Source organism: Paenarthrobacter sp. NPDC090520 (genome assembly GCF_044769205.1).
Classification (GTDB): Bacteria; Actinomycetota; Actinomycetes; order Actinomycetales; family Micrococcaceae; genus Arthrobacter.
The window spans coordinates 1-56,200 of record NZ_JBIVXM010000003.1 but is presented as its reverse complement, the minus strand read 5'-3'; the positions used below and the strand labels follow the sequence as shown (position 1 = coordinate 56,200).

Below are 56,200 nucleotides of genomic sequence, written 5' to 3'. Positions count from 1 at the left end.
GCGCCGGAGACGAAGGGGAAGAGCCTCACGGAGGCGGCCGCGGGCTTCTCGCACTAAGAATGGCAAGAGGCGTGCTTGGGATGACTCCGTCATTGCTTATGTCTGAAAAGAACATTAGAGTGTTCAAAACAAGACTAAGTAAGCCGTGTAGCTGAGGAGAACCCCTAATGACGCGTCCATCGCTGAGGGTTGGCATCTTCGGGACTGGAAGCATCGCCGAGCGGGCCATGGTCGAGCCTTCTGCCCTGGTCGATAACGTCCAAGTGGTAGCCGTGGGGTCCCGCGAGCCTGAACGGGCACGGGCGTTCGCCGATCGTTTCGGAATCCAGTCGGCCGGTGACTACGCCAGCGTCATGGCCGATCCCGACGTCGATCTTGTGTACGTGGCGCTGCCGCCCACCGTTCACGCGCAATGGGCGGTGGCTGCCCTCCAAGCCGGAAAGCACGTGCTCTGTGAGAAGCCGCTCTCCGCAAACGGTACGGATGCCAAAGCCATCGCGGATGCTGCGTCGGCCAACGGCCGCTCTGCCTTCGTCGGCTTCCACTACAGGCTCCACTCCTTCACCCGGCGGCTCCTGGAAGTCATCCGATCGGGACAGCTCGGAGATATCCAGGATGTCGGGATCGACTTCAGCATCCCCCATTTTGTGGTCAAGCCAGGCAATATCCGTTTGAACGGTGCCCTGGGCGGTGGCGCCGTTATGGACGTCGGCTGCTACGCGATTGATCTGTTGCGTGCGGCATGGGGTGAGGCGGAGGTGGTTTCGTCCACCTCCAAGCTCTACGACGACGATCCTCGCGTCGATATGGAGACCGACTTCGTGCTTGCTTTCACGTCCGGTATCAAGGCCCGGGTCCGGGCGTCCTTCCTTGGCGATGACAAAGGGCGGATGTCACTGGATATCGTCGGCTCCAACGCATCGCTGCGCGCTACCAGCGTGATCGTTCCCCAGTGGGGCGCTACGCTCCGCGTCACAGCCGGCGACACGGTGCTCATCGACGAAAAGGCTTCCGAAGGGGAATCGAGTTATGTAGCGCAGCTTGAGCACTTGGTGGAGGTGCTCGGCGCGGGCGCCCCGACGCCGCTCGGTGCCGCCGACGCCACAGCCACCATGGCACTCGTCGACGACGTCTACCGGGCTTCGGGGCTCCAGCCCCGCTGAGCTTGACCAGCGGTTTTTCCTACCTGTAACCAGAGAGAAAGAGCAACGATGCTTCTCGAGCGAGACCTTATCCAAGCCACCGGCTTCCGCAATGTCCGCGACGGCGACCGGATCACCGGGTTCCAATTCCGGGTGCGGATGCCCTCCTACCGCGGCATGGCTGCATCCCTGATCGACGGCATTGCCGTCCGCGTGGGCAACCTCGTGGATGTACCTGCTGACGTTCCGTCGTGGACCCTGCAGGGCAAGACGCACACGCTGCAGGAACTCTGGGCCAGCGAGGGCGTGCGCTGGCAGTTGGATGAGGCCGCCACTGTAACGGTTCCCCTTGAGGGAGGGCTGCCCCAAGGTGTCCACGAACTCCAGATCGAGCTGAAGCTGCGCATGTCCTACATTCCCGTGGAACATCAGCCCTCGGTTTACCGGGAATCCCGGTGGATCACGCTTGGCCCCGAAGGCGGGGAGGGCGTGTTCCGCTATGGCGTGTCCCTCTACAGCTTTATGCACGACTTCGGTACGGTCCTGGACCTGGAAACCGCGTTGGCGGCCGTGGCAGATACCGGGGTCACCGGCGTCGAAATCCTGGGCGAGGGGCATGTACCCGGCTATCCGGAACCCACCCCCGAATGGATCGACCAGTGGTTCAGCCTGCTGGAGAAGTACTCCCTTGAGCCCACCAATTACGGCTCCTGGATCGATACGAGGCTCCGTCCTGGCGCGGCCATGACTGCCGAAGAAGGGGCCGCGGCGCTGCAACGCGATCTCCGCCTGGCCAACCGCCTGGGCTTCGGGTTCGTGCGGCCCAAGATCGGTGTGGTCTCCAGTGACCTGATCCCGGACCCCATCTGGACCGAATCCGTGGAGCGCTCGCTGGACCTGGCCCACGAGCTGGGTGTGGTGATCTGCCCGGAAATCCACTCGCCGACTCCCATCAAGCACCCGGTGGTGGACGACTACATCAACCTGATCGAGCGCACGGGGACCAAGAACTTTGGCCTGTTGATCGATACCGGTATTTTCCAGGACCGGCCCATTCCGCTGCGCGCCGGCGAGACGCGGGAAACACGTCCGGCGTTCCTTGACGGCATTGGCGTGGACCCCGCCGATTTCGCCGACGTCGCGAAGTACGTGGTGTTTGTCCAAGCCAAATTCCACGACATTGACCAAAACCTTGAAGACCAGCAAATTCCGTGGCGCCCCGTGCTCAAGGCGCTGAAGGACTCGGGTTACGACGGCTACCTGTCCAGCGAATACGAGGGCGAACGGACTCCGTGGCGCTCCATCGAGCAGGTACGCCGCCAGCATTCACTCATCCGCACCATTGCCGCCGAACTAGCCTGACCCCCACAGCAAGGACCCAAGATGCCCAACGGACTCATCCAAGAAGACAGCCTCCGTGCACACCCGGACGGCCTCGCGCTATCGCTGACACTGCCCTGGTACCGGAGCCTGTGGTTGTCCTCGGTTTCCACCCTGAAACTCACGGTGGATGGCGAGGAGGTGCCGCAAGAGGACCTCTCCCTCCAGCTGGGTGGAAAGACGTATTCGCTGACCGAACTGCCGGCCCAGTCGGAAACGCTCTGGTTCCTGCAGGAACATCCGCGCTTGGTTGCCCGACGCCCGGAACCGGTCGCGCTGGGTGACAGCCACGTGGTCAACATTGTGGGCGAACTTCGCCTCCCGTACATGCAGATCGCGCCGGGCCAGGACGGCGGACCGGGAATGTACGTGCCGAACTTCGTTAACCAGACGCTGGAACTGACAGTGGTGGACGCGGACGCGCCGGCACCGGAAACCACGACGGCGGTCACCCCGGCGCCGCCGAAAGCGGACGAAGACCCGTTCCACCTGGGGCTGACGCTCTACTCGGCCAGCGCGGAATTCCGGGCCGGCTGGTACGACTTTGACGGCTTGCTTAACCGTGTGGCGGAACTGGGCATTGGGCCGGGTATCGAAATTGTTGCCTCCCAGGTGCTTCCGGCGTACCCGGAGGTCAGCGACGACTTCGTACGGTCCTGGCAGGCTGCGTTCGACAAGCACGGCTTCGACGCAAGCTCCTTCGGCGCCAACCTGGACATGGGACGGCGGCGGGACCGGGACATGACCCCGGACGAAGAGTACGAGTTCACGGAGACGCTCTTCCATGGAGCAAAGAAGCTCGGTTTCCCGCTGGTGAGGATCCAGAGTGCCAAGCCTGCCCTGCTCCGACGGCTGCTCCCGCTGGCAGAGCAACTCGAGCTCAGGCTCGCCTACGAGATCCACGCTCCGCTTGGCCCGAACTCGCCGGACATCATGAAGGTCCGGGACGTGTACGCTGAACTGGATTCACCGTTGCTGGGCTTCGTGGCGGACTTCTCTTCCACCATGCACAGCATGTCGCCCACGTTGCTCCGGGCCGTTTCGAGGGCGGGCCTCGATGGGGAAGCGCTGGAACGCCTTCAAGCCGTCTGGGCAACGGATGCCTCCATGCGGGAACGCCAGGAGGAGTTCATTGGCTACCTCCGCAGCCGCGGATTCGACCCCGCGAGGCTTGGCTCGTTCGCCCACCTTGCCTTCAACATGCACGGCCACATCAACCCGCGCGAATGGGCAGACATCATGCCGCAGATCATGCATGTCCACGCCAAGTTCTATGACATCGACGAGCATGGCAACGAGCCGGCCATCGACTACCCGGAACTCGTCAGGGTGTTCGTGGAGGGCGGCTACCGTGGCTACTGGTCCAGTGAATGGGAAGGCCATGCTTTCGCAGAGTTGGGCGAAGTGGATCCGTTGTTGTTGGTGCGGAAGCAGCACGACCTGATCCGCCGCAGCATGCGGGCTGCAGTAACCGCTGCGGTCTAACGCCGCGGCCTCTCAACGCAGACGTCAAGCCTGGCCGGATTTCCGGCCAGGCTTGACGTGCTGGCCCTGAGCCTGGATCCGGCCGCCGCCAGGTCAGGCGTCGGTGCCGGCGTCAGTTGCGGAGGCTACGATCGCCGCGGCCTCCTCGAACAGTCCCCGCATCCAAATGTGCTCCGAGTCCGCGTTGTGGACGGGGTGCCACCACAGGGCGTTAACCAAGGGAGTTGCCGGGAACGGCAGCGGGAGGACCCGAACGCCGCCGAGCCGCCGGGCGATCGGGGCCAACGCCGCCTGGATCAGCCCGATCCTGTTGGTGCCGGCCACAAAGTGGGGGAGTGCCTGGAAGCTCTCCACCACTACCTCCACCCGGGGCTCGATGCCCAGTTGTTGGATCTGCCGTTCCGCGGACGTGAAGGCGGAACGTGATTGGTAGGTCATCACCCAGGGCAATTGGGCGATGTTGTCCATGGAGACGGCCTCGCCCACCTCCTGGTTGCTCTCGGAAACTACGGCCAGCCAGTCGTCGCGCCAGAGGTCCACGAAGGGCAGCCCTGTGAGGATGCCGTGCGGGATCACCATGCCGTCCGCGGCCCGGAGGCGGTTGGCTGCGTCCTCCACCACTACGGGGTTGTGGAGCATGAAGCGGAAACGGACGCCCGGAGCGCGCTCAGCGGCTAGCTCCGAGACCACGCGGCCAACAGTGGTGAAGCCGTAGTCCGAGCCATAAATGGAGAACTCCCGGGCTGATTCGTTGGGCTCCCAACTGGCCTGGCTCTCGAAGACCCGGCGGGCGGCGTCCAAGGCCATGGTGGTGTGCTCGGCGAGGCGCAACGCAAAGGGCGTGAGCTCGTAGGTGTTGCCGCGGCGGGCCAGGATGGGATCCCCGAAGTGGTTGCGCAGGCGTGCGAGCGAGGCGCTCAAGGCGGGTTGGCTCAGGTGCAGGCGCTCTGCTGCGCGGGTCACGCTGCGCTCGGTGATCAGGGCATCCAAGGACGTGAGCAGGTTGAGATCAAGCCTGGAGAGCAGGGAGTGGTCCGTCACAACGGGCATCCTTCGAGTCGGGGCCGGGGGCGTCTTTCCGCCTGATGAGGGCGCAGCACGTTCATCTTAACTCAGAGCAGCGGGACTTATGTGCGGTATCCGAAATACTTATGTGTCTTTCTGGCAGATGCCATGCATACTGGTGAGTGACCGGGGTCACGGACCCCGCCAGACAAAGAAGTCAGAAAGGCTGAACATGACACAGCACCGCTTCCGGGGACTCAAGCTCGGCGTCCTCGTTATCCCAACCGCTGCTGCACTCGCACTCACAGGCTGCTCGAACTCCGCGTCGACGGGCAGCAACGGAGGTTCCAAGGAATTTTCCTTGACGTTCTCCACCTCCAACACCATTGAAAGCCCGTTCCAAAAGCTCGGCGAGCAGTACATGGCCGCACACCCGGATGTGAAGATCACGTTCAACGCGCAGCCCAACGACTCCTACGACCAGACGGTCCGCACACAGTTGCAGGCCGGCAATGCCTCCGATGTCATCGTCACCTCTCCCGGTTCGGGAACGGGTCGAAGCATCCTCCCGCTGGTTGACGCGAACTTCCTGGAACCCCTGGACGATTCGGCGAAGAACCTGGTTCCGGTTGGAAGTGAGGCGCTGTTCGGCAAGGACGGCAAGGTCTACGGCCAGGCCGCCGAGATGACCGTTGTTGGCTTGGTGGTGAATGAAACCGCGGCCAAGGCCTCAGGTGTTGCAGACTTCCCCACCGACTTCGCAGGGCTGGAAAAGCAGTGCTCCACGCTCAGCTCCGCCAACAAGTCCTTCTTCGCCCTGGCCGGCTCTGCCGCACCGAATACGGGCTTGATGGCGATGTCCCTTGCCGCGTCCCGCGTGTACGCAGAAGACCCCAAATGGAACGAAAAGCGGTCCGGCAACCAGACCAAGTTCGCCGACTCCCAGGGCTGGAAGGACTCCCTCGAGGCAGTCAAGAAGCTGAACGACGCAGGCTGCTTCCAGAAGGGTGCGGCCGGTGCAGGCTTCGACGCCATCACCAAAGGCCTGGCCAGTGGCACCTCAGTTGCCGGCTTCGTACCCGCTCCGTCGTGGAAGCAACTTAAGACCGCCGCCGCTGATTCCGATTTCGTAGTCCGTGCGCTTCCGTCCGAGCAGAGCTCAGACAAGGGCTTTGTCTACGCCAGCGCCAACTACTCCTTCTCCATCAACGCCGCCTCCAAGAACAAGGACGCAGCCAAGGCGTTCCTCGATTGGGCAGCCCAGCCGGAGCAGACCAAGGCTTTCGCCGAGATCGACGGCGCCCTCCCGGTCAGTGGCCTGGATACCTATGACTACGCTTCCGGCGCCTACAAGAACGTGGGCGACCTCATCAAGGACGGAAAGTACGGTCCGCTTCCCAACAGCCAGTGGCCCAACTCTGCTGTCTACGACGCCCTCGCCACCGGTGTCCAGGGACTCCTGACCGGCCAGAAGTCTGTTGACCAGGTCCTGCAGGCCATGGATTCGGCCTGGGGCTAAGCCGGATTCCCACCATCACCGTTCGCTCTACTCCAAGGGATAAGCAAGGATTACCATGACTGCGACGATGCAATCCAAGACCGAAGCAGCTGACGCTTCCCGGCGAGGCAAGCGCGCTCCGGGGACGGTCCGAAAGGTCCGTTCCCGGGGTGGCTCCCTGCAGTTCGGACACTGGTGGTGGGCCCTCCCGGGCATTGCCCTGGTGATTGCCATCCACTATGTGGCAACCGGCATCGGTGGCTACTTCGCCTTCACCAACTGGACCGGCATCGGATCCTTCAAGGTAGTGGGACTGGCCAACTTCGAAGCCATCTTCAAGGACCCCACCAAACTGGGCGCCTTGATGAACACCCTGTTCCTGGCTTTTTCGTCGGTCTTCATCGGCAACGTCGCGGGCCTCGTCATCGCCCTGGGCCTGAACCGGGTGCTGAAGACGCGCTACATCCTCCGTACCTTGTTCTTCATGCCCGTGGTGCTCAGCCCCCTGGCGACGGCCTACATCTGGAAGTACATCTTCGACTTCGATGGGCCCATCAACGTTTTCCTCAGGTCCATCGGTGCGGAGGACCTCGCAAAGCCGTGGCTCGCAGACCCGCAGTGGGCCATCTGGACGGTTCTGATCGTGCTGGTCTGGGGTTCCACAGGGTTCGCGATGGTGATCTTCATGGCGGGGCTGGCCAGTGTCCCGGTGGAAATCGAGGAAGCCGCCGCCATTGACGGCGCCAACCTGTGGCAGCGCTTCTGGAACGTGACGCTTCCAGCGATCCGTCCGGCCGTGGCAATCGCCACCACGCTCGGCATCGTCCAAGGGCTCCGGGTCTTCGACCCCATCATGGCCCTCACCGGTGGCGGTCCCGCCGGTGCAACCGAAACGCTCGCCACGCAGGTCTACAAGCAGGCCTTCGCCCTCGGAAACTTCGGTGGCGGCGCGGCACTGGCCCTGGTGCTCGCAGTCATCATCCTGATCTTTGCCGTCATCCAGCAGCGGCTGACCCGCTCCAACCCGGAGGACTGACCATGTTCCGCTACACGAAACTCACCCTTCTCCGCGAAATCGGGTTGTGGGCGCTGGCCCTGCTCTTCCTGTCTCCGTTCTACTTCCTGGTGACCACGGCCTTGAAGCCCAGCAGCGAGATCTACACGACGTCACCGCTGGCACCGCCGTCGAACCCTGACTTCAGCAACTTCACTGCGGTCTTGACCGCTTCCGGCAACTCCAATGTGGTCCTGGGCCTGGTGAACAGCGTGATCATCACCGCAGGCAGCATCCTGGGCCTCATCGCCCTGGGGTCGATCACCGGCTACGTCATCTCCCGGCACACCCGCCGCTGGAGCAAGCTTGCCTACTACCTTTTCCTTGTTGCCATCATCCTCCCGGGACAGCTCGGTGCGGTTCCCCTGTACATGGGCGCCCGTTCCCTGGGCCTGACCGGCTCGGCCTGGGGTTTGATTGTCCTCTACACCGGAATGCTGCTGCCGCTCTCGATCTTCCTGTACGCCAACTTCTTCCGTGGGCTCGGTACCGACTACGAGGAAGCCGCCACCATCGACGGTGCCAGCAAGACCCAGATCTTCTCCAAGGTGGTCTTCCCCATGATGGCCCCGGCAACGGGAACGGTAACGATTTTCGCCGGCCTGATTGTGTGGAACGACTTCTTCACCTCGCTGATCTTCCTGGGCGGTTCCAGCAACCAGACGCTGCCGGTGGCCATGTACTACTTCATCGGCTCCCTGGTGTCCCAGTGGAACTCCATCTTCGCGATCGTGATCGTGTCCATGATCCCCATCCTTGCCCTCTTCCTTTTCGCCCAGAAGCGCTTCATCCAAGGCTTCTCCGGCGGCCTGAAGGGCTAGCGGTGACGGACAACCGCGCCGCGTTCGAAAAGTTCGTGGACGTTTTCTACACGAAGAAAAGGGTCCGCGAAGCCTTCGACTTCCTTGTGGCGGAGAACTACGTCCAACACAATCCGAACATTCCGGACGGCCCGGAAGCTGCGATCACGGCGCTCACGCCCAAGTTCGACGGTTCGCCGGACGCTCGCTTCGACATCCAGCGGATCCTCGTGGACGGCGATCTCGCCATGGTCCATGTCCGCGCCTCGTTCCCGGGCCGGCCGGATGCCGCGGTGGCTGACATCTACAGGTTCGCCAACGGCAGGATCGTCGAGCACTGGGACGTGCTCCAGCCGGTCCCGGCCGACGCAGTCCATGGCCACCCCATGTTCTAGAAACTCACTCATAAGTCACAGGAGACAACCATGTTCCAACTTGCGCCGAATATTGACCTTTTGTTCTCTGAAGCAGGCGAAAGTGCTGCCGAACGCGTCCGCGCCGCAGCATCAGCCGGCTTCGACGCCGTCGAAATGTGGGGCCCCAGTACCAAGGACATCCCGGCCCTCAAAGCCGCGCTGCAGGAAACCGGCATCCAGCTCACCGCCCAGCTCGCCGAGCCGCGCATGCAGTTCATGATCCCGCCGAAGAACCACGAACCGTTCTATGAGGGACTCGATGCCGGGGTGAAGGTTGCGCAGGAACTCGGTTGCCCGCGCATCGTTGTGGGGAGCGGAACCGGCTTCGGTGGCCGGAAGCGCCAGGACCAGTTGGATGAGCTCATCGAGATCTTCACCAAGGGCATCAAGCACATCGAAGGCTCCGGCATCACGCTCGTACTCGAGCCGGTGAACATCCGCGTGGACCACCCCGGAGCCCTCCTGGATCGCACCTCGGAGGCTGTCTACGTTGCCCGCGGCGTTGACTCGGCCAACTTCGGCATTCTCTACGACCTCTACCACTCCACGGTGGAGGGCGAGGACGTGGCCGCGGAACTGGCTCATGCCGGCGACCTGGTCAAGTACGTGCAGATCGCCGACGCGCCAGGCCGTGGGGAACCCGGCTCCGGTTCCATCGACTGGACAGCCCGCCTGAACGACCTGGAGGCCAGTGGTTACGCCGGACCGGTCGGACTCGAGTATTACCCGACCATCGATTCCGCGAAGTCGGTGCGCCGCATCCAGGAATTGGTGGCTTCGCGGTGAGCCAACGTTCCTACCCGGCATCGGTTGATGTCGCGATTGTGGGGAGTGGTCCGACGGCTTCCGCCTACGCCCGCATCCTGAGCGAGGAGGCGCCCGGCGCCAGCATCGCCATGTTCGAGGTGGGCCCCACGGTCAGCAACCCACCCGGCGCCCACGTCAAGAACATTGCGGACCTGGAACGGAGAACCGAAGCCCAGCGGGCTTCTGAAGGCCCGGGCGCCGGAGCCGCAACAGTCAACTCCCCGGGTGCAGTCAAGGCTGGCGAAAGGCGTGCGCGGCCGGGAACCTACCTGCTCAGCGAGGGGTACGCGTTTCCGGGCGAAGACGGCCTCCCGGTGGCCGCGATGTCCAGCAACGTCGGTGGCATGGGTGCCCACTGGACCGCTGCCTGCCCACGTCCGTCCGGCAAGGAGAGGATCGACTTCGTCCCGGACATGGACGGGCTGTTCGAGCATGCCGAGCGTCTCCTGGGCGTCACCACCCACGCTTTCGACGGCGCCCCCTTCTCCGACATCGTCCATGACCGCCTCGCCGCGGCGGTGGACGAGGGCCGGGACCCGGCCACCAAGGTCCAGCCCATGCCGCTTGCCGTCCACCGCGAAACGGATGGCCGCCTCCTCTGGTCGGGAGCCGACGTCGTGATGGGTGAGGCGACCCGGAAGAACCCGCGCTTCGGGCTTTTCGACGAGTCTCTGGTCACCAAAGTGACGTACGACGGCGGAACGGCCTCGGGAGTGGAAGTCCAGGACCGCCGTACTGGCGCGAGTCACCGGGTGGCCGCCCGCTTCGTGGTGGTGGCTGCTGATGCCTTGCGGACTCCACAGTTGCTGTGGGCTTCGGGTGTCCGGCCGGAGGCCCTGGGGCGGTACCTCAACGACCAGCCGCAGGTGGTGTTTGCCAGCAGGCTTGAAGGTGTGACGGGCGCCGCAGAGCCGGCGGAGAATCAGCCACAGGGCGGGTTGTCCCAGCAAAGCGGTGTCGCTTGGGTGCCGTACACGGATGACGTACCTTTCCACGGCCAGATCATGCAGTTGGACGCCTCGCCCGTGCCGCTGGCGGACGATGATCCCGTGGTGCCCGGATCGATCGTGGGCCTGGGCCTGTTCTGTGCCAAGGACCTTCAGCGGGACGACCGCGTTGCCTTCGATGACGAGGTCCTGGATGCCTACGGAATGCCGGCCATGCGGATCCACTACCGCCTGACGGATGCGGACCACGACGTGATCGAGCGGGCAAAGACGGAAATCGTCCGCTTGGGTCAGGCGGTGGGTCGCCCGCTGGATGAGCGCCCCTTCGTGCTGCCGCCGGGCGCATCCCTCCATTACCAGGGATCGACGCGAATGGGATGGGAAGACGACGGCGAAAGTGTGTGCTCGCCGGACAGCGAAGTGTGGGGAGTCCGTGGCCTGTTCGTTGCAGGCAACGGAGTGATCCCCACCCCGACCGCATGCAACCCGACCCTCACTGCCGTGGCCCTGGCCGTCCGGGGTGCGCGCAGGATCGCCGAAGAGCTTGAGACCTCTTTACTTATGTCGGAAACAGACAATAGAATTACGAAATAAGGAAAAAGTCCTTTCGGGCGTTGATGCCCGGAGGCAAGACAAGGAGTCCCGATGATTGCCGACCGCATGATCGAGCAAGGAACACTCACCGCGGAAGGCGGCCGCGCCGCCGTCGAAGTCCGCATCCCTTGGTACCGGGCGTTGCCGGGTTCGTGCATTGCCGGGGCAGCCCTCACCATCGACGGTGTGGCTGCTCCTGAGGATTCGCTCCGCTGGACCATGAACAACCGGACCTTTAGCTTCGCGGAGCTCGTGGAGGAAACAGGGGAGTGGTGGTACCCCCTCGATTCCGCAGTCCTTTCCGGTGAGCTTCCGGTGGATGCGGCGGCTGAGCACGAGGTCCGCGTGGACCTGAAGCTCTACATCCCCTACATCATCACCGACCACGGTGTGCTGCACATCGAAGAAAACGACACCAAGACCATGAAGGTAGGACAGTGATGACCGGCCTCGGCACTCCCATCCAGGGCGTAACGCTCTACAGCTTCACCCGCGCTTTCCACGGCCGGCAGTACGACCTCGACGGCCTGATCCGCAAGGTGGCCGCTGAGGGCTTCGGCCCCGGCCTGGAAATCATCGGCTTCTCCAGCCTTCGCGGCTTCCCGGACCGGATCGATGACTCTTTCGTGGGCCACTTCCGCGACCTCGTGCAGGAAGTGGACCTGGTTCCCACTTCCCTGGCCGTGAACGTGGATACCGGCATCCGCAGGGACCGCTTGATGAACCACGACGAGCTCGTGGAGTACATGCGCAAGCAGATCGAGGTTGCTTCGCGCCTCGGCTTCCAGATCGCCCGCGTCCAGATCTCGCTGACCCCGGATGCCATGGAAAGCCTGCTGCCGGTAGCCGAAAAGTACGGGGTGACGCTGGCCCTGGAAGTCCACGCCGACCAGCACGGCGCCCACGAGCGCGTGCTTGCCCTCCGCGACCGCTACGAGAAGCTCAACTCTCCGCTGCTCGGATTCACCGCCGACTGGGGTGCCACGGTCACCGGCTTCGCGCCCTCCCTCATCGAGGCCTACCGCCGGCGGGGAGCTTCCGAAGAGCTGCTCCAGCAGGTGGTGGATCTCTGGAACGGCTTCTACGCAGAAGGCCCGCCCAACACCCAGAAGGTCCATGGCGAACGCTTTGGCGCCTTCATTGGCCTTGCCGCGCGCAACGGCCGGCCGGATCTCGGCATCGACTTCGCCATCAACGGAACCGGACTCTTCGGCCCCGCTCCGATCGATACGTGGTTGGAAATCATGCCGTTCGTCAAGCACGTGCACGGCAAGTTCTTCGGCATTGACCAGAACGGCGAGGAGCCCTCCGTCCCGGTGCGCGACCTGGTTCGCCAACTCGTGGAAAACGGCTACTCAGGTGCCATCTCCAGCGAATACGAAGGCTGGCACTGGAACAACTGGGAAGACCCCTTCGAGATCATCCGGGGCGAGCAGGCCGTCCAGCGCTCCGCTGCCGCCAACGCCGGCTCGGCCATGGTCACCGATCCCGCAGAGGCCCGCCGCATCCTCAACAGCCACCTCGCCCAGCCGGTCCTCGGCTAGAAGAAACGGATACACATTATGTCTAACGGCATCGCAGGCTCGGGCATCGAGCTTGGCATCACCCTTTACTCCCTGACCTCCGAATTCGCCGCCGGCCTCTACACGCCTGAGACGCTCATCAAGGCCGTCGCCGACGAGGGCCTGGGTCCCGGCGTTGAATTCAACATCGCGCAGATGCTGCGCACCTACCCGGACGTGGACGAGGACTTCGTCAAGCTGTGGCGCGACAGCATGGACCGCTACGGCCTGACCCCCAGCGCGGTCGGCACCAACCTGGACATGGGCCGGCGCAAGGACCGGGACATGACCCCGGACGAAGAATTCGAGTTCTTCGCACGCCAGCTCAAGACCGCCAACACGCTCGGCTTCAACAAGATCGTGATCCGATCCGCAGGCAAGGAACTGCTCCGCAGGCTCCTGCCGTTGGCCGAAAAGTACGACCAGAAGCTCGGGTATGAGATCCATGCTCCGCAGGGACCCAACGACCCCAAGATCCTCCAGATCCGCGAGATGTATGAGGAACTCGACAGCGAGCGGCTGGGCTTCACCGCCGACTTCAGCTCCACCATGCACAGCCTTTCGCCCACCCTGTTCCGCACGCTGACACAGATGGGCCTGCCGAAGGAACACTTCGCGGTAATGCAGGACATCTGGCGCAAGCCGCTGCCCATGCAGGAGCGCAACCAGGAGTTCGAGGACTACCTCCGCTCCAACAACTTCGATCCCGCGCAGCTTGGACCCTTCACCCGCCTTGCCTTCAACATGCATGGACTGGTTGCACCGGAGGAATGGCTGGACATCATGCCCCAGATGTTCCACGTTCACGCCAAGTTCTATGACATCGATGCGGACGGCAACGAACCCGCCATGGACATCCCGCGGATCGTCCGGCAGTTCGTCAAGGGTGGCTACACCGGCTTCCTGTCCAGCGAATGGGAAGGACACGCGTTCGCCGATCTGGGCGAGTCCGATCCGATCGAGCTGGTGAAGAAGCAGCACGCCCTCATGCGCCGCGCCATCGAAGAGGCCCGTGCCACCGACTCTGTTTCAGCATAGGAAGGCCTGCGATGCCGGCAATCGACACGGATCTTACCGCTGAGATCCAGCAACTGCGCGAGGAACTCAGGGAAGCGCAGCGCTTGGCCCGTCGCGCCACTGACCGGGGCGACATCGAGAACCTCTTCAACAGATACATGTACCTGCACAATGCCTTCCAGGACGAACAGATTATTCCTTTGTGGGTGAAGCCAGGCACTCCCGGAATCCGCGCCCGCTATACCAACGCGGGGCAGTACACGGACTACGAAAGCGTCATCCGGTACCACCAGGGACGCCCCAATCCGGTGGGCAAGCTGATCCTGCACTACACCACCACTCCGGTGATCGAAGTGGCGGCAGATGGCGAGACTGCCAAAGGCGTGTGGATCATGACGGGCAACGAGTCAGGCCTGACGGACCCCGAGGTGGCCAAGGAAAGCCCGGACTACATGTACTCGCCGGGCGAAGTGCAAGGCAAGAAGGTCTGGGCCCACTGGGTCTGGTGCAAGTACGCCGTGGACTTCCTGCGCCAGGACGGCGAATGGAAGATCTGGAAGTTCCGCTGCTACGAGCTTCTCCGTGCTCCCTTCGAGGAGAACTGGATCAGTTTTGCCGAAAAGAACCAGCACGCGTTTGCCCTGGACCTCATGTACTTCGGCGACGACGGCAAGCCGGTCTTCATGCCTCCGGCGGACGAGCCCGTCCCGGCGGAGTACCACCCGTACAGCCCCTCGGCGCGGCAAACACTGGAACCGCAGCCGCCGGTTCCGCACCAGACCTTCGTAGAGACTTTTGAGTAAGGATCATCATGGCAACCCACAACTCCCTGTTCCAGGACGCTGACGTCCGCCGGCACCCCGAGGGCATTTCTGTTTCCGTGCAGTTGCCCTGGTACCGCAGCCTGTGGCTGTCCGCCGTCGACGACGTTGCTGCCACCGTGAACGGCGTGGAAATCCCCACGTCCGCACTGCGCTTCGAGCTCCAGGGCAAGTCCTACACCATCGCCGAACTCCCGGATCAGTGGGAGACCCTGTGGTTCGTCGCGGATAAGCCGGAGATCATTGTCCCGCTTGACCGCGTCCCCGAAGCCGGTGAGGAGATCGACGTCGAGGTTATCCTCACGCTCCGCCTGCTGTACATGCAGATCGCCCCCATGCGCTACGTCGGCAACCGCGTGGCCGTGGACCGCAAGGTAGTGCTCGCATGAAAAAGCTCCGGGTGGCCATGATCGGCTACGGCTTCATGGGTGCGGCGCACTCGCAGGGCTGGCGCACGGCACCTCGGGTGTTCGACCTCCCGGCAGAAACCGAGATGGCCGTCATTGTGGGCCGCGATGCCGCCGCCGTTGCCAAGGCGGCCGGCAAATGGGGCTGGGCCGAATCGGCAACGGACTGGCGGCACGTCATTGCGAGGGACGACATCGACATCGTGGACATTGTCACCCCGGGTGACTCGCACGCGGAGATCGCCATTGCGGCTTTGGATGCCGGCAAGCACGTCCTGTGCGAGAAGCCGCTGGCCAACACTGTCGAAGAAGCGGAAGCCATGGCGGCCGCCGCTGAACGAGCCGCCGAAAAAGGCGTTAAAGCGATGGTGGGTTTTACTTACCGGCGCGTGCCGGCCGTGACCTTCCTGCGTCAACTCATCGCCGAAGGAGTGGTGGGACGGATCGCCCATGTCCGCGCTTCCTACCGCCAGGACTGGCTGGTTGACCCGGACATGCCCCTGGCCTGGCGGCTCCAAAAAGAACATGCCGGGTCTGGTGCCTTGGGGGACATCGGTGCCCACGCGATCGACCTGGTGGAGTTCGTGACCGGCATGGACGTGGAGCAGGTTTCCGGCGTTCTGGACACGATCGTGAAGCAGAGGCCCCTCCAGGGCAGCGGCACTGGTCTTTCGGGTTCCGGGCTCGCCGGCAAAGCAGCCGCAGGATACGGCCAAGTGACCGTGGACGACATCGCGATCTTTACTGGCAGGCTGGCGTCGGGCGCGCTCGCATCCTTTGAAGCCACGCGCTTCGCCACAGGCCGCAAGAACGCGCTGTCCATCGAGGTCTCCGGCGACAAGGGTGCTTTGGCCTTTGACCTCGAAGACCTCAACAGCATCCAGTTCTACGACCGCACGGCTCCGGCCGACCTGCAGGGCTTCCGCAAAATCCTGGTGACCGAGCCCGTCCACCCCTACGTTTCGGCGTGGTGGCCCGCCGGACACATGCTGGGTTACGAGCATGGCTTCTCCCACCAGGTGAAGGACCTGGTGGAAGGAATCGCCAGGAACACGGACCCGCACCCGACGTTCGCCGATGGGCTCAGGGTCCAGCGCGTCCTTGAAGCCGTGGAACGCAGCGCCGACAACGATTCCGTGTGGACCCGCGTGGCGGCAGACGTCCCAGTCAAGGCATAGGGCTTGTAAAAGCCTGGAAGGAGTTAACATGGCACGACCCATCACCCTGTTCACTGGACAGTGGGCGGACCTGCCGTTCGAAGAGGTCGCCCGGCTCGCTGGAGAGTGGGGCTACGACGGGCTTGAAATCGCGTGCTGGGGCGACCACCTGGACCCGTGGCGCTGGGATGACGACGCCTACGTCCAAGGCAAGCTGGACGTCCTGGAACGCAACGGCCTCAAGGTCTGGACCATCTCCAACCACCTCAAGGGCCAGGCCGTCTGCGATGATCCCATCGACCAGCGGCACAGGGACATCCTCCCGGACATCGTGTGGGGCGACGGCGATCCCGAAGGCGTGCGCCGCCGGGCCGCCGAGGAAATGAAGCACACCGCCCGTCTGGCGGCCAAGCTCGGCGTCAAGACGGTGACCGGCTTCACCGGTTCGGCCATCTGGAAATACGTGGCCATGTTCCCCCCGGCCAGCGAGAAAATGATCGACGCCGGGTACCAGGACTTCGCGGACCGGTGGAACCCCATCCTGGATGTCTTCGACGAGGTTGGCGTGCGCTTCGCCCACGAGGTCCATCCGTCCGAGATCGCTTACGACTACTGGACCACCCAGCGCACCCTCGAAGCCATTGGGCACCGTGCGGCATTCGGCCTGAACTGGGACCCGAGCCACATGGTCTGGCAGGACATAGACCCCGTGGGATTCCTGTGGGACTTCAAGGACCGGATCTACCACGTGCACTGCAAGGACACGAAGAAGCGCCTCGGCAACGGGCGCAATGGCAGGCTGTCTTCGCACCTCGCCTGGGCCGATCCGCGGCGTGGGTGGGACTTCATCTCCACCGGTCACGGCGACGTGCCCTGGGAGGACGCCTTCCGGATGCTCAACGCGATCGACTACAACGGACCACTGTCAGTCGAGTGGGAAGACGCCGGCATGGACCGCCTGGTCGGGGCACCGGAAGCGCTCGGTTTCGTCCGGAAGCTCTCCTCCTACCAGCCCTCCGCCGCGGCGTTCGACGCCGCCTTCAGCACCAAATAACCACATAAAGGGGAACCACATGCGGCTGCGCAAGCCCAGGCTCGAAGGCAAAACCGCCGTTATCACCGGCATAGCCAGCGGCCAGGGCCGCGCAGCCGCTTTGGCGTTCGCGGAGGAGGGGGCGGTCGTCGTCGGCTGCGACATGGACGACGACGGCGCTGCCGCCACCGTGGACATGGTGCTCGAAGCGGGCGGCCAGGCCAGCAACACCCGCGTGGACCTGACCGACGATGCCGCCGTCGCGGACTGGGCCGGCCTCGTCGCGAAGACCCACGGCCAGGTCCACATCCTGTACGCCAACGCCGCCGCCACCCGCTTCGCGCCTGTGGACCAGATCTCCTTTGCTGACTGGCAGTGGAACGTGGCCCACGAGATGGATGTTGTCTTCCTGCCCGTGCGGCACTTCTGGCCGCAGTTGGCAGTAGCCGGAAGCTCCGCCGTCGTGCTTGTTGGCTCAACTGCCGGCGTCACCGGCTCGGTGACCAACGGGCGCCTTGCCCACACCGCCACCAAGGGCGCCGTGGTGGCCATGACCAAGCAGCTGGCAGCCGAGGGGGCGCCACTGGGAATCCGCGTCAACGCGGTCAGCCCCGGCATGATCCGGACCTCGGCCACCGAAGGCGACCTCCTGGCGCCGGGGCATCCCATGAACGCGATCGCGGGGCACATTCCCCTGGGGCGCATCGGCACACCCGACGAGGTTGCCCGATGCGCCCTTTTCCTTGCCTCCGATGAGGCTTCCTACGTCACGGGCGCCAACCTGATGATCGACGGCGGCTGGTCCGCCGTGCTGCCCGGCTGACGCCCGCGGCGGGTTAGGCGAGCGACTTCGCTGCCAGCGCCAGGTGCCGGCGGGTCATTTCCGAGGGATCGTCCCGGAGCCACTCATGGCCGCCCCATTCGCTGGTCAGCGTGCCGGTGAATCCCTCCTGGGCCAGAAGATGGCCCAGCTCCTCGATCGGGCCGGACACCCGTTGATCCGCATCGTCCAGATCCCAGAACTTGAGGTGGAATCCGCCCACCAACGGGAGGATTTCCTTCAGGTCCGCGGCGTCGCTTCGCCCGAACCGGATCAGGAGGTTCATGAACAGGGTATGGATGCGCGGGGGAACGGTCCCTGACCGGAGCGCAGCCATGATGGCGTCGTTGGTGGCGGGGTCCTTCCATTCAGACTCCAACCTGTTGCAGAGCACGGGCGAGACTCCGCCGCGCGCCAGTTCGTCCAGATAGCTGACCGGGAGGGCGGGCATCAACATGCTGATGTCCACCAGCACCCGGATGCGGGGGTCGTCCAGCGCTGCGATGTGGTCCAGCGCGGGCTGGACGCGTGGATTCCGCGGGTCTTGCTGCCCTTGGATTTCCTCGAACAGCACCAAGTCCAGATCGTGCAGCAGGGGTTGGACGAGCTCAAGCAATTCGGGTCCGGCTTGCCCGATCGGGAGGCGCACGCCGGTGGCACCAACCCGCCGGGCCGCATCGAACTGGGGGACGAGGAACTCCAGCCGCTGCCCCGTAGTGCGGCGTTCCGTCGTCGTTGTGTAGTCATCCAGGCTGCAGCCGAGAATGCTGACCCGGCCACCAGCCGCTTTCAGTTCTTCCCGGAAGGCGTCGACTTCGAGGTCCTGTGGTGCGGGAAAACTCCGCCAGAGGGAACCTGGTTCCACTTCCACAACATCGGCAACGCCGGAGGCGGCGATGTCGGTGACGATGTCTTGCGGGGTCCGTTCCGCCTTGATGATGTCCGGCGTCCAGTTGAAGGAGCTCGCGGCCAGCGTCCAGCCGGCAGGCAAAGAGGCTTCCATGATGGGCCTTTCCAAATATGCGTCTTAGTGACAAACTTATGTCAGTTTCAGACAAAAAGACCATGGAGTCAAGGAGTGTGTGATGTTGCAGAATGCCCTGCGCGACGATGCGTGGAGTAATACGACCGAAGGCCACGAGCTGCGCGTCGGACTGCCGTGGATCCGTTCCATGCCGCTGTCCAGTATCGCGGGCCTTGCTGTGAAGGTTGACGGGCGGCCAGTCGGGGAAGAGCTCCGCGTGCGGCTCGGTGAACGGGAAGTGCGGCCGGACACGTTGGCCGCAGAGCCCGGCTGGTGGTTCATCCAGGACCGGCTCGTGCTGGTTTTTCCAGAAGCAGTCTTCGCCGCGCCCGGGCGCCCGCGCAGGGTGTCCGTGGACTTCGAACTGATGGTTCCGTACTTGCAGGGCGGGGGAGGGGGCCCGCTGGTCCTCCCGTTCCACCTTGAAGCCAACCTGCGGACTACGCAGGCTCCGGTCGCGGGAGTTTCCCGCGACGTCGCTTAGCCAGCTCCCAAGGTCCTGACCGGCCCCGGCTTGCCCTGGGCGAACCAGCGCGGGAAGGTCACCTCGAAAAGCTGCTCGCGGGCCAGCTCCACGCCACCCCGGAGGGGTTCGCGTTCGTCATTGACGGACAGCAGGATCCGCAAGTCCCTCGTGGCAAGGGGCAACGACAGCTCGTAGACCCGCTGCCGCACCTCGGCGAGGTACACCTCGCCGGCAGAGGCCATAGCGCCGCCGATCACGATGATTCCGGGGTTGAACATGTTGACCAGTGCCGCAATCGACTCGCCAACCACGCGCGCGGAGCTCTGCAGGAGGCGGACTGCCAGGCCGTCGCCACTGATGGCTGCGAGGGCGATGCCTTCGGGGGAGAGAGTGTTGCCCTTTTCCACGGATGTGGCGAGGGGGCCGGTGGCGCCTTCCTTGATGGCGAGCTCGGCGTCGCGGATCAGGGCCCAACCGCCGGCCACCGCCTCGAGGCAGCCAACCTTGCCGCAGCGGCACAGTGCCTCGGAATCAGGCACCCTGACGTGGCCAATGTCCCCTGCCGCTCCGTTGGCCCCACGGTGGATGCGGCCCTGTGAGAGCAATCCCGCGCCGATGCCGGAGCCGATCTTGCAATAGATCAAGTCGGCATAAGCATCCCGGCGCCGCGCCCGCTCGCCCAAGGCCAGCAGGTTGACGTCGTTGTCCACCCAGGCGGGGGCATCGAACCGTTCTTCGAAAGGAGTTCGTATGTCATGGCCGTTCCAGCCGGGCATGATGGGAGGCGCCACGGGCTGTGCGCTGTCGAAGTCCACCGGGCCTGGAACGCCAACCACAACCGACCACACTGGCTTGTCTCCGGCGTCTTTGAGGAGGTCGTCCAGGAGTTCCATGGCGGCCTTCAAGGTTTCCTCGGGCCCGCGGGCGATATCCCACTCGCGGTGCCGCTGTTCCACGATGTCTCCATCAAGTTCGGAGTACCCCACGCGGATATGGAGGGCGCCGAGTGCGCACACGATGATGCGGCCGCGCTCCGATTGGAAACGGAGGGTCCGGGGTGCCCGGCCACCGGATGACGCGCCGAATTCGCCGTCGCCCAGGAAGCCCATCTGGATCGCCTGGTCCACCCGCTGGGTGACTACACCGCGACCCAGGCCGGTGACCCGGCCGATTTCCGGTCGGGTGGTGGCTTCTCCGGTTCTTACGAGGTTGACGATGCGAAGCAGGCTGGTGACTTCGTCTGTTTGGGCGCCGAACCGGAGGGTCGAATCTGTGGTCATACCTCCAGATTGTTCCACAGTAACGGCACTATGGTGCGGAAATCCGCAACTATAGCCAGAAATGCAATCACTTATGGATAATACTGACAAAAGAAGGGAGATGAAGGCGTGAACATAGGGTTTCTGGGCGCCGGGCCGGGGGTGGCCGCGCTGCATCTACCCACCGTGAGGCGGTTGGGTGAAGGCTTCCGGGTGGCCCATATCGCGGACGGAGGGAGCGGCAGGGCGCAGGCGCTCGCGGAGCCAGTGGGTGCCCGGTGGTCATCGGGTGATCACGAACTGCTGACCGATCCCTGCGTGGACGCGGTGGCCATCTGCACTCCGCCGTCCGAACATGAGCGGCAAATCCTGGCCGCGGTTGCCGCGGGAAAACGCGCCATCTTTTGCGAGAAACCACTTGCCGTCACCCGGGAAGCGGCTGCCGCCGTCGTCTCTGCCTGCCGCGAAGCCGGCGTCATCCTGCTGGTCGGCACCAACCATGCCCATGATCAGGGCTGGGCGCAGGCCCGCGAGGTGCTCAAGCAGCATGGGCGGCCCCTCCAATCCATCGCCGTCACTCTGGCGCTTCCTCCCAACCGCCGCTACCACCAAGTGGTGTATGACGGTGGTCCCTTCCCTTCTCCTTCCCGGGGAAGGCCAAATACCGGCGATCCTGCCGTGGCGGCAGGCATCGTGCAGCAATTGCTGACGGGGCTGGCCATCCACGACCTCCCGGCCATCCGGCATTTCGCACCGGTCCTGGAGCACATCCAGTACGCCCGCTTCGTTCCGCCGATCGGTTACGCCGTAGGCTTCAAAGCCAGTGGCGTCAGTGTCCAACTGGTCCTCACCATGCTCCCGGAAGGACCGGACTCCCTCTGGCGCATGACCTTCTCCACCGCCGATCTCAGGCTGGATCTGGACTATCCGCCACCCTTCGTCCACGCGGGCAGCGGAGCGGTCACCGTCCATAACGGGGATGGTTCCGTCGCCCGCTTTCCGCAATCCCTGCAGGACGGCTACGAGGCCGAGTGGCAGTTGTTCGGGGAGTTGATGGCGGGAACGTGTCCAGTCGATTACGGGCAGATCCTGGCGGACGCCCTGTATCCGATCGACGTGGCAGATGCCGTCTTCGCCACCATGTTTACCGAAGTGCAGCCATCCACGGGAGTCCATCCATGAGCCCGGTTTTTCCCGTCGTCGCCTCGCACGCTCGCTATCGGGCCGCCTTGGCCGAACTTCCACGTAGTACCTGGCACGCTGAAACTGCGAACGGTGCCGTGGTGGTGATCCCCGGGGAGGGAGCCTGGTGGGAGGAGCTGTTGGAGGCCCAAGCGGCCGGCGCGTCAGCCGTCGTCGTAAGTCATCCGCAAAGTATTCCGGCCGCGGCGCAAGCCGGGCTGGTGGGCATCCCCGTCGTCGTCGAACGGCCGCACCTGCGGGCGGACGCGGCCGCCGAGGCCGTACGACGGCGGCAGGAGACTCCCGCCACAGTGGTCACCGTTGAGTGCGCAGCTCCCTCCGGTGACCTTGACCCGGTCCTGCGCGACGGCGTCCGGTGGGCTGAAGTGCTCGCCGGTGGACCCCTCCACGCCGTCAGCGGGGCCATCCCGGCCGAAGGCGGCATGGCGTTGCTTGAAGCCGGGCCGTTAACAGTTGCCGATCCTGTGCCGGTGACTGTCCTGGCTGCGGTGCTTGGGACCAAGGCGCGGACCCCGCTGCTTCGCGTAACTGCCTTGGCGAAGGTTCGCACGGTGGTGGAGTGGGATGGCCTGGGGTCTGGCCTAAGCATCAGGACAGGGACCGAAGGCGGATCAATGCGTGCGCCGAACCACTATGAAGGGTCCGCCCGGCTGGCCCTTCGCCGGGCCATGGAAGCTGCCTCAAAAGGTGCCGTGCTGCCGGACCTTGGCGAGCTGCTGGCAGACCAGCTGGTCGTCGCCGGGCTGCGTCAAGAGCATAAGCAAGGCTGATCTTCGGCATAGGCAATATCGTCTTCCCTGATGCGCCAGTGCGGCCGGAGACTTGATGTGAACAGCTTCACAGAACACCGAAAGGATCGAAGATGATCAAGCTTCTCTCCCACCTCTCCTACGTGGCCATCACCACTCCCGACGTCGAAGCCTCCGTTGACTTCTACGTCAAGCAGGTGGGACTCAAGGTTGTTGACCGCGTGGACGGCGCCGTTTACCTGCGCTGCTGGGGCGACTACTACCGCTACAGCGTGGTGGTGGTTCCCGGCACCGAGCCTGCCCTGGAAACCATGGCATGGCGTACTTCCAGCGCGGAAGCCCTCGAAGAGGCGGCCCGGCGCATCGAAGCCGCGGGCGTCGCCGGTGAATGGATCGACGGGCACGGCATCGGTCGGGCGTACCGCTTCACGGGTCCCTGGGGCCACAGCATGACCCTCCACTGGGACGTCACCCGCTACCAGGCCGAGGGCAGCGAACTCTCCACCTACCCGGACCGCCCTGCCCGCCGAAGCATGGTTGCCGGCGCGCCCCGCCAGTTGGACCACGTGACCATCGCAACCTCTGATGTTGACGGATTCGCCAAGTGGTACAACGACGTCCTCGGCTTCCGCATCATGGCCCGCACCGTCCTGGACGAAGCTCCGATTTCGGTGTTCTCCGTGCTGACCACCAACGAGAAGTCACACGACTTGGGCGTCGTGCTGGACGGTTCCACCCGTGCAGGCCGCATCAACCACTACGCCTTCTGGGTGGATACCCGCGAAGAACTGCTGATCGCCGCGGACACCCTGATCGAGAACGGCGTGCCGATTGAGTACGGCCCCTCCATCCACGGCATCGGCGAGCAGAACTTCCTCTACTACCGCGAACCGTCCAGCCTCCGCATCGAGCTCAACACCGGTGGCTACCGCAACTATGTCCCGGACTGGGAGCCCAACACCTGGACCCCGTCCCTGGGCTCGAACAACATGTACCGCAACGGTGCCATGCCCATGTCCATGACCGAGTCCTTCCCGCCCGCCGATGGCCCGAGTGCCACCGAGGAAGGCGTGCCGGACGAGATCAAGGAAGCACTGTTCAACCCGTACGCCCGGCAGGGTCAGGGCTAGAAGAGGCAGCCCAGGGCTGGACAGCCAGGCAGCATCACCGGCGTGGGCATCCATGCCGGTGATGCCCGGTATAACCACAAATTGATGTACTTATGTCGAATTCTGACATTAAATGAGGGTGGGCCGAGGGCGGCCCGCGAGGGGAGTTACGTTCATGACGACGTCGTCAGACCAAACCGGGATGGAAGCACCATTTGCCCTGGCCCGCTTCCGCGAGGGGCAAGCCGTTCGCTGGGGGCTGGTTGCCGGCGGGCGCATCCGGCCGCTGGAGGAGCAAGACCTCGGCAGCGGAGGCCTCAATGGGTTCCTGGCTGCACTGGACTGGGAGCGCCTTGAGAACCTCGCTGCGGAAGACGGTCCATGGGTCGCGTTGGACAGCGTGGTGCTGACTGCCCCCGTGGAACCCCGGCAAGTGCTGCAGACAGGCGCCAACTATCGGACGCACGTGATCGACCTGGTGGTGGCAGGACTGTCCAAAGACGATCCGCGCTCGCCGGAGGAGGCCCGCGAGTGGGCGGGCAAGATGATGGACGACCGCCAAGCCAACGGCGAGCCGTACTTCTTCATCGGGCTGCCGGCCTGCGTTGTCGGCGACAATGAACCCTTGGTCCTCCCGGCCTACAGCGAGAAGCACGACTGGGAGCTGGAACTTGCTGTCGTCATCGGAACCGAGGCATTCCGCCTCTCCAGGGCAGAGGCCATGGACCACGTTGCCGGCTACACGATCGTCAACGACATCACCACCCGAGACCTCGTCTTCCGCCGCGACATGAAGGAAATCGGAACCGACTGGTACCGCGGCAAGAACGCTCCCGGCTTCTTGCCTACGGGGCCGTTCCTGGTGCCGGCGAAGTTTGTGGATCCGTCCAAGCTCAAGGTCCGTTTGGAACTCAACGGCGAGGTCATGCAGGACGCCACTACCGACGACCTCCTCTTCGATATTCCTGCCCTGGTGTCGGCTGCTTCGCAGAACATGCCGCTGCTTCCGGGCGACCTCCTGCTGACCGGCAGCCCGGCCGGCAACGGAGCGCACTGGGGAAGGCTCCTCCGCGACGGCGACGTGATGACGGGCAGCATCCAAGGCCTCGGAACGCAGGTAGTGCGCTGCGTCGCCGAACAAACCGGCCAGGGATAAGGGCAGGAACCATGAACCTGGATCACGCTGAACTGCTGGAAAACCCCGCGTCGCTGGACCGCAACGACCCCGACGGCGAAATCTCCCGCCGAGGAAAGGCATACCGCAACTGGGGCCGCTGGGGCGAGGACGATGCCCTGGGGACCTTGAACTTCATCGACGCCGCGAAGCGGAAGCAGGCAGCCTCGCTGGTGCGCGACGGTGAGGTTGTTTCCCTCTCGCAACCCTTCGACATGAACGGTCCGCAAAAGGGCTGGCGCCGGCGCACCAATCCCGTCCACACCATGCTGGACACCGGAACGGATGCGGAACGCGGCACGCAGGGCTTCCCGCACGGCCTCGGCGGCGCAGACGACGTCATTTCCATGCCCCTCCAGTGCTCAACCCAATGGGACGGCCTGGGCCACATCTTCGACCACGGCAACGCGTGGAACGGTCGCCGTGCAGGAGACGTAGTAACGAGCGACGGCGACCTCGTCACCGGAATCGAGCACGCGGCGGCGTCTCCGGTCTCCCGCGGTGTCCTGCTTGACCTCGGCCGGCACCTTCAACCGGACACGGGCGAACTTCCCGACGGCTACGCGATCACCGCCGAGGACCTGGAGTCCTGCATCGCAGCCCAAGGCGCCACGAGCGCAGTTGGCCGCGGCGACATCGTCCTGGTGCGGACAGGCCAACTCAGCCGTGCGCGCCGCGAAGGCTGGGGAGACTACGCGGGCGGACCCGCCCCCGGGCTTTCCCTGACGACGGCGGGTTGGCTGCACCGCACAGAGATCGCCGCCATTGCCACGGACACGTGGGGCTTCGAGGTCCGTCCCAACGAGTTCGACGTTCCCGCTTTCCAGCCTCTGCACCAAGTGGTCATCCCGAACATGGGCCTGACCGTGGGCGAGCTGTGGGACCTGGATGCCTTGGCCCACACATGCCACGCACGCGGCCGCTACGGGTTCCTCCTGGTGGCAGCCCCGTTGCCCATCACCGGTGCGGTGGGTTCACCCATCAACCCCGTCGCCATCCTCTAACCAGTCCCAAGAACCAAGGGGTACATCATGACAGCAGTTCAGAAAGTGGCGATCGCCGGCAGCGGCGTGGCTGCCATGGCCACCGCCATCCAGCTCGCCAAGGCGGGGATCGCCGTCGACGTTTTCGAAGCCAAACCGGAGCTGAGCGCCCTGGGAAGCGGCATCACCCTGCAGGGCAACGCTTTGCGCGTTTTCGACGCGTTGGGCGTCTGGGAGGACGTGGGGGAAAAGGGCCTGGCTTTTGAGGGGCTCACCCTTAGGGCGCCTGGCCCCGATGCTCCGGTGATCGCACAGCTTCCAGAGGTCAAGACCGGCGGACCGGACTACCCGGCCTGCATGGGCATGTACCGTCCGGACCTCGCCAAGATCCTCCTTGAGCACGCGGAGAAGGCCGGCGCCAAGACCACTTTCGGAGCCAAAATTACCGGCTTTGATGCCACGGACAACAAAGTGGAGGTGTTCGCCAACGAGACCTCGGCAGGAACCTACGACCTCCTGATTGGCGCCGATGGGGTGAACTCCACCGTGCGGGGCCTCATGGGAATCGAGACCTCGCCGGAGACCACGGGCATGGGCATCTGGCGGGCCTTCGTGTCGCGACCCAAGAACGTGGAACACAGTGAGCTGTACTACGGTGGCCCGGTCTACATCGCCGGCTACACGCCCACCGGCGAGGACACCATGTACGCGTTCCTTGTGGAGAAGGCGCAGGACCGCTTCGGGGTATCCGATGACCAGGCCGTGGAGATCATGCGCGGGGAATCCCTGGCCTATGGCGGTCCGTGGAACTCGATCCGCGAGGACCTCAACCAGGGCGCCAAGGTCAATTACACCTGGTTCACCAAGCACCTGGTGCCCGGCCGGTGGAACCGCGGACCCGTCGTCATCATCGGGGATGCCGCCCACAGCTGCCCGCCAACGATTGCCCAAGGTGCCGCGCAGGCCCTCGAAGACGCCGTAGTCCTGGCCGAGCTCCTGGTGGACGCGGACCAGGTCAGCGAAGAACTCTGGGACACCTTCCACGAGCGCAGGGTTCCCCGTGTGCAGGCCGTGGTGGACGCTTCCGTGCAACTGGGCGAATGGCAGATCGAGGGAAAGAAGGACGCAGACGCTCCGGGCCTGCTGTTCGGCATCGCGCAGAAGATGGCGGTACCGGCATGACCATCGATGTCCACGCCCACGTGCTCCTTCCTTCCCTCCAGGCCGAGGTGGAACGGCGTGCTCCCGAGGCCTTCAAAGCGGCGGCCGAACTCGATGCCCGTCGCAACGGTCCCGCAAGCCTGGCCGCTTCGGGCCGGATGATCGGCGAGCGGTTCCCGAAACTCACCGATGTCCGCGCCCGCTTGGCTGCGATGGACGCCCAAGGCGTTGACCACCAGTGGGTCAGTGCCTCGCCGAACCATTTCTACCCCTGGGCCGAGGAGGGCCTGGCCGTGTGGAGCGCCACCGAGGCCAACCGCCTGGTGGCCGAGCACGTGGCCCGGGCACCTGAACGCCTCACCGGCCTGGGCCTCGTGCCGCTGCAGCATCCCGGGCGGATCGTGGAATGCGTCGATGACGCCATCCTGGGCCGCGGCTTGGCCGGCATCGAGATTTCCTCGTTCTCCGGCGACGTCGAGTTGTCCGACGAACGTCTGGAGCCCTTCTGGAGCCGCGTGGAGGAATTGGGCGTCGTCGTTTTCCTGCATCCGTTCGGCTGCAGCCTGGATGAGCGTCTTGACCGGTACTACCTGTCCAACACGGTGGGCCAGCCTGCCGAAAACGCCGTTGCCCTCTCGCACCTGATCTTCTCCGGCGTCCTGGACCGGCACCCCGGCTTGAAGATCCTCGCGGCCCACGGAGGCGGATACCTGCCCACGGCGATCGGCCGCTCCAACCATGCCTGGCGCGTCCGCCCCGAAGCCCGCGATTGTGCCGAGGAGCCGTCCAGCTACTTGCGCCGGATCTGGTTCGACACCGTGGTGCACGATCCTTCGGCCCTGCGTCACCTCGTGGATGTCGCGGGACCTTCGCAGGTCCTCATGGGTAGCGATTTCCCGTTCGACATGGGGCCGGAGGATCCCGTTGGCGAGGTTCGCGCTGCCGGACTGCCGTCCGACGTGACAGCGCAGATCCTGTCCGGCAACGCCTCTGCACTCTTGGAACAGCGGGTGCGGGCATGAGAATCGCGCGCTGGCAGGACGGCGCCGAGACCGGTGAGGGCTTCATCATTGACAACACCGCGGTGCCGTTTCCCAATGGACTCCGCGTGGCCGAGGTGCTGGCGCGCGGCTTGGATGGTGCCCGGGATCTCTTTGGGCGGGTAAACCACGACGCCGGGCGGCCGCTTGCCGAAGTCCGGCTCCTTGCGCCGCTGGTCCCCGCGGCGATCAGGGATTTCGTTGCCTTTGAGGAGCATGTGGAAGGAGTCAGCGCCTCCGTGGACGGCAAGAGCGAGGTGGTGCCGGAATGGTACGAGGCTCCCACGTTCTACTTCACGAATCCGCACACGGTGCTGGGGCCGGGCGAACCGGTGATCCCGCCGGTGACCCAGCGCCTGGATTTCGAGCTTGAGATTGCGGCCGTGATTGGCGGCGCCGGCGGCTCCAACCTGTCAGGCAAAAACGCCGCCGACGCGATCTTTGGCTACACGATCATGAACGATTGGTCTGCCAGGGACATCCAGTCGCGGGAGATGAAGGTCCGTCTGGGTCCCGCCAAGGGCAAGGACTTCGGGACAAGCCTGGGGCCGTGGATTGTCACGGCAGACGAGCTTGAACCGTACCTCGACGCTGACGGGTTCCTGGCCTTGCGGGCGGAAGTCTTCGTCAACGGCGAGCTCGTGGGGGAGGATCTCGTGTCCAATATGGGGTGGACGTTCCCCGAGCTGGTGTCCTACGCCTCCAGGAATTCCCGCGTAGTGTTCGGCGATGTCCTGGGTTCCGGGACGGTGGGCAACGGAGGCTGCCTCGGCGAGTTGTGGGGCCGTCGCGGCGACCTGACGCCGGCACCGCTTGCCGAGGGAGACGAGGTACGCATGGTGGTTGAATGCATCGGCGCGTTGACCGCCACTGTGGCTGCCGCCGTCGAAGGCTGCTCCGTGCCGCGGGCCCGGGACCGAAACCGCGCCCGCGCCAGGGTCTAAGAACTGCAATCTTTTGTTGCTTTCAGACTAAAGTCAAACTAAGATGAAAGTGGCGTCGGGATCCCCTCAAGGATCCGTTCCCGGCAGTGATGATGCAGCCGGGGCACAAACCGTCGCGTCGACGGCCCGATCGTTCGGGCAGAAAACCATGCCACTTTCCACTGTGAAACTACGCTTCCTGGTCGCATCGCTGCTGACCGTGTCCTTCCTGGGCGCACTGGACCACACCGTCGTCTCCACCTCGCTGGCTACCATTGCCGGTGAGCTCGGGGCGTTGGAGCTCATGAGTTGGGTGGTGGTGGGCTACACCCTGGCCAGCACCGTCCTGCTTCCCGTCCTGGGAAAACTCGGTGATGTCCTTGGTCCGCGGAGGGTCTTCCTGGCTTCCCTCCTGGTTTTCCTGGGGGCCTCCCTCGCCTGCGGATTCGCCCAGGACATGACCTGGCTGGTCGTTTCCCGGGTGGTCCAAGGCACGAGCTCGGCCGGGCTGCAGCTCATGTCGCAAACCATCATTGCCAGGGTCACCACGCCCCGGGAACGCCCTCGGTACATGGCGATCATCGGGGCGGCCTTTCCAATCGCCATCCTGGTGGGGCCGGTGCTCGGCGGGGCCATCACCGACTATTGGGGCTGGTCCTGGGTCTTCTGGATCAACCTTCCGGTAGGCATTGTTGCCCTGGCGCTTGCCCTCGTGGCGGTGCCGAAACTTGAGCGTGGACAGCTTCCACGGCACTACGACGTGGCCGGCGCTGCCGCTTTCACCTTGGGTCTGGTGTCCCTGGTCCTTGGCGTGACGTGGGCAGCGGAACGCAGCGGCGGAGTCCAGGCCGTGGCAGCCCTGGTGGTTGCGGGTGTGGCCCTGCTGGCGTTCTTCATCATCGAGCGCAGGGTGCCCGAGCCAATCGTCCCCTTGCGTTTCTTCGCCAATCGCACGATTGCCGCCGGTACCGCGCTCTCGGCGATTATCGGCGTCGGGCTTTTTTCCATCACCGCCTACCTGCCCACCTACTTTCAGATGGCCTACCAGGTCAGTGCCACCGTGTCCGGCCTGGTTCCCATCGCCACGGTCCTGGGCATGCTGGCCAGCAACCTGCTGACGGGATGGTTGGCCAGCCGCACCGGCCAGTACCGGATCTTTCCGATCATCGGGACCTGCATGGCCTCGGCGGGGCTCTTCGTTATGGCCGGGCTCCCGGTGGGGGTTCCGCTCTGGGTGCCCATGGCCGTGATGGCCACGGTGGGGTTGGGGACGGGCTCCTTCATGAGCCTGATCGTCGCCGTGGTCCAAAGCGCCGCACCGGCCAACCAGACCGGAAGCATCACGGCCACCATCAACCTGGTGCGGCAGATTGGGTCCACCGTTGCCACCGCCGTCATCGGTGGCACCATCGGATTCGGCGTGGCGGCTCTGTTGCCCCCGGGCATGGACGCCGCAACGCTGACGCCCCAATCGGTGCACCAAGCGGCTCCCGCCATCCAGGAGTCGGTGGCCGCGATCTATGCCTCGGTGTTCTCCCCGATCTTCTGTGCGCTTGCTGTCACCTATGCACTCGGCATCCTTGCCGCCGTTCTGCTGCCGCAAGGACGGCTGTCCGACGAACCGGACGCTGTCCGTTCACCCAACACCGAGCCGGTTCCGGCCTGACCTCCCATGAAGGAGAAAGCCATGTCTGTTAGCCACACCATTGCCATCGTTGGCAGCGGGCCGATCGGCTCCGCCTACGCCCGCCTGCTGGTGGAAGGCCTGCCTGACGCCCGGGTGGTCATGTTCGAGGCAGGTCCCCAGCTGACCGAACGCCCTGGTGAAAGCGTCCGCAATATCCCTGACGCCGACCATAAAGCCCGTGCGAGGGAAATGTCCCAAGGTCCCCAGGCGGGCGCGTTCCGCGAGTCACTGGGCATCCCTGCCGGAACCGTCACCGAGGGGATGTTCACTGCCCGGCAGGGCACGCATTTGCTCGATTTCGGTGGCCCGGGCTCGGCACATGCCGGGACCTTCCCTGCAGCGGCGGCGGCCACCAATGTCGGCGGCCAGGGCGCGCACTGGACCTGCGCAACTCCGTCTCCGGCTTTCAGCGAGAAGGTTTCCTTTATCGGGGACGCCGAGTGGGAGTCGCTGATTTCTGCGGCGAAGTCCCTGCTCCATGTCCAGGATGCAGCCTTCGCCGACTCCGGAGTCGGCGCGGCCATCCGGTCCCTGCTGTCGGAGGAGTTCGGCGACGAACTGCCCGAAGGCTACGGCGTGGGCACCCTGCCCGTTGCCGGTGATCCGCAGCCGGACGGTTCCATGCGCTGGGCCGGGGCGGACGTGGTGCTTGGCCCGCTCATTGACCAGGCATCACCGCTCTCCCGCCGCTTCGAACTGCGCGATCTCACGCTGGTCCGCCGGGTGGAAACCGAGGGGAGCCGGACCACTGGTGTCACCGTGGAGGACCTCCGCACGGGAACCACCTCCTTCGTTTCCGCGGACCTTGTGGTGGTAGCTGCAGACGCCTTCCGCTCACCCCAGCTCCTGTGGGCCTCGGATATCCGGCCCCAGGCGTTGGGCCGCTACTTGACCGAGCATCCCGTGGTGATCTCCACCGTTGCCCTCGATGCAGAGAAGATGGAGCGGTTTGCCACCGAGGCCGACCTCGACGCGGAGCTCGCCCGCCGGGCCCAGAACCCCGCGGACCCGGTTGCGGCGGTGAACCGCATCCCGTTCTCCGAGCCGGACCACCCTTTCTCCGTCCAGGTGATGTACTCCGAAACCACGCCGTTCCCCCTGCCGGAGGACGCTCCCTTCGCACGCAACCGCTGGGGCTACGTCAACATGGGCTACGGCATGCGGAAACACCCCCGGTTCGAGGATGGCGTGACCTTTGACGACAACGAACTGGACTACCGCGGCTTCCCGAACATGACCATCAGCTACGCCCTCACTGAGCGGGAGACGGCCGAGATCGAGGATGCCACGGCGAGGCTGCGCCGGGCCGGCCAGGCCTTGGGCTTCTTCGTGGCCGAACCCCGGTTGATGCCTAACGGCTCCAGCCTGCACTACCAAGGCACGCTGCGGATGGGGGAGGCCGACGACGGAACTTCCGTTGCCGATCCCTGGTCGCGGGTGTGGGGCTACCAGAACCTGATGGTGGGCGGCAACGCGCTGATTCCGACGGCAACGGCGATGAACCCTACCTTGATGAGCGTCGCCATCGCGGTGCGTGGTGCGCTGAAGGTGGTGGAGGAACTTGGCGCGGTCGAGGAAGCCACGGCGGATGCGGTGCGCGCGGGGGCCTGGACGTAGCCCTCATCACCTTCCATGGACAGCAACCTGAGTAAAGGAGCATAATAGTTAGCGGAGCTAATTAGCACTGCTAACTATTATGCCAACCTCAGGAGGCGCCTCCCCTTGACTGCTGCCAACACGGCCACGCCAGCCGACGCAACCACGCCAGCCGGTCCACCCGACGCCGAAGCGGACATCCAACCCGACGCGCTCGCCATCGACCTCCGTACCGCGGTGATGCGCACGTCCCGCCGGCTCCGCATCGAAGCCACGGGCGATGTCATCACTCCCGGCCAATACACCGTGCTTGCCCACCTCAACACCGCGTCCCAGACGTTGCGGGAGTTGGCCGAACGCGAGCACGTCCAAGCGCCGTCCATGACCAGGATCGTGAATGCGTTGACGGAGCAGGGCTTCGTGGCGCGGCAGGCGCACCCGGGGGATGGGCGCCAGGTCCAGATCAGCATCACCCCGGCCGGGCAGGATGTCCTTGCCGAAGCCCGCAGCCAGCGGACTGCGTGGTTGGCCCAGCGGGTTGCCGGGCTCAGCGAACAGGATCGGCTGGTCCTCAGCCGCGCCGCCCACATCATGCAGGAGATGAGCGCCAAATGAGCGCCATGTTCCGGGCCCTTGAGAGTCCCAACTACAGGCTGTGGGCCGGCGGCGCGCTGGTTTCCAACATCGGAACATGGATGCAGCGGGTGGCCCAGGACTGGCTGGTCCTGACAATCCTCACCAACCATTCCGGAACAGCCGTCGGCATCACCACGGCCCTGCAGTTTCTTCCCATGCTGCTCTTCGGTCCCTACGCGGGCGTGCTGGCTGATCGCTACCGCAAACGCGTGATCCTGCTCTGGACCCAAGCGGCCATGGGCGTCTGCGGCCTGGTCGTCGGACTCCTGGTGGTCACCGGAGTAGCCCAGTTGTGGCATGTCTATGTCGCCGCTGCCGCACTGGGCCTGGCTGCCGCCATGGACGCACCCGCACGGCAGGCCTTTGTGTCGGAGCTCGTGGGCCCGGACAAGCTGTCCAACGCCGTGGCCCTGAACTCCGCCTCCTTCAACAGTGCCCGCCTCACTGGTCCCGCCATCGCCGGTGTGCTCATCGCCTGGATCGGCACCGGACCGGTCTTCATCCTGAATGCGGCGAGCTTCGTGGCTGTCATCATCTCCTTGCTGCGCGTCAAGACCGCGCAATTGGAACCCACCGCACTCGTAGCCCGTGGCAAGCATCAGTTTGTTGACGGCCTGAGCTACGTCCGGCAGCGTCCGGACCTGGTGCTCATCATGGCCATGGTGGGCATGCTCGGAGCCTTCGGCATGAACTTCCCGGTCACTAATTCCTTGATGGCCACGGCAGAGTTCGGCATGGGCCCGGAGGAGTTCGGCGCCTTGGGTTCCATCATGGCGGTGGGAACGCTGGCGGGCGCCCTGCTTGCCGCCCGCCGGTCCGGCCCGCGGCTGCGCTTCCTCTTGGGCGGGGCCCTGAGCCTCGGTGCCTTTACGCTCGTGGCGAGCATCGCGCCGTCGTTCTGGATCTATGCCGCGGTCCTCATCCCGGTGGGCCTTGCCTCCATCACCTTCCTTAACAGCTGCAACACCACCATCCAGTTGTCCGTTGAACCGCAGTTCCGTGGCCGCGTCCTCGCGCTGTACCTGGCCATCCTGCAGGGCGGAACCGCGATCGGCGCGCCGCTCATGGGGTGGATCGGCACTGAATTCGGCGCGCGCTGGGCGGTGGCGGCTGGCGGTGCCGTGGTGCTGGTGACCGGGGTCGCCTGCGTGATCATGGTCAGCCGGCGAAGCCCGAAAACGTTCCGCGAGCACGTGCGTGGTTTCCGTCTCCGGAGGCGGCGGACCGCGGAAGCCTCCTAGCGGCAGCACCCCAAACAACAAGGCAGCGGACGACGGCGGGAAGCACCCGGCGTCGTCCGCTTTTGTCATGTTTCGGCTGCTTGTTTTCACGTGCGCTTTTGCCTTGCGTGACGGCGTGACTCATGCCATAGTTATCTGCATACCGTTCATTCAATGAACGGTATGACCAACTAATGAATGTTCTGAAACTTTGAACGACCAAGGGCTGCGAGGACGAACTCGAAGCTGGACCAGAAGGGAAAATCCGCATGCTGAACGTTGATCTTTCCGCCAACGTGGGCGGGGACTTCGGCGCAACTGCCGCGCAGCAGAACGCTGGAATCCGCGAATTCAACCCCGCCGGCCGCGTGGTGTGCTCTCCGTGGGAGGGCATGTACCTTGAGCAGGCCCACACATTTTCCGCGGGCTCGCGGTAGCCCTGCTTTTATAGGGGGACCCCGCCATGACCATTACCACCGCTGAATCGCCCTCCATCCACACGCCGGTCGTCCAGTCGCCGGCCGTCCAGCCATCGATGCATCTTGCAGGCCACACCGTTGTGGCCGTCGTCATCGAATGGCGCGGCAAGATCGCACTGCTCAAGCGCAGCCAGGGCCCGTCGCACGACCGCGGCCGCTGGCACTGCGTCACGGGGTACGTGGATGAGGGAGTCTCGCCCGGGGAGCAGGCACTGCTGGAATTGTCCGAAGAGACGGGGCTGCACGCTGCCGACATCCAGGAACTCCGCGAAGGCCCGGTGCTGATGCTGAGCGACGACGCCGGGGCGCCGTGGTTCGTGCACACCTTCACGGCCGTCACGGGCCAGCGGCGCCTTACCCTCGATTGGGAACACGACGCTTTCCGCTGGACCGTGCCCAGCAAGACGGCACGCTTTGCCAACCGCGTGAGCTGGCTGGACAAGGTCCTCGCGGCAACAGGCCACCTGGGTCAATGAGCCGGGGTTGCGTGTTCTGAACTTATTCAGAACAATGGAAGCATGTTCGTTATGGCCCACTCACGCTCCGCCACGTCGTCCGATTTGTCGCGCAATCCAGGCTCGGTCTTTCGGGCAGCTGAAGAAGGGCCGGTTACCATTACCCGACGCGATGGTGCGCCACTGACGCTTGTCCGGTCCAGCACCCTTGAGCAAGAGCATGATGCTTTGCGATTGGCGTCCAACCTGGTTGCGGCGTCCCTCGCCCCCGGCCCCGCCAGTTTCGCTGAACGATTGCTCGCGCCATTTCCGTGGCTGGGGTTCCTGCCCCACGATCAGCGAGAGCAGTTCGCCTCGGAAATTGTAGAGGTTGCCCGTGCTTGCGCAGCAATTTCCAGCTTCGACCGACTCTTTGTGATGCTCGCCGAATGGCGGGCTACCGCCGAAGCCATTGCCGCCGGCTACACACCGGACCATGACTTGGACTGGCTCGATGAACCTGAAGTGGTAGACGACCCTCGGGCCGGAGGGTGAATCCATGAAGGGCGACCTGGAATCCGTCACCCACAAAGGAGCGACCCACCGCCGACGCCAGCACGAGCTCTCAAATGGAGCACGAATCTGGTTTTACGTCGACGATGGGTCGGTGGTGTTGGTTGACGTACATACCCATCATCCACATGCCACTAAGTAGCGCGTCGGGGTGATGAGCCGCCGGATAGTTACAGGGCGCTGTGCTTTCCCGAACCGGTGGGTACCGGAACCAGCAGCATGGTGGACGTGTCAATGTGCTTGTTGGTGTCCTGGTCCCTGACCAAAGCGTCGGCTTCCTCGGCACTGGCGACAACCGGAACCGATCCGAGCAGCGGCCGTCCCGCGGTTTCACGCATCCTGGTCAGCGCAAACAACGCCACCGCCGAGAAGAACATGACGTAGAACGCCGGAGCGAACGAGTTGCCCGTGAACTCCACCAGGATCTGGCTGATCAGGGGAGTGGTTCCACCGAACAGGGAGATGGCCACGTTGTGCGTGAAGCCCACTCCGCCGTAGCGGGAGGCCGTGGGGAACAACTCGGACATCGCAGCACCGGTCAGTGCCAGGAAGAAGGCACTGGGCAGCGAGACCATGAACAACGCCAGGTACAGCGACCAGACCTCGCCAATGTGCATCAACGCAAAGGCCGGAACCAACAGGACGAGGTTGCCGATGGTGGCGACCGTGTAGATGGGCTTCCTGCCGATCCTGTCCGACCACCGCGCAACCACCGGGACAATCAGCGCCTGGATGAGCAGGATGATCACCGTCGCCACGGCCGTGTGGACAGCGGCCATGCCGATCTGCGTTTCCAAATACGTCGGCATGTAGCTGGTCACGGTGTAGGAGGACGTACCGTCGGCGGCGATCAGGGCGATGCCGATCAGGATCTGCGGCCAGTAGAGCCGGAGGATGCTGGCCAGGTTCTGCCGGACGAAGAGCGGGTCCACGTCCGCGGTCTCGGTCTTCTCATGCACGGCCTCGAAGCTGGGTGATTCCGGAATCCGGTTGCGGAGGGAGATCGCGACGATGCCGAGCGGCAGGGCCAGGAGGAACGGTATCCGCCAGCCGCCGTCGCGCATTGCTTCCTCGCCCCACACGGACGTGGTGATCATGGTGGTGGCCGCAACAACTGCCGCACCGGCGGCAAAGCCGAGTTGGGCTCCGGTGTTCAGCAGCGCCGTCCAGAACCCACGGTGCTTGTCCGGGGAGAACTCGGCCACGTAGGTTGCGGCACCTGAGTACTCGCCACCGGTGGAGAACCCTTGCAGCATCTTCAACAGGTACAGCGGAACGATGACCCACAGGCCCACGTTGCCCGCGGTGGGCAGGACGCCGATGAGGAAGGTGGCCGAGGCCATGAGTGCCATGGTGAAGAACAGCACCTTGCGGCGGCCGATCCTGTCGCCCAGCGGGCCCAGGATCATGCCACCCAGCGGGCGGATAATGAAGGACACTGCGAAGCCCAGGAGCGTCACCAGCAAGCCGGTGCGCTGGTCCATGCCTTCGGTGAAGACACTCGTCATGGTGATGGCCAGGTATCCGTAGATCCCAATGTCATACCACTCGATGAAGTTGCCCACGCCTGCGCCGAGCTGGGCTTTGCGCAGCTCGCGCTTGTCGACGACGATGCAGTCTTCAGTCCGCAGCCTGCGGTTGGTTTTTCTTAAGGGGAGAGCGGTTTCCCGTTTTTCGGACATCTTTGTCTTTCTTTCTGGGTGAATGGGGGAGCCCGCGGACCTAAGCCGTGCGGACGCCGTCCACCAAGCGCGGCGCGGAGATGGGGTTCGCTTCCTGCAGCTCAAGGGGCAGCAGGTGCTGGGGGAAGTTCTGGTACGCCACCGGGCGGAGGAACCGGGTGATGGCGGCGGTCCCTACGGAGGTTGAGCCAGGGACAGTGGTGGCCGGGTACGGACCACCGTGCTGCTGTGCGTAGGTGACGGAAACACCGGTGGGCCACTGGTTCCACAGGACCCGGCCTGCCTTCTCGACGAGCACGGCGATCAGGTCACGGACCTGGCAGTCTTCCTCCGCCTGCAGCGTCGCGGTCAGTTGTCCCTCGAAAGTCCGCGCTGCCTCCACAAGCTGCGCTTCGTCGTCGTACTCCACCACGAAAGCGGCAGGGCCGAAGCATTCCTCTTCCAACGCCGCCGGATTGGCGAGCAGGCGCTCAATGGACGTAGCGAGCAGCACGGGAGCCGGCGAACCGTCGGCGGCCTCGGACGTGTTCAGCGTTTCCACGCCTGCGATGCCGGCCAGCGTGCCAAGGACTTCGCTGAAGCTTGCGTGGATGCGCGGGCTCAGCATGGCGTGGACCGCCGGCAGTGTCGCCTTGGCCAGCTCCTCCACCATGCCCGACCCCCGGGGTACGAAGAGCATGCCCGGCTTGGTGCAGAACTGGCCGGAACCCATGGTGAACGACTCAACGAAGCCGGCGGCGATGTCCGTGCCGCGCCCGCGGGCGGCAGCCTGGGTGACGAAGACGGGGTTGTTGCTGCCCAGTTCGCCGAAGAAAGGAATGGGATCGGGGCGGGAGGTGGCGATGTCCATGAGTGCACGGCCACCGGGAATGGAACCGGTGAAACCCGCGGCTTTGATGCGGCTGTCCTTCAGGACGATGGTTCCGGCCGCACGGCCGAAGACCACCGTGAGGAGGTTCGGATCAGCGCCGGCAGCGGCGAGGGCGTCGCGGACAACGGCCTCGGTGAGGCGGGACAGGCGCGCATGCGCTTCATGTCCTTTAACGACGACGGCGTTGCCCGCCGCGAGCGCGGAGGCGGTGTCGCCGCCGGCCACGGAGAACGCGAACGGGAAGTTGCTGGCGGAGTAGACCACCACGGGGCCGATCGGGCGGAGGGAGCGGCGCAGGTCCGGGCGGGGCGCACCCATCGGCCAGGCGGGGTCGGCGTGGTCGACCCGGGCGTCGAGGAAGCCACCGTCGCGCAGGACGGTGCCAAAGAGGCGCAGCTGGAAGGCGGTGCGCTTGAGTTCGCCGCGGAGCCGCGGCTCGGTCAGGTTGGTTTCCTCGATTGCGGCAGGAACCAGGGTTTCCACCGCGTCCTCGAGCGCGTCGGCTACCCGGTCCAGGACAGCGGCGCGGTCGGCCGGTGCGGTGGCCGACCACACGGCGTGTGCGGCAGCGGCTGCGGAAAGCGTCTCTTCCGCGACGGCGGCCGAGGTTTCCTGCGTGTCGATGTGGGTGGTGGTCATGTCAGTTGTTCCCTTCAGGGGTGGTTCTCTTGTGCATGAGCCACCCGTCAGGAAACGCGACAGCTATTCCTGGGTGGTTGGGCTCATGCGCTGCTGCACCTTTTCGGCAACAGCAACCAGGCGGGCTGCGAGCTCTGCCTGCTTTTCCTTGCTTTCCATGCGGTGGATGGGCCCGACGACGGACAACGCACCCAGCAGCGTTCCGACAGAATCCCGCACGGGAGCGCCGAAGGCGATGATGCCGTCTTCGAGTTCCTGAACCGTGCTGGCCCAGCCACGGTCGTGGACCGTCTTCAGTTCCTTGGCCAAGACATTGCGGTCCGTGATGGTGCGCGAGGTCAGGGCCACCAGCTTGTCGCCCAAGGCCATCCGCAGCTGATCGGGAGTGAGTTCTGCGAGGAGCACCTTGCCCGTGGCCGACGCGTGGTGCGGCCACTGCATACCGTGCATGTCGGACATGGTGACGCCCAGGAGCCGGGGAGAGGACTGCAGAACCAGATCGAGCTCGTACAGTCCGCGCCGCAGGCTGAACGTGACCGTCTCGCCTGATTCATCGGCGAATTCGTCCAGGATGTCCTTGATGCGGGGCACCACGCCGGACGCGGGATCCACGGTTTGGGCCAGGCGACCCAGGTCCCACCCCAGGGAATACAGCGTGTCCTGGCGGTCCACCATGCCTTCATCCTCCAACGTCATGAGGAGGCGGAAAGTAGTGGCCCGCGCCAGTCCGATCTTCTTGGCAACATCGGTGACCGTCATGGGGGTCTCCGATGCCGCCAACGCCCGCAGGATCCGGATGGCCCGGGTCACTGAGCGGTTAGAGGCGTATCCCTGCTGGGGTGTTTCCGGGCTGCTGCTCACGTCGGTCAAGCCTTTCGAGTAGAGGTCTACTCAACCCTAACCGGCGGTGTAGTCGAAGCTGACTTCTCCCCAGCCTTCAAAGCGTCCGGTGATCCGGGTACCGGGGATCATCTTTGCGGCCGCGAGGCAGCTTCCGGGAAGGATGAGCTGGCCGGCCTTGAGCGTGATGTCGTACTCGGCGATCCGCTTGCACAGCCAGACCAGTGCGGAGACCGGGCTGCCGTAGATGGCGTTGGTGTTGCCTTCTGCCACTACTTCGCCGTCGAAGGTGATCACGCCGTGGGTGTCGGAGAGGTTCACTTCGCTCAGCGTGCGGGGCTGGCCCCCGAGGATGACGCCGGCTGCCGAGCCGCTGTCGGCCAGGGTGTCGAAGATGCCGATCTTCCAGTCGCGTACGCGGGAATCGATGATTTCCAGGGCCGGAACCACAAAGTCGGTAGCGGCGATGATGTCTGCCACGGTGACGTGGGCGCCGCCAACATCGTGCTTGAACACGAAGGCCGGTTCCAGCTCGATGTAGGGCTCGATGAATTCTTTCTGCGAGCGGGGGAGGTTCTCCGGGTAGAACTGGCTGGACAGGAGGTAGCCGTAGTCCGGCTCGTCCACGCCGAACTTGGTCTGCATGGCCTTGGCGATGTTGCCGAGCTTGAAGCCTGCAACCTTGTCCCCGGCTTCGACCTGGCGGCGGATGACTTCCTGCTGGACGCGGAACGCGTCGGCAACCGTCGGCTCGTCCTCGGGCCGGACCAGGACCTCCACGGGGGAGCGATTGGCCTTGGCCTCAAGGATGCGCGTGGCGGTCTCTGCGATGTTAATGGGCATTGGTTTCAGACTTTCTGCGGGTGGAACGCTGGTCACCGAGGTGCCAGATACTCATGGAGGACAGCATTTCGCGGGGATCCCAGACCACTGCTTCGTTGGTGATCAGGCCGTCGTGGTGGCTGATGAAGGAGGCTCCCTGAACGGTGACCGTCCGGCCGGTGGGAGGGACTCCCATGAACTCGCCCGTGTGCTTGCCTTCGGTTTCCCAGTGGATGGCCACGAGGTTGTGGTCTTCGATGGCCCGCAGGACGGTGACGTGGAAATCGCCGAACGCGCGGTGGGATTCTTCGATCTGCTGGACGACCTGGGCCAGGCCCTCGGCGCCGGTCTTGGAGGTGCGCTCGTACTCGGGGGCAACCAGGCGTTCGAAGGCGGTGGTGTCGCCCTCGCCCCAGGCCTTGGTCCAGGCCTCGGTGATCTTTTCAAGCATGGTGGTCATGGCTACTCGGCCTTTCCGGCAGTTGCGGGCGCTGGGGCTGCTGCGGCCGGAGCAGGCGCCGGCCATTGGTTGAAGTCGCCGAACTTGCCGCCCTTGAAGAGGAGCGCTTCGCCTTCGCCCGGGACGAGTTCTTCGATGGAACCCACGATCATGTAGTGGTCACCGGCAACAACCTCGGACAAGACTTCACAGTCCACCCAGGCCGTGGCACCGGCGATGCGAGGGGTTCCGAGCGGGCTGGTCTCGTAGTCCACGCCGTTGAACTTCTCGTCACCCTTCCGCGAGAGAGCGCGGCACACGGGGAGCTGTTCGGTGGAGAGGATGTTCGCGGTGAACTTGCCCAGGGAACGCAGGGTGGGCCAGGTGCTTGAGCCCTTGTCGACGCAGAACGTCACGAGGGGTGGCTCGAGGGACAGGGACTGGAACGTGCCGACCACGAAGCCGCGGGGCGTGCCGTCTTCGGTGAGGCCGGTAATGGCCGTGACGCCCGTGGGCAGCGCGCCGAAGACCTGGCGCTGGGTTGCCGGATCGATCGAGGGATTCTCGGCAGTAACGATGATGGACATTGTGGGCTTCCTTATTTCGCCTGGGTGGTGAGCGAGTGGTGGTAGGCGGCACCGGGGTGGTCCGAGGCAAGCTTGCTCTGACCAGCGCCGAACAGCGTTTCGCGGAGGGTGTCGCCGTCGTACGAGGTACGCATCAGGCCACGGGCCTGCAGTTCCGGTACGACGTAACGGACGAAGTCCTCGATGTCGTGGAACTTGACCGCATGGGAGATGTTGAAGCCGTCCGCGCCTGTCTCGTCGATCCAGGACTGCAGTTCGGCGGCGACGGTCTCCGGACCGCCGACGATCACGGGGGAGGTGCCGCCGATTCCGTTGTAATCGGCGATGTCACGCGGGGTCCAACGCTTCTGCGGGTCGATCTTGGTGAAGAAGTTCACCATGGTCTGGCCGGCGTTGGTTTCCACGTCCTCGAAGGGCTGGTCCGGGTTGAACTGGGCCATGTCCATACCGGTCCACCCGCTGTAGCGGGCCATGGCGCCGTCGTAATCCACGTACTGGAGGTAATCCTGGTACTTGGCATGTGCCTCTTCATCGGTGGGGGCGCTGATGACGGTGACCATCTGCAGGACGGCGATGTGCGAGGGGTCGCGACCGAATTCCACTGCCTTGGCGCGCAGCGCGTCGATCTGCTTCTTCAAGCCTGCCTTGGTGGCGGAGTTCATGAACACGGCCTCGGCGGTCTGGGCTGCCAGGGCGACGCCGCGGGGTGAGCCGCCGGCCTGGAAGATCACCGGGGTGCGCTGCGGGGAGGGCTCGCAGAGGAAGATGCCCGGGACGGTGAAGTGCTTGCCCTCATGGCCGATTTCGTGGACGCGTGCAGGGTCCACGTAAGTGCGGGCTTCCTTGTCGCGGACCACGGCGTCGTCGTCCCAGGAACCTTCCCACAGCTTGAGGGCGACGTCGATGAATTCCTCAGCGATTTCGTAGCGGTCATCGTGGGCGGTCTGGGTGCCGGTGCCGAGGTTGCGTGCGGCGCTGTCCGAGTAGGAGGTCACCACGTTCCAGCCGATGCGGCCGCGCGTGACGTGGTCCAGGGTGGAGAACTTGCGGGCCAGCGCGTACGGGTGGTCATAGGCGGTGGAGGACGTGATGCCGAAGCCCAGGTGCTTGGTTCCGGCAGCCATTGCCGGGATCAGGTAGGCGGGGTCGTTGGCGGGGATCTGCGCCGCATCGCGCAGGGCACCGTCCACGTTGCCGCGGTACTTGTCGTGGTAGCCGTTGTTGTCGGCGAAGAACATGCCGTCGAAGCCGGCCTTCTCCAGAAGCTGTGCGTACTCAACCCACCGGTTGATGTCCGTGTATTGGGCGCCGCCGTCGTTGGGGTGCCGCCACAGGCCGGCCGAAAGATGGGCCGGTCCGTTGAAATCGAAGGCAAACACCTTCATTTGCTTTGCCATGGTCAATCCTTGCTGTTTGCTCACTAGGTGAACAGACTATTTATCTGTTGAACACCAAGGTAAAGTGGCCCGTGACACATCGTCAAGTCCCCGCCGGTAATAAAGCGGCTTCCGCGAAAGGAAAACCAGCATGAAGATTCCAGGTGAAACCAGCAGGCCCAGTCCGCTGACGGCACCTACCCTCGACCTCGCCGGACGCGGCCGTCGCGGCGTGTGGGTCGATGTCCCGCATCCGGCCTCCTTGGAGCTCATTGCGGCCGAAGGTCCGGACTGGGTGTGCATCGACGGCCAGCATGGCCATCCCGATTTCCCGGACATGCTGGGCCTCATCGACGCGGCCAACGTCTTTGGCGTCCCCGCCATGGTGCGCGTGCAGGGCCATGAGTTGGGTGGCGCCGGGAGGGTGATCGACGCCGGCGCCCAGGGCCTCATTTTCCCTACGGTCGAGGACGGCGAAACGGCGGAACTGCTGGTCAGGGCCTGCCGCTTCTCACCGCGCGGCAGCCGCAGCTATGGGCCCGTGCGGCGCGCGCCGCGTTATGCAAAGGCGACGCCGGGCGTCCTCGCTGACGATCCTTGGGCCATCCTCATGGTGGAAACGCGCGCGGGTTACGAAAACCTTGACGCCATCCTGGCTGCGGGGCCGGATGCGATCTTCGTGGGCCCCTACGACCTCTCGCTCAGCCTGGGTGTCGATTTCGATTCATTCCTGGCGGTCGATCCGGACGGCGTGCTTCGCGACATTGCCAAGCGCTGCGCGGATGCCGGTGTAACCGCCGGCATCTACACCGGCTCGCCCGCCCTCTCCGAGGCGCCTATCAGTTGGGGTTACAGCTTCATGCCCATTGCCTCGGACTTCTCACTGATCTCCACGGCAGCGCGTGCCGCCCTTGAGGAGGCCTCCGTTCCTGCCTGACGCATGCTTTACGGCGGGAATCGCCGGTGCGCGTGAATCGTCGAGCCGATGCCAGCCCCGGACGCCGTTGCGAGCGAGCGTCCGGGGCTGGGGTCTATGTGCCGCAGTTCGCTGGCGGTCTAAACAATTCAGACTGAGGGTATTGACGAGTGATCAACGTCACCCTATGCTTTTGATCACTGAACAATCAAACTGTTCACTCAATGAACGCACTCCACCATCATCCGTTCGCTCCGCGATATCACCGTCGATGCCGTGAAGCGGTGGAGGGCCTCGAACCAACAGTCCCGGAGGACTGCATGACCACCATGCACGCATCGCCATTCGCATCCCTTCTCCACGAGGAACCCATGGATCCTGAACAATCCTTCATTCGAGTCGAAAACCTCACCAAGGTCTTCCAGCCCAGGAAGTCCCGGCGCATGCTCGGACTCTTGCCGGCGAAGTCCGCAACGGTGGGTTTCACCGCCGTCGACGACGTCTCCTTCGACGTCAAGCGCGGCGAGATCTTCGTGATCATGGGCCTTTCCGGCTCCGGGAAGTCCACCATCATCCGCATGGTCAACCGGCTGATCGACGCCACCGACGGAACCATCACGGTGGACGGCAGAGCCGTCCGCTCGCTGGAACCGGCCGGGCTGCGCGACTACCGGAACCGGACCATCAACATGGTCTTCCAGCACTTCGGGCTCTTCCCGCACAAGTCCTTGGTGGACAACGTGGCCTTCGGCCTGAAGGTCCGCGGCGTGGACAAAGAGGCCCGCGAAGCCAAGGCGGCCGAAGCGCTGGCCATTGTTGGACTCGGTGACCGGATCCACGCCATGCCGGACCAGCTCTCCGGCGGCATGAAGCAGCGCGTGGGCCTGGCCCGGGCGTTGGCCACCGACGCCGAGATCCTCCTGATGGACGAACCCTTCAGCGCCCTTGACCCGCTGATCCGCAAGGACATGCAGGAACTGCTGATCAAGCTGCAGAGCAACTTCAAGAAGACCATCATCTTCGTCACCCACGACCTCAACGAGGCGATGTACCTGGGCGACCAGATCATGGTCATGAAGCAAGGCAGGAACATCCAACGCGGCACCGCCCTGGACCTCCTCGAAGCCCCGGCCGATCCGTACATTGAAGAGTTCGTCGCCGAAGTGGACCGCAGCCGCGTCCTGACCGCAGCCATGATTGCCCGGCGCCCGGGCGCGGGTGGCCTGCAGTCCCATGCGACCGTCCGCGTCACCGGGGACACGGTCCTGCACGAACTCCTTCCCACCCTCGCCACCGGCGCAGAACCGCTGGAAGTGGTGGACCAGGACGGTTCCGTCCTTGGCAAGATCACCGCCGAAGACGTTTTTTCAGCTCTCTCACCCAGCAAGGGGACCAGCCATGCAGCTTAATATCGGAACAGGTTTCGCGGCCGTCATCGACTGGCTGTTGGCCAACGTGGGCTGGTTCTTCGACGGAGTCTCGGCGGTAGTCCAGTTTCTGGTGGGAAACGTGGAGAACGTCCTCGTCGGGCTCCATCCCTTCCTCATCATCGCCGTCCTGGCAGCAGCCGCGGCGGGACTGACACGCAGCCTCGGCCTGACCGTCTACACCATCCTGGCCTTCCTGCTCATCGTCGGCATGGGCCTTTGGATCCAGAGCATGTCCACCCTCGCGGTGGTGTTGGTCTCGGTGGTCTTCTCCCTGGCCATCGGTATCCCCTTGGGGATCTGGGCTGCGCTCAACGGAACCGTGAGCAAAGTGGTCCGGCCTGTCCTTGACCTCATGCAGGCCATGCCCGTGTTCGTCTACCTCATCCCCGCCGTGTTCTTCTTCGGCGTGGGCATGGTCCCCGGCATCGCCGCAACGATCGTCTTCGCCATCCCTCCGGCCGTCCGCCTGACCGAACTCGGCATCCGGAAGCTCGACCTTGAACTCCTCGAAGCAGCCACCGCCTTCGGCGCCAGGAAGGGCCTCATCCTCAAGGACGTCCAGCTGCCCCTGGCCTTCCCGTCCATCATGGCCGGCGTCAACCAGGTCATCATGCTGGCCTTGTCCATGGTGGTTGTCGCAGGCCTGGTCGGCGCCGGCGGGCTCGGCGGAGTCGTCGTCGAAGGCGTCGCCCAACTCGATACCGCCCGTGGCTTCGAAGGCGGACTGGCCGTCGTCATCCTCGCCATCTACCTGGACCGCGTCACCAGCGGAGCCACCTCCTTCGGCGAGGTCCTCCGCAACCGCAAGGTCCGCAAAGAACAACTCGCAGCAGCAAAGACGCCCGCTCCCGCGGTAGCCGTCTAATCCACTACAAGAATCAACGGAGATTGCACGTGTTCAAGAAAATCGGGGCCTTCGCGGCCGTCGCACTGCTCGCTACCGGCGTCAGCGCCTGCTCGGGAGTCAGCACCGCCTCGTCGCAAGGCGGCGGGACTGACACCAAGACCATCACCGTCGCACTGCCTGCAGGGTATGACGACTCCGTGGCCGTCACCGGTCTCTGGACGGAACTCCTGTCTGAGCGCGGCTACAAGCTCGAAACCAAGAGCGTGGATCTGGCCGCAGGATTCTCCGGCATCGCCCGCGGAGACCTGGACGGCTACCTCAACGCCTGGCTGCCCACCACGCACGGAACCATGGTGGACAAGTACAAGGACCAGCTGAACATCCTGGACAAGCCCTTCTTCGACAACGACCGCCTGGTCCTGGTCGCTCCCAAGTCGGTTCCGGAAAACACCATCGCCGACGTTGTGGCCAACGCGGCAAAGTACGACTCCAAGATCGTGGGCATCGAGGCCGGCTCCGGCGAAATGAAGATCCTCCCGGATGTGCTGAAAAAGTACGGAGCCACGGACAAGCTCAGCATCGTTGCCGGCAGTACTCCTGCAACCCTGGCAGCGCTGAAGGATGCCACGGCGAAGAACAAGCCGATCGTTGCCACTCTGTGGACCCCGCATTGGGCGTTCTCCTCGATGGACATCAAGGTCCTCGAAGACAACCTCGAGGGCTGGCCCAAGCCGGACGGATCCTACGTGGTGCTTTCCAAGGACTTCGCCTCGAAGCATGCCGATGTGGCCAAGTGGCTGGGCAATTTCAAGATCACCGAGCAGCAGTTCTCGGACCTGATGCTCAACGTCAGCGAGGCCTCCAGTCCCACTGAGGGCGCCAAGAAGTGGCTGGAGAACGCGGACAACAAGAAGGCGGCCGACAGCTGGTTCAACTAGTCGGGCCAAGGCCGCGACCTGCCGGAAATCGGTGCGTCGCGGCCTTCCTGCGACGTTTGTTTCGCCTGTGTTTCCCGGTCGTTTAACCCTTGTCTCGGGACGGGTAAAGCCTTGTGCCGACGTCCGAGAACCGTCAATAATGAACAAAGTGTTCACTTGATGAATATTGCCTCCCCAATGCACGGTAGTGATTTTTTTCCAGCAGACAGGACCAACCCATGGCTACACAGCTCACAGGTGTACTCACCGCGCTCGCTACTCCGTTCACGCCCGATGGTGCCGTTGATGTTCCGGCGCTCCGCCGGCTGGTGGACCGTTCCATCGACGGTGGTGTTGATGGTGTGGTGGCTTGTGGTTCCACCGGCGAGTTCGCCTCCCTCAGTGCCGGGGAACGCAGGCTCGTTGTTGAAACAGTCACCCAGCACACGGCAGGTCGGGTGCCGGTGGTTGCCCAGACGGGTGCCACCAGCACGGCCGAGGCCATCAGCAACTCCCGCCATGCCCAGGAGTGCGGCGCCGATGTGCTGATGGTGGTGGCTCCGTACTACGATCCGCTTTCCCTGGGCGAGACGACCCACTATTTCCGCGCCGTGGCCGAGGCCGTGGAACTGCCCGTCATGCTCTACAACTACCCCTCGGCCACCGGGGTGAACCTCGATCCCGCCACCGTGGGCAAGCTGGCCCGCGAGGTGGAGAACATCCGCTACATCAAGGACTCCAGCGGTGACATGGGCCAGGCTACCCAGCTCATCCACCACCACAGTGACTACATCTCCACCATTGTGGGCTGGGACGCGCTGATCCTCTCCGCGCTCACCGAAGGCGCCCCGGCCGTCATGGCCGGAACGGCCAACATCCTGCCGAGGGAAATCGTGGCCGTCCAGCGGGCAGTCGCCGCCGGTGACTTCGCGACGGCCAAGGCCGAATGGGACCGGATCTACCCGCTGATCGACGCCATCCTGTCCTCGCCCTTCGTCCCGGCCGTCAAGGCCGCCCTGGAGATCCTCGGCGAGCCCATCGGCGCCCCCCGGCGCCCCACCGCCGACCTGGATGCTGCCTCCGTTAACCGCATCCAAACCCTCGTGAACCAGCTGCAACCGGCACCGGCACCGGCCGGCTAAAACGCACGACGGCGGCGCCCACCGCCGTCGTGTCCCTCACCCCCGCACCGATCACCTGACCACCACAACCTAAGGACCATCAGTCATGACCATTGACGTCACCACCAACCAAGCAACCGTGCGACGCGGCACGGGCGCCATCTCGGAAGCCGGCGTGCTGCCGCCCACCACGCACTTCATCGCCGGAGCGTTCCGCGATGGACTCGGCACGGACACGCAGGCCGTCGTCGATCCGTGCAGTGAAGAGACCATCTGCCAGGTCAGCCAAGGCACCGCAGCCGACGTCGACGCCGCAGTGTCGGCAGCCCTGGAAGCCAAGGCAAGCTGGGGACGCACCCTGCCCAAGCAGCGTTCGGAAATCCTGCACGCCATCGCGGACCGGCTGGCCGAAAACGCGGACCTCCTCGCAAGGTTGGAGGCCTGGAACACCGGCAAGCCCCTCATGGTCGCCGAAGACGACATTGCCGGTTCCATCGATTCCTTCCGCTTCATGGCCGGCGCCGCCCGCGCCACCACCTCGCTCGCCGCCGGCGAATACGCCGAAGACCACCTCTCCGTGATCGTCCGCGAACCACTGGGCGTGGTGGGCGTCGTCACCCCGTGGAACTACCCCTTGTTGATGGCTGCCTGGAAGATCGCACCCATCCTGGCCGCGGGCAACACGATCGTCCTCAAGCCCTCCGAACAAACCCCGCTGACCACCCTCAAGTTCGCCGAACTCACCGCCGACCTCCTGCCCGCCGGTGTCTTCAACGTCGTCACCGGCCTTGGCCCAGAGGTGGGCGGCCGCTTGTCCGAACACCCCAACGTGGACATGATCGCGCTCACCGGCTCGGTGAACAGCGGCAAGGCCGTGGCCCGCAACGCCGCCGAAACCGTCAAGCGCGTCCACCTCGAACTCGGTGGCAAGGCACCAGTGGTCATCTTCGAAGACGCTGACCTGGCGGCCGCGGCCGAATCCCTCCGCGCAGCAGGCTACTGGAACTCCGGCCAGGAGTGCGGTGCCGGTTGCCGCGTGCTGGTTCACGAATCCGTCGCCGAGAAGTTCACCGGGTTGCTGGTCGACCAAGTGCAGACCCTGTTAGTCGGCGAACCCACCGCCGGCGAAGACGTGGAGATCGGCCCCCTGATCTCCAAGGCACACTACGACCGCGTCCTGGCACACCTTGAGCGGGCCAAGGCCGACGGCGCGGAAGCTGCCCTCGGCGGCGCCGCCATGGAAGGCCCCGGCTACTTCGTAGCGCCCACCGTCCTGGCCAACGTCCCCGAAGGCTCCGCCTGCACCCTGGAGGAAATCTTCGGTCCCGTGATCACCGTGGAAACCTTCAGCACGGAAGAAGAAGCCATTACCCGCGCCAACGCCGTTCCCTACGGTCTTGCCGCTTCGGCCTGGACGCTGAACGCCCAGCGCGGCCACGACGTCGCATCCCGTCTGGACGCAGGCACAGTGTGGGTCAACTCCCACCTTGTCCTGGCCAACGAAATGCCGTGGGCCGGATTCAAGAGCTCCGGCTACGGGCGGGACCTCTCTGCCTACGCCCTGGACGACTACTCCCGCACCAAGCACGTCATGCACAACAAGGCGCGCTAGAAACGACAACAGGCGCCCGGCCGGGAAACACCCAGTCGGGCGCCGTCTTGTCGGCTGCCAGCCTGCCGCCGGAGAATCGACGGCACACCTACCTTCCACGCCGCGTGAACGGTAAACCGATAACCGTTCCGGTAGGCTGATGTGGCCCATTCAGGAGGAAGGATCGCAGGCGATGGCCAAGCCGGTAGAGCGTCCAGCAGCGCTGGGACAGCAAGTGGTGACCTCATTGCGCGCGGATATCCTGTCCGGTGAGCTCGCGCCAGGGGACGCTCTGGTGGAAGCGACGATCGGTGAGGCGTTCGGGGTCAGCCGAGGTCCTGTCAGGGATGCCTTGCGGACCTTGGCCGGAGAGGGCCTCATCGCGGCTTCCGGCAGGAGCTACCGGGTGGTAGGCCTGGACGAGAAGGATATCCGCGATCTCTTTTCGCTTCGGGAACTCCTGGAGGTTTCCGCGGCGCAACAGTGCGCAAAAGCAGACCTGGAAGGCCTGAGGGCTGCCGCCGAGGCTGCCTTGGACGCCATGCGGAAAGCGGCCGAGTCGGCTGATTCCGATGCCTTCGCACAGGCCGATGTTAACTTCCACTCGGCTTTCTTTGCTTTCTGCGGCAACCGGCGCCTGCTGGCAGTGTGGGAGCAGCAAGTGCCCACCTTCACGGAGCTTTTCCGCCTGACCACGGCTTTGGACCACCCTCTGCTGAGCACGGTGGAATCGCACCGGGCGGTACTGGACATTATCGACGGAGGCGACCCCGACGCCATCGCGGCCGGTGTCCGGGAACTCATCGTCGGCGGTGACGAACAGATCATTGCCACGCAGAAGGCGCTCCGGGAAGAACGGGGCGCCTGAGCCGGCACGGCGGGCCGATGCGTTGCATGCTAGTCGCCCCAGACCGCCACGGGTTGACCCAGCACCTCTTCGTTGACGGTAATCCCCAGACCTGGCGCTTCCGGGGGAAGGATTCCACCGTCCCGCTGGATGAAGTTGAACTCCGCGGTCTTGAGCGTGACCATGTCATCGCAATTGAGCACGCAGCGGAGCAGCTTCTCGGGTACGGTCGCGCCCAGTTGGGCGATGCCCGCGAAGGCGATGGCTGAACCCACCGTGTCCTGCACGCTGACGGTCATCCCGGCGGCGCGGGCAATATCGCGCTGGCGGCGGCCTGGTGTCAATCCACCGGCCTTGGAGATCTTCAAGCCAATGCCGTCCGCGACGTCGTTGGCGATTGCCCAGGCCAAATCGCTGTCTTGCTGGGCCAGTTCGTCAAGGATGATCGGGTAGGGGCAGCGCTGGCGCAGGGACATGGTTTCGCGCCACGTGGCACAGGGCGCTTCGATCACGAAATCCAGGCCGGCGGGCAGCAACGCCAGCATGCGCAGGGCGCTTTCCGGCGTCATGCCTCCGTTGGCGTCCACCAGAAAGAACTCGCCCGGTTGCCTGTCCGCAAGGCACGCGGTGATGCGTGCGGCGTCGATGGCCGGTCCGCCTTCGCTGTCCGGAGTACCGATCTTGATGGAATGGCCAAGGTAGCCCCTGGCCCTGTGGTCGGCAACCCTGGCCCGCATCTCTTCGGGTTCGCCCACGTGGATCGAGGAAATCATGACCATGGGAGTGCCGGTTCCACCTCCCAGCAATTCGTACACGGGCAACCCTGTGGATTTGCCGAAGATGTCCCAGCAGGCGATGTCCAGGGGAGTCTTCGCGTGGTTGTGCCCCACGAGCGTGGCGTCCATCAAGTCGTAGTTCCGGTCTACCCGGCGCGGGTCCCGGCCCAGGAGTGCTGGAGCCAGTTCGGCGATGCCCGCCCTGGTACCGAGGGCATGGGCGGCGATGTAGGTGGAACCGAAGGGCGTGCTTTCGCCCCAGCCGACCGTCCCGTCGTCGGCGGTGATTTTGACGATCGAAGCGTCGAAGGACTGGTAGGTCCTGCCGCCCGAGAGGTTGTACGTGCCTCCCGAGTAAGGCAGGTCAACCTGGAAGAGCTCAATGCGTTCGATTTTCATGAGGGTGTCCTGTTCAGAGGCAAGCGTGGTCCGCGGCCGCGTAAGTAGGGGTTGGCATCGTTCAATGAATGAACGTGATGTTCAACATAGTTACCCACGTGAGCAATTGTCAACGGTAAACCGAACCATTGTCATAGCGAGCTTTGTGTGAATAAAATGACCAAACCATCCATCTAGTGGATGACTTTCCATCCTGACCACATCTTTCGAAAGGGATCGATGATGACCCTGCCAACAACGATGACCGCCGTTCTGCTGACCGGGCACGGGGGCCCGGAAAAGCTCGAATACAGGACCGACGTGCCCGTTCCCCGGCCAGGTGACGGGGAGGTGCTGATCCAGGTGGAGGCCGCCGGCATCAACAACACGGATATCAACACGCGCATCGGCTGGTACTCGAAAGCGGTCACCGGCGATACGAACTCGACGGCGACCGAGTCCGCCGGCAGCGCCGACGAGGACGACGCTTCGTGGTCCGGTGTACCACTGACGTTCCCGCGCATCCAGGGAGGCGACGTCTACGGCAAGGTCGTGGCAGTCGGACACGGCGTGGACCCGGCCCGGCTCGGGGACCGGGTCATTGTCCGCAACCTGATGCGCCATTACGTGGACCGCCGCCCGTTCGAATGCTGGACCTACGGCAGTGACTGCGACGGCGGGTTCGCCCAGTTCGCCGTGGCACCGTCCGCCGAGGCCTACACCGTTGAATCGCAGCTGTCCCCGGTGGAGCTTGGAGCCATTTCCATTGCCTACTCCACGGCGGAGGGCATGCTCCACCGGTCCGGGGTTGGAGCAGAACGCGTTGTTATTACGGGTGCTTCCGGTGGGGTTGGCCTGGCCGCGGTCCAGCTCGCCAAGCTCCGCGGCGCAGAGGTCATCGCGATCTGCTCTCCGAGCAAGGCCGACGTGGTGCGCGAGGCGGGCGCAGACCAGGTGATCGACCGCGGTGCGGACCTGCTCCAGGCACTCGGCGCGCGTTCCGTCGACGTGGTGGTGGACGTGGTCGGCGGGAATGGTGTTTCGGAACTGCTCGCGTTGCTGCGCCGCGGTGGCCGCTACGCCATCGCCGGGGCCATCGGCGGTCCGCTCGCTGAAGTGGACCTGCGGACCATCTACCTCAATGACCTTTCCCTGTTTGGCTGCACTTTCCAGGAGGACGAGGTTTTCGAGAACCTGGTGCGCTACATCAACCAAGGCCGCATCCGGCCGCTGGTTTCCCGGACATATCCGCTCAGCGATATCCACCGCGCACAGGAGGATTTCATCTCCAAGAAGTTCGCCGGCAAGCTCGTCCTGGTCCCGCCGGCCGTGGAGTCGTGACCGTGAAAATCACAGAAATAGCGATCTACGCGCACGACCTGCCCGTCAGCAACGGCCCGTACCGGATGTCCCACGGTGAGATCTTCTCGCTCGACACCACCCTGGTTCGCCTCACCACGGATTCCGGCTTGGTGGGTTGGGGTGAGGCCTGTCCTGTTGGGCCCGTGTACGAACAGCACCATGCAGCAGGCAACCGTGCCGCCCTGTCCGGGATGGCCCAGGGCCTCATTGGCCAGGATCCAACGAACATCGTCTTGCTTCACCGTCGCATGGACCAGTTGTTGTACGGCCACCGCTACGCGAAGGCAGCGATCGACATCGCGGCCCATGACGTTACCGGGAAGCACTACGGCGTGAGGGTTGCCGAGCTGCTGGGGGGCGTGGAAACGGAACGGGTCCCGTCCTACTATGCGCTGGCCGTTGACGAGCCAGACGTTGTCGCGGAGCGGGCAGCCGCCAAGATCGCCGAGGGCTATCCAAGGTTGCAGCTGAAGGTCGGTGGGCGGCCCATCGAACTGGACATCGAGACCATCCGCAAGGTGTGGGAGCGGGTGGGGAAGAGTGGCGTCCGCTTGGCGGTGGACGCTAACCGTGGACTCACGACGCGTGACGCCTTGCGGCTCAGTCGTGAATGCCAGGACATCCCCTTCATCATCGAGCAGCCGTGCAACACCTTGGAAGAAGTCCGCTCGGTGCGCGATCGCGTGAACCATGCCATCTACCTCGATGAACTCACCACGGACCTGACCAAGGCGGTCACTGCGGTTGCCACGGGTGGTTGCGATGGATTCGGCCTGAAGGTCACACGCTTCGGCGGGCTGCACCCCGCCTCGGTCCTTCGGGACATCTGCGATGCCTACTCGACACCGCACACATCAGACGATTCCTGGGGCGGCGACATCATCGGAGCGGCCTGCACACACCTGGGGGCAACCATCCGACCCGAACTCAACGAGGGCGTCTGGATTGCGCAGCCGTACATCGAAGGCCACTACGACCCCCGGGGCGGCATCACGGTGGAGGGCGGTCACATCGAACTTCCGCAAGGTCCGGGGCTCGGCATCGAGCCTGACGAAGCCCTCTTCGGTGAACCCTTTGCCGTGTTCAGCTAGCGCCCCTCCAGCCGTGCCAGACTGGACCCATGCGTTCACGTTCCCAGACACCGCGCACACCGTCCCGGACCGCCGGAGCCGGCCACCCGCCGTCGTACGCCACCTCGGGCCGGCGGCACTTGGCTGCAAGGATCGACGACGCGTGGCTGAGGTTCCAGAACAAGCTCGCCATCCGCCGCGGCCACGTGGTCACGGTGATTCCGCATACCGGCTACGGGTCAACGTCCTGGGTTCGGGTGCTGGCGCGTGTGGTCCGCAGCGATCCCCGCTATGCCGGCAACGGATCGGTGGACGGCAAGCGGAAGCCGCTCACGGAAGGCCTGCGCGGGTGGCGCAACTTCACCAGCGCCCCGGTGGCCCACGCCGCCGTCCGCATCACCGTTGACGGGGTGGAGTACGACGTCGAGGCGGACCGCGGCGGGGTGGTGGACGCCAGGATTCCGGCCGGCTTTGCACCCGGCTGGCACACGGTGACCTTGCAGGCCGGGGCCTCCGCAGTGGTTGAGGCGCCCGTCCAGGTGGTTCCGGACGACGCGGATTTCGGCCTAGTCTCCGACATTGACGACACCGTGATGGTCACCGCGCTGCCGCGCCCTTTCCTGGCGGCATGGAATACGTTCGTCCTCAACGAGCATGCCCGTACCCCGACTCCGGGCATGGCCGTGCTGTATGAGCGGATTACGCGGAACGCCCCCGAGGCGCCCGTTCTTTACTTGTCCACCGGTGCATGGAACGTGGCTCCCGCGATCTCGAGGTTCCTCTCCCGCAACCTTTACCCGGCAGGGCCCAAGCTCCTCACTGACTGGGGTCCCACCACGGATCGTTGGTTCCGGAGCGGGAAAGAACACAAGCAGGGCAGCTTGGAACGCCTCGCTGAAGAGTTCCCTGGCATCAAGTGGCTGCTGGTGGGGGATGACGGGCAGCACGATGTTGCCATCTACTCCGAGTTTGCCCAACGGCACCCGGAGAACGTGAAGGCGATCGCCATCCGTCAACTCTCAGCAGGCGAGGCGGTGCTTGCCGGCGGCCGCTCGTCGGACGCCCAGCCAACTCCCGGCGTTCCCTGGATTTATGCTCCCGACGGCGCCGGCATGGCGGCGCGGCTGGAGCAATTAGGCATCATTGGGCCCTCACTGCGGTAGAATTTAGTAAGGATGCTTACTTATGTGAGGTGTAGCCATGGCAAAGGATCCAACTCCATCGGGCGAAATGTCCGTGCCGCAGGGGGAGCGGATGTGGTGCTCAACGTGCGGCTCGGACGAGCACTTGGTGCTCCACTCGATTGAGTCCGTCCGGGCCCACACGGTAGGGCTGCTGGTGGCGGTGTCCTACAGCTGCGCGGACTGCGGCTCAGTCCTCTCCCACTTCACCCCCTTCCGCGAGGTCGCCGCGAAGCTCAACACCAAGGCCAACCTCGAGGGGCTCATCCTCTTCGGCGACAGCTACCTCCATTGCGGTGAGCCCATGACCAGGATTCCCATCGAAGTCAGGCGCAGCGTCACCGCGAAACCAGTGCCTGGCGAGGAGCTGGTCCTCCTTGATGTGCGGTTGGGAACCAAGGTGCTGCAGTGTTTGGGCTGCGGTTTCAGGTTGGAGCTGCCTGCTTGAGGAAGTCTTGAGGTTTTCCTGACGCGGTGCTGTGGGTTTGCAGCGTTCTGTCTTGAGGTGGGGCCGTCAGAGTATTTCTTGTCAGCCAGTAAGGCTGGAAACAAGGAAACGGCCGTCCGGGGAAACGGTGGCCACTTTGAAAAGGACACTGATTCACATGGCCATCAGCCTCAAGACCACTTCCGGCAAGATCCTCGCCTCCGTCGCCCTGGTCGGCACCGCAGCCGCCGTCGCCGGGATGGGCACCTACGGTGCGTTCACCTCCTCCACCTCCGCTTCCCAGGCTGTGACCGCCGGGACCGTAACCATCGCCCTGGGCACCGGGGCATCGAACACCCTGAACGTCCCGGTCGCGGGCCTGCTGCCCGGTGACAAGGTCGAAAAGCTCGTCACCCTGGC

The 56,200-nt window shown here is 64.5% G+C and carries 57 protein-coding genes (1 of these 57 cut by a window edge); 46 read left to right on the top strand and 11 right to left on the bottom strand.

The window, feature by feature from the left end:
* From ACIQTZ_RS05000 to ACIQTZ_RS04985, 4 genes are all read left to right on the top strand, one after another.
* A protein-coding gene (locus tag ACIQTZ_RS05000) for an MFS transporter (protein WP_402978103.1) crosses the window boundary here: on the top strand, positions 1-57 show its 3' portion. Its footprint begins 1,284 nt before the window's first position; only the last 57 of its 1,341 coding nucleotides appear in the window; the start codon falls outside the window, past its left edge; the stop codon is at positions 55-57.
* A 110-nt stretch (positions 58-167) separates the two neighbouring features.
* A complete protein-coding gene (locus ACIQTZ_RS04995) occupies positions 168-1,163 on the top strand; it encodes a Gfo/Idh/MocA family protein (protein ID WP_402978100.1) in 996 nt (331 codons plus the stop codon).
* A 48-nt stretch (positions 1,164-1,211) separates the two neighbouring features.
* Positions 1,212-2,504 (top strand): DUF6379 domain-containing protein, encoded by a 1,293-nt coding sequence (locus ACIQTZ_RS04990; protein WP_402978098.1) that lies wholly within the window; start codon positions 1,212-1,214, stop codon positions 2,502-2,504.
* A gap of 21 nt (positions 2,505-2,525) precedes the next feature.
* A complete protein-coding gene (locus ACIQTZ_RS04985; RefSeq protein WP_402978096.1) occupies positions 2,526-4,007 on the top strand; it encodes a DUF6379 domain-containing protein in 1,482 nt (493 codons plus the stop codon).
* A 93-nt stretch (positions 4,008-4,100) separates the two neighbouring features.
* Here the strand turns inward: ACIQTZ_RS04985 and ACIQTZ_RS04980 are convergent, their stop codons facing one another.
* Positions 4,101-5,048 (bottom strand): LysR family transcriptional regulator, encoded by a 948-nt coding sequence (locus ACIQTZ_RS04980; RefSeq protein WP_400336719.1) that lies wholly within the window; start codon positions 5,046-5,048, stop codon positions 4,101-4,103.
* A gap of 196 nt (positions 5,049-5,244) precedes the next feature.
* On the opposite strand from ACIQTZ_RS04980, the gene ACIQTZ_RS04975 reads away from it, so the two are divergent.
* Genes ACIQTZ_RS04975 through ACIQTZ_RS04910 form a run of 14 tightly spaced genes read left to right on the top strand, consistent with a single transcriptional unit; the run spans position 5,245 to position 17,948 of the window.
* The gene (locus ACIQTZ_RS04975) at positions 5,245-6,531 is read left to right on the top strand and encodes an ABC transporter substrate-binding protein (RefSeq protein ID WP_400336720.1); all 1,287 of its coding nucleotides are present in this window, start codon (positions 5,245-5,247) and stop codon (positions 6,529-6,531) included.
* A gap of 55 nt (positions 6,532-6,586) precedes the next feature.
* Positions 6,587-7,546 (top strand): carbohydrate ABC transporter permease, encoded by a 960-nt coding sequence (locus ACIQTZ_RS04970; RefSeq protein WP_397326174.1) that lies wholly within the window; start codon positions 6,587-6,589, stop codon positions 7,544-7,546.
* 2 nt (positions 7,547-7,548) lie between these two features.
* Positions 7,549-8,385, top strand: a complete 837-nt coding sequence (locus ACIQTZ_RS04965) for a carbohydrate ABC transporter permease (protein ID WP_397326172.1) — start codon at positions 7,549-7,551, stop codon at positions 8,383-8,385.
* Positions 8,386-8,387: 2 nt separating this feature from the next.
* Positions 8,388-8,759, top strand: a complete 372-nt coding sequence (locus tag ACIQTZ_RS04960) for a nuclear transport factor 2 family protein (protein WP_402978094.1) — start codon at positions 8,388-8,390, stop codon at positions 8,757-8,759.
* Positions 8,760-8,789: 30 nt separating this feature from the next.
* Positions 8,790-9,566 (top strand): TIM barrel protein, encoded by a 777-nt coding sequence (locus ACIQTZ_RS04955; RefSeq protein ID WP_402978091.1) that lies wholly within the window; start codon positions 8,790-8,792, stop codon positions 9,564-9,566.
* On the top strand, positions 9,563-11,128 hold the full coding sequence (locus tag ACIQTZ_RS04950) for a GMC oxidoreductase (protein ID WP_402978088.1): 1,566 nt from the start codon (positions 9,563-9,565) through the stop codon (positions 11,126-11,128). Before ACIQTZ_RS04955 ends, ACIQTZ_RS04950 begins: the two co-directional genes overlap by 4 nt.
* Before the next feature lie 51 nt (positions 11,129-11,179).
* Positions 11,180-11,569, top strand: coding sequence for a DUF6379 domain-containing protein (locus ACIQTZ_RS04945; RefSeq protein ID WP_402978085.1), 390 nt, complete (start codon positions 11,180-11,182; stop codon positions 11,567-11,569).
* Positions 11,569-12,672, top strand: a complete 1,104-nt coding sequence (locus ACIQTZ_RS04940; protein WP_400336725.1) for a sugar phosphate isomerase/epimerase family protein — start codon at positions 11,569-11,571, stop codon at positions 12,670-12,672. The genes ACIQTZ_RS04945 and ACIQTZ_RS04940 overlap by 1 nt, the downstream gene beginning before the upstream one ends.
* Before the next feature lie 18 nt (positions 12,673-12,690).
* Entirely contained in the window at positions 12,691-13,728 is a 1,038-nt protein-coding gene (locus tag ACIQTZ_RS04935) for a sugar phosphate isomerase/epimerase family protein (protein WP_400336726.1), read from the top strand.
* An 11-nt stretch (positions 13,729-13,739) separates the two neighbouring features.
* On the top strand, positions 13,740-14,510 hold the full coding sequence (locus ACIQTZ_RS04930; RefSeq protein ID WP_402978082.1) for a nuclear transport factor 2 family protein: 771 nt from the start codon (positions 13,740-13,742) through the stop codon (positions 14,508-14,510).
* A gap of 8 nt (positions 14,511-14,518) precedes the next feature.
* Entirely contained in the window at positions 14,519-14,917 is a 399-nt protein-coding gene (locus tag ACIQTZ_RS04925; protein WP_402978079.1) for a DUF6379 domain-containing protein, read from the top strand.
* Entirely contained in the window at positions 14,914-16,113 is a 1,200-nt protein-coding gene (locus ACIQTZ_RS04920; protein WP_400336729.1) for a Gfo/Idh/MocA family protein, read from the top strand. Before ACIQTZ_RS04925 ends, ACIQTZ_RS04920 begins: the two co-directional genes overlap by 4 nt.
* 28 nt (positions 16,114-16,141) lie before the next feature.
* A complete protein-coding gene (locus ACIQTZ_RS04915) occupies positions 16,142-17,146 on the top strand; it encodes a sugar phosphate isomerase/epimerase family protein (protein ID WP_400336730.1) in 1,005 nt (334 codons plus the stop codon).
* A 19-nt stretch (positions 17,147-17,165) separates the two neighbouring features.
* Positions 17,166-17,948 (top strand): SDR family NAD(P)-dependent oxidoreductase, encoded by a 783-nt coding sequence (locus ACIQTZ_RS04910; protein WP_402978075.1) that lies wholly within the window; start codon positions 17,166-17,168, stop codon positions 17,946-17,948.
* Positions 17,949-17,961: 13 nt separating this feature from the next.
* On the opposite strand, the gene ACIQTZ_RS04905 is transcribed toward ACIQTZ_RS04910, so the two are convergent.
* On the bottom strand, positions 17,962-18,948 hold the full coding sequence (locus ACIQTZ_RS04905) for a restriction endonuclease subunit R (RefSeq protein WP_402978072.1): 987 nt from the start codon (positions 18,946-18,948) through the stop codon (positions 17,962-17,964).
* An 82-nt stretch (positions 18,949-19,030) separates the two neighbouring features.
* Here ACIQTZ_RS04905 and ACIQTZ_RS04900 point away from each other — a divergent pair, with 82 nt between their 5' ends.
* A complete protein-coding gene (locus tag ACIQTZ_RS04900; RefSeq protein WP_402978069.1) occupies positions 19,031-19,453 on the top strand; it encodes a hypothetical protein in 423 nt (140 codons plus the stop codon).
* On the opposite strand, the gene ACIQTZ_RS04895 is transcribed toward ACIQTZ_RS04900, so the two are convergent.
* Positions 19,450-20,715, bottom strand: coding sequence for an ROK family protein (locus tag ACIQTZ_RS04895; RefSeq protein ID WP_402978066.1), 1,266 nt, complete (start codon positions 20,713-20,715; stop codon positions 19,450-19,452). The genes ACIQTZ_RS04900 and ACIQTZ_RS04895 overlap by 4 nt on opposite strands.
* Before the next feature lie 108 nt (positions 20,716-20,823).
* On the opposite strand from ACIQTZ_RS04895, the gene ACIQTZ_RS04890 reads away from it, so the two are divergent.
* The 15 genes from ACIQTZ_RS04890 to ACIQTZ_RS04820 all read left to right on the top strand — a co-directional run bounded on the left by ACIQTZ_RS04890 (position 20,824) and on the right by ACIQTZ_RS04820 (position 35,643).
* Positions 20,824-21,876, top strand: coding sequence for a Gfo/Idh/MocA family protein (locus ACIQTZ_RS04890; RefSeq protein ID WP_402978064.1), 1,053 nt, complete (start codon positions 20,824-20,826; stop codon positions 21,874-21,876).
* Positions 21,873-22,667, top strand: coding sequence for a hypothetical protein (locus tag ACIQTZ_RS04885; protein WP_402978061.1), 795 nt, complete (start codon positions 21,873-21,875; stop codon positions 22,665-22,667). Before ACIQTZ_RS04890 ends, ACIQTZ_RS04885 begins: the two co-directional genes overlap by 4 nt.
* A 92-nt stretch (positions 22,668-22,759) precedes the next feature.
* Positions 22,760-23,776 carry a VOC family protein gene (locus ACIQTZ_RS04880; RefSeq protein ID WP_400336737.1) on the top strand — a complete coding sequence of 339 codons (1,017 nt, stop codon included), beginning with the start codon at positions 22,760-22,762 and terminating at the stop codon, positions 23,774-23,776.
* A 181-nt stretch (positions 23,777-23,957) separates the two neighbouring features.
* Complete coding sequence (locus ACIQTZ_RS04875; protein ID WP_402978058.1) at positions 23,958-24,911, top strand: fumarylacetoacetate hydrolase family protein; 954 nt, start codon at positions 23,958-23,960, stop codon at positions 24,909-24,911.
* An 11-nt stretch (positions 24,912-24,922) separates the two neighbouring features.
* Positions 24,923-25,933, top strand: coding sequence for a cyclase family protein (locus tag ACIQTZ_RS04870; protein WP_402946152.1), 1,011 nt, complete (start codon positions 24,923-24,925; stop codon positions 25,931-25,933).
* A 27-nt stretch (positions 25,934-25,960) separates the two neighbouring features.
* Positions 25,961-27,094: an FAD-dependent monooxygenase gene (locus tag ACIQTZ_RS04865; RefSeq protein WP_402978055.1), complete on the top strand. Its 1,134-nt coding sequence runs from the start codon at positions 25,961-25,963 to the stop codon at positions 27,092-27,094.
* The gene (locus tag ACIQTZ_RS04860) at positions 27,091-28,095 is read left to right on the top strand and encodes an amidohydrolase family protein (protein WP_402978052.1); all 1,005 of its coding nucleotides are present in this window, start codon (positions 27,091-27,093) and stop codon (positions 28,093-28,095) included. The genes ACIQTZ_RS04865 and ACIQTZ_RS04860 overlap by 4 nt, the downstream gene beginning before the upstream one ends.
* Complete coding sequence (locus ACIQTZ_RS04855; RefSeq protein ID WP_402978049.1) at positions 28,092-29,057, top strand: fumarylacetoacetate hydrolase family protein; 966 nt, start codon at positions 28,092-28,094, stop codon at positions 29,055-29,057. Before ACIQTZ_RS04860 ends, ACIQTZ_RS04855 begins: the two co-directional genes overlap by 4 nt.
* A 148-nt stretch (positions 29,058-29,205) precedes the next feature.
* Entirely contained in the window at positions 29,206-30,702 is a 1,497-nt protein-coding gene (locus ACIQTZ_RS04850) for an MDR family MFS transporter (protein ID WP_402978046.1), read from the top strand.
* A 21-nt stretch (positions 30,703-30,723) separates the two neighbouring features.
* Positions 30,724-32,340 carry a GMC oxidoreductase gene (locus ACIQTZ_RS04845; RefSeq protein ID WP_402978043.1) on the top strand — a complete coding sequence of 539 codons (1,617 nt, stop codon included), beginning with the start codon at positions 30,724-30,726 and terminating at the stop codon, positions 32,338-32,340.
* 105 nt (positions 32,341-32,445) lie between these two features.
* Entirely contained in the window at positions 32,446-32,934 is a 489-nt protein-coding gene (locus ACIQTZ_RS04840; RefSeq protein WP_402978040.1) for a MarR family winged helix-turn-helix transcriptional regulator, read from the top strand.
* Positions 32,931-34,196, top strand: coding sequence for an MFS transporter (locus ACIQTZ_RS04835; RefSeq protein ID WP_400336746.1), 1,266 nt, complete (start codon positions 32,931-32,933; stop codon positions 34,194-34,196). The genes ACIQTZ_RS04840 and ACIQTZ_RS04835 overlap by 4 nt, the downstream gene beginning before the upstream one ends.
* A gap of 248 nt (positions 34,197-34,444) precedes the next feature.
* Positions 34,445-34,612, top strand: a complete 168-nt coding sequence (locus tag ACIQTZ_RS04830; protein ID WP_402978037.1) for a hypothetical protein — start codon at positions 34,445-34,447, stop codon at positions 34,610-34,612.
* Between the two features lie 26 nt (positions 34,613-34,638).
* On the top strand, positions 34,639-35,130 hold the full coding sequence (locus tag ACIQTZ_RS04825) for an NUDIX domain-containing protein (protein WP_402978035.1): 492 nt from the start codon (positions 34,639-34,641) through the stop codon (positions 35,128-35,130).
* Between the two features lie 51 nt (positions 35,131-35,181).
* A complete protein-coding gene (locus tag ACIQTZ_RS04820) occupies positions 35,182-35,643 on the top strand; it encodes a type II toxin-antitoxin system Phd/YefM family antitoxin (protein ID WP_402978032.1) in 462 nt (153 codons plus the stop codon).
* A 188-nt stretch (positions 35,644-35,831) separates the two neighbouring features.
* Here ACIQTZ_RS04820 and ACIQTZ_RS04815 read toward each other — a convergent pair whose 3' ends face one another.
* The 7 genes from ACIQTZ_RS04815 to ACIQTZ_RS04785 form a co-directional block, all read right to left on the bottom strand.
* Positions 35,832-37,343, bottom strand: a complete 1,512-nt coding sequence (locus tag ACIQTZ_RS04815; protein WP_402978029.1) for an MFS transporter — start codon at positions 37,341-37,343, stop codon at positions 35,832-35,834.
* Between the two features lie 40 nt (positions 37,344-37,383).
* Positions 37,384-38,853, bottom strand: a complete 1,470-nt coding sequence (locus ACIQTZ_RS04810; protein ID WP_402978026.1) for an aldehyde dehydrogenase (NADP(+)) — start codon at positions 38,851-38,853, stop codon at positions 37,384-37,386.
* A gap of 63 nt (positions 38,854-38,916) precedes the next feature.
* Positions 38,917-39,714 carry an IclR family transcriptional regulator gene (locus ACIQTZ_RS04805; RefSeq protein WP_402978023.1) on the bottom strand — a complete coding sequence of 266 codons (798 nt, stop codon included), beginning with the start codon at positions 39,712-39,714 and terminating at the stop codon, positions 38,917-38,919.
* Positions 39,715-39,750: 36 nt separating this feature from the next.
* Complete coding sequence (locus ACIQTZ_RS04800) at positions 39,751-40,536, bottom strand: 2-keto-4-pentenoate hydratase (protein WP_402978020.1); 786 nt, start codon at positions 40,534-40,536, stop codon at positions 39,751-39,753.
* Positions 40,526-40,975: an ester cyclase gene (locus ACIQTZ_RS04795; protein ID WP_400336753.1), complete on the bottom strand. Its 450-nt coding sequence runs from the start codon at positions 40,973-40,975 to the stop codon at positions 40,526-40,528. Before ACIQTZ_RS04795 ends, ACIQTZ_RS04800 begins: the two co-directional genes overlap by 11 nt.
* Before the next feature lie 2 nt (positions 40,976-40,977).
* Positions 40,978-41,541, bottom strand: a complete 564-nt coding sequence (locus ACIQTZ_RS04790) for a flavin reductase family protein (protein ID WP_400271013.1) — start codon at positions 41,539-41,541, stop codon at positions 40,978-40,980.
* 11 nt (positions 41,542-41,552) lie between these two features.
* Positions 41,553-42,938: an LLM class flavin-dependent oxidoreductase gene (locus tag ACIQTZ_RS04785; protein WP_402978017.1), complete on the bottom strand. Its 1,386-nt coding sequence runs from the start codon at positions 42,936-42,938 to the stop codon at positions 41,553-41,555.
* Positions 42,939-43,068: 130 nt separating this feature from the next.
* Here ACIQTZ_RS04785 and ACIQTZ_RS04780 point away from each other — a divergent pair, with 130 nt between their 5' ends.
* From ACIQTZ_RS04780 to ACIQTZ_RS04750, 7 genes are all read left to right on the top strand, one after another.
* Complete coding sequence (locus ACIQTZ_RS04780; protein WP_402978014.1) at positions 43,069-43,854, top strand: HpcH/HpaI aldolase/citrate lyase family protein; 786 nt, start codon at positions 43,069-43,071, stop codon at positions 43,852-43,854.
* A gap of 299 nt (positions 43,855-44,153) precedes the next feature.
* Positions 44,154-45,242: a betaine/proline/choline family ABC transporter ATP-binding protein gene (locus ACIQTZ_RS04775; protein WP_402978011.1), complete on the top strand. Its 1,089-nt coding sequence runs from the start codon at positions 44,154-44,156 to the stop codon at positions 45,240-45,242.
* Positions 45,232-46,128: an ABC transporter permease gene (locus ACIQTZ_RS04770; protein WP_402978008.1), complete on the top strand. Its 897-nt coding sequence runs from the start codon at positions 45,232-45,234 to the stop codon at positions 46,126-46,128. Before ACIQTZ_RS04775 ends, ACIQTZ_RS04770 begins: the two co-directional genes overlap by 11 nt.
* A 29-nt stretch (positions 46,129-46,157) precedes the next feature.
* A complete protein-coding gene (locus ACIQTZ_RS04765) occupies positions 46,158-47,048 on the top strand; it encodes a glycine betaine ABC transporter substrate-binding protein (RefSeq protein WP_400336759.1) in 891 nt (296 codons plus the stop codon).
* A gap of 218 nt (positions 47,049-47,266) precedes the next feature.
* Complete coding sequence (gene dapA, locus ACIQTZ_RS04760; RefSeq protein WP_402978005.1) at positions 47,267-48,169, top strand: 4-hydroxy-tetrahydrodipicolinate synthase; 903 nt, start codon at positions 47,267-47,269, stop codon at positions 48,167-48,169.
* An 85-nt stretch (positions 48,170-48,254) separates the two neighbouring features.
* A complete protein-coding gene (locus ACIQTZ_RS04755; protein ID WP_402978002.1) occupies positions 48,255-49,760 on the top strand; it encodes an aldehyde dehydrogenase family protein in 1,506 nt (501 codons plus the stop codon).
* Positions 49,761-49,932: 172 nt separating this feature from the next.
* Entirely contained in the window at positions 49,933-50,607 is a 675-nt protein-coding gene (locus tag ACIQTZ_RS04750) for a GntR family transcriptional regulator (protein WP_402977999.1), read from the top strand.
* Between the two features lie 29 nt (positions 50,608-50,636).
* Here ACIQTZ_RS04750 and ACIQTZ_RS04745 read toward each other — a convergent pair whose 3' ends face one another.
* Positions 50,637-51,761: a mandelate racemase/muconate lactonizing enzyme family protein gene (locus ACIQTZ_RS04745; protein WP_402977996.1), complete on the bottom strand. Its 1,125-nt coding sequence runs from the start codon at positions 51,759-51,761 to the stop codon at positions 50,637-50,639.
* A 222-nt stretch (positions 51,762-51,983) separates the two neighbouring features.
* On the opposite strand from ACIQTZ_RS04745, the gene ACIQTZ_RS04740 reads away from it, so the two are divergent.
* The 5 genes from ACIQTZ_RS04740 to ACIQTZ_RS04720 all read left to right on the top strand — a co-directional run.
* On the top strand, positions 51,984-53,081 hold the full coding sequence (locus ACIQTZ_RS04740) for an alcohol dehydrogenase family protein (protein WP_402977993.1): 1,098 nt from the start codon (positions 51,984-51,986) through the stop codon (positions 53,079-53,081).
* 2 nt (positions 53,082-53,083) lie between these two features.
* On the top strand, positions 53,084-54,193 hold the full coding sequence (locus ACIQTZ_RS04735; protein WP_402946200.1) for a mandelate racemase/muconate lactonizing enzyme family protein: 1,110 nt from the start codon (positions 53,084-53,086) through the stop codon (positions 54,191-54,193).
* Between the two features lie 29 nt (positions 54,194-54,222).
* Positions 54,223-55,335 carry an App1 family protein gene (locus ACIQTZ_RS04730; protein WP_402977990.1) on the top strand — a complete coding sequence of 371 codons (1,113 nt, stop codon included), beginning with the start codon at positions 54,223-54,225 and terminating at the stop codon, positions 55,333-55,335.
* Between the two features lie 37 nt (positions 55,336-55,372).
* Complete coding sequence (locus ACIQTZ_RS04725; RefSeq protein ID WP_402946203.1) at positions 55,373-55,801, top strand: hypothetical protein; 429 nt, start codon at positions 55,373-55,375, stop codon at positions 55,799-55,801.
* 157 nt (positions 55,802-55,958) lie between these two features.
* Positions 55,959-56,200, top strand: a 242-nt coding sequence (locus ACIQTZ_RS04720; protein WP_402977987.1) for a SipW-dependent-type signal peptide-containing protein, incomplete at its 3' end; no start/stop codon positions are given.

Excerpts from the sequence above, each read along its gene's own strand:
- ACIQTZ_RS04740 (WP_402977993.1), top strand. The coding sequence starts at position 51,984 with ATGACCCTGCCAACAACGATGACCGCCGTTCTGCTGACCGGGCACGGG.
- ACIQTZ_RS04945 (WP_402978085.1), top strand. The coding sequence starts at position 11,180 with ATGATTGCCGACCGCATGATCGAGCAAGGAACACTCACCGCGGAAGGC.
- ACIQTZ_RS04815 (WP_402978029.1), bottom strand. The coding sequence starts at position 37,343 with ATGTCCGAAAAACGGGAAACCGCTCTCCCCTTAAGAAAAACCAACCGC.
- ACIQTZ_RS04930 (WP_402978082.1), top strand. The coding sequence starts at position 13,740 with ATGCCGGCAATCGACACGGATCTTACCGCTGAGATCCAGCAACTGCGC.
- ACIQTZ_RS04955 (WP_402978091.1), top strand. The coding sequence starts at position 8,790 with ATGTTCCAACTTGCGCCGAATATTGACCTTTTGTTCTCTGAAGCAGGC.
- ACIQTZ_RS04790 (WP_400271013.1), bottom strand. The coding sequence starts at position 41,541 with ATGTCCATCATCGTTACTGCCGAGAATCCCTCGATCGATCCGGCAACC.
- ACIQTZ_RS04925 (WP_402978079.1), top strand. The coding sequence starts at position 14,519 with ATGGCAACCCACAACTCCCTGTTCCAGGACGCTGACGTCCGCCGGCAC.
- ACIQTZ_RS04920 (WP_400336729.1), top strand. The coding sequence starts at position 14,914 with ATGAAAAAGCTCCGGGTGGCCATGATCGGCTACGGCTTCATGGGTGCG.
- ACIQTZ_RS04895 (WP_402978066.1), bottom strand. The coding sequence starts at position 20,715 with ATGACCACAGATTCGACCCTCCGGTTCGGCGCCCAAACAGACGAAGTC.
- ACIQTZ_RS04905 (WP_402978072.1), bottom strand. The coding sequence starts at position 18,948 with ATGGAAGCCTCTTTGCCTGCCGGCTGGACGCTGGCCGCGAGCTCCTTC.
- ACIQTZ_RS04935 (WP_400336726.1), top strand. The coding sequence starts at position 12,691 with ATGTCTAACGGCATCGCAGGCTCGGGCATCGAGCTTGGCATCACCCTT.
- ACIQTZ_RS04995 (WP_402978100.1), top strand. The coding sequence starts at position 168 with ATGACGCGTCCATCGCTGAGGGTTGGCATCTTCGGGACTGGAAGCATC.
- ACIQTZ_RS04855 (WP_402978049.1), top strand. The coding sequence starts at position 28,092 with ATGAGAATCGCGCGCTGGCAGGACGGCGCCGAGACCGGTGAGGGCTTC.
- ACIQTZ_RS04810 (WP_402978026.1), bottom strand. The coding sequence starts at position 38,853 with ATGACCACCACCCACATCGACACGCAGGAAACCTCGGCCGCCGTCGCG.
- ACIQTZ_RS04910 (WP_402978075.1), top strand. The coding sequence starts at position 17,166 with ATGCGGCTGCGCAAGCCCAGGCTCGAAGGCAAAACCGCCGTTATCACC.
- ACIQTZ_RS04770 (WP_402978008.1), top strand. The coding sequence starts at position 45,232 with ATGCAGCTTAATATCGGAACAGGTTTCGCGGCCGTCATCGACTGGCTG.
- ACIQTZ_RS04845 (WP_402978043.1), top strand. The coding sequence starts at position 30,724 with ATGTCTGTTAGCCACACCATTGCCATCGTTGGCAGCGGGCCGATCGGC.
- ACIQTZ_RS04825 (WP_402978035.1), top strand. The coding sequence starts at position 34,639 with ATGACCATTACCACCGCTGAATCGCCCTCCATCCACACGCCGGTCGTC.
- ACIQTZ_RS04970 (WP_397326174.1), top strand. The coding sequence starts at position 6,587 with ATGACTGCGACGATGCAATCCAAGACCGAAGCAGCTGACGCTTCCCGG.
- ACIQTZ_RS04755 (WP_402978002.1), top strand. The coding sequence starts at position 48,255 with ATGACCATTGACGTCACCACCAACCAAGCAACCGTGCGACGCGGCACG.
- ACIQTZ_RS04775 (WP_402978011.1), top strand. The coding sequence starts at position 44,154 with ATGACCACCATGCACGCATCGCCATTCGCATCCCTTCTCCACGAGGAA.
- ACIQTZ_RS04900 (WP_402978069.1), top strand. The coding sequence starts at position 19,031 with ATGTTGCAGAATGCCCTGCGCGACGATGCGTGGAGTAATACGACCGAA.
- ACIQTZ_RS04730 (WP_402977990.1), top strand. The coding sequence starts at position 54,223 with ATGCGTTCACGTTCCCAGACACCGCGCACACCGTCCCGGACCGCCGGA.
- ACIQTZ_RS04860 (WP_402978052.1), top strand. The coding sequence starts at position 27,091 with ATGACCATCGATGTCCACGCCCACGTGCTCCTTCCTTCCCTCCAGGCC.
- ACIQTZ_RS04880 (WP_400336737.1), top strand. The coding sequence starts at position 22,760 with ATGATCAAGCTTCTCTCCCACCTCTCCTACGTGGCCATCACCACTCCC.
- ACIQTZ_RS04745 (WP_402977996.1), bottom strand. The coding sequence starts at position 51,761 with ATGAAAATCGAACGCATTGAGCTCTTCCAGGTTGACCTGCCTTACTCG.
- ACIQTZ_RS04725 (WP_402946203.1), top strand. The coding sequence starts at position 55,373 with ATGGCAAAGGATCCAACTCCATCGGGCGAAATGTCCGTGCCGCAGGGG.
- ACIQTZ_RS04865 (WP_402978055.1), top strand. The coding sequence starts at position 25,961 with ATGACAGCAGTTCAGAAAGTGGCGATCGCCGGCAGCGGCGTGGCTGCC.
- dapA (WP_402978005.1), top strand. The coding sequence starts at position 47,267 with ATGGCTACACAGCTCACAGGTGTACTCACCGCGCTCGCTACTCCGTTC.
- ACIQTZ_RS04835 (WP_400336746.1), top strand. The coding sequence starts at position 32,931 with ATGAGCGCCATGTTCCGGGCCCTTGAGAGTCCCAACTACAGGCTGTGG.
- ACIQTZ_RS04875 (WP_402978058.1), top strand. The coding sequence starts at position 23,958 with ATGGAAGCACCATTTGCCCTGGCCCGCTTCCGCGAGGGGCAAGCCGTT.
- ACIQTZ_RS04965 (WP_397326172.1), top strand. The coding sequence starts at position 7,549 with ATGTTCCGCTACACGAAACTCACCCTTCTCCGCGAAATCGGGTTGTGG.
- ACIQTZ_RS04915 (WP_400336730.1), top strand. The coding sequence starts at position 16,142 with ATGGCACGACCCATCACCCTGTTCACTGGACAGTGGGCGGACCTGCCG.
- ACIQTZ_RS04800 (WP_402978020.1), bottom strand. The coding sequence starts at position 40,536 with ATGCCCATTAACATCGCAGAGACCGCCACGCGCATCCTTGAGGCCAAG.
- ACIQTZ_RS04750 (WP_402977999.1), top strand. The coding sequence starts at position 49,933 with ATGGCCAAGCCGGTAGAGCGTCCAGCAGCGCTGGGACAGCAAGTGGTG.
- ACIQTZ_RS04885 (WP_402978061.1), top strand. The coding sequence starts at position 21,873 with ATGAGCCCGGTTTTTCCCGTCGTCGCCTCGCACGCTCGCTATCGGGCC.
- ACIQTZ_RS04870 (WP_402946152.1), top strand. The coding sequence starts at position 24,923 with ATGAACCTGGATCACGCTGAACTGCTGGAAAACCCCGCGTCGCTGGAC.
- ACIQTZ_RS04780 (WP_402978014.1), top strand. The coding sequence starts at position 43,069 with ATGAAGATTCCAGGTGAAACCAGCAGGCCCAGTCCGCTGACGGCACCT.
- ACIQTZ_RS04785 (WP_402978017.1), bottom strand. The coding sequence starts at position 42,938 with ATGGCAAAGCAAATGAAGGTGTTTGCCTTCGATTTCAACGGACCGGCC.
- ACIQTZ_RS04975 (WP_400336720.1), top strand. The coding sequence starts at position 5,245 with ATGACACAGCACCGCTTCCGGGGACTCAAGCTCGGCGTCCTCGTTATC.
- ACIQTZ_RS04850 (WP_402978046.1), top strand. The coding sequence starts at position 29,206 with ATGCCACTTTCCACTGTGAAACTACGCTTCCTGGTCGCATCGCTGCTG.
- ACIQTZ_RS04940 (WP_400336725.1), top strand. The coding sequence starts at position 11,569 with ATGACCGGCCTCGGCACTCCCATCCAGGGCGTAACGCTCTACAGCTTC.
- ACIQTZ_RS04820 (WP_402978032.1), top strand. The coding sequence starts at position 35,182 with ATGGCCCACTCACGCTCCGCCACGTCGTCCGATTTGTCGCGCAATCCA.
- ACIQTZ_RS04985 (WP_402978096.1), top strand. The coding sequence starts at position 2,526 with ATGCCCAACGGACTCATCCAAGAAGACAGCCTCCGTGCACACCCGGAC.
- ACIQTZ_RS04830 (WP_402978037.1), top strand. The coding sequence starts at position 34,445 with ATGCTGAACGTTGATCTTTCCGCCAACGTGGGCGGGGACTTCGGCGCA.
- ACIQTZ_RS04795 (WP_400336753.1), bottom strand. The coding sequence starts at position 40,975 with ATGACCACCATGCTTGAAAAGATCACCGAGGCCTGGACCAAGGCCTGG.
- ACIQTZ_RS04990 (WP_402978098.1), top strand. The coding sequence starts at position 1,212 with ATGCTTCTCGAGCGAGACCTTATCCAAGCCACCGGCTTCCGCAATGTC.